This window comes from Corynebacterium sp. HMSC072D12 (assembly GCF_001813925.1).
Lineage (GTDB): Bacteria > Actinomycetota > Actinomycetes > Mycobacteriales > Mycobacteriaceae > Corynebacterium > Corynebacterium aurimucosum.
The window spans coordinates 1-51,131 of record NZ_KV814402.1 but is presented as its reverse complement, the minus strand read 5'-3'; the positions used below and the strand labels follow the sequence as shown (position 1 = coordinate 51,131).

The window sequence follows — 51,131 nt, the reverse complement described above, 5'->3', positions numbered from 1 at the left end:
CCTAAATCCACACGAAATGTCCCTTAAGCCGACTTTGAGGTGAGCGGCTAGCCCGAGCCTCCAGCTACCGCCTTAGCTACCATGACCGCCGGTAAAGGCCGGTACAAATTCAGCCCCACTCGCTGTTTGTGCAGGAGGTGGGGCTGTTTAGCTTGGAGGGAATGACGGGAATCGAACCCGCGTCTTCAGCTTGGAAGGCTGAGGTATTAGCCACTATACGACATTCCCACAACCGGTAATCTCCAACTTTCAAGGCCTTGACTTTGAAAGTCTCAACGTTGAAAGCCGTTGAATCGGCGTGCGCACTACTTTAGCGCACACGGGCGCTGAAAAGAAAATGGGAACTAGAAAGGGGTAAAGGACGTTATTTTGGATAGGTACATAATCCCAACAACACACAATTCGACTCTTTAGTGAAAGTGGTGCTTTCGTGAGCTCGTTATTGCTCCTTATCCTCGTCGTCGGCGGCGGCGCCTGGTTCCTTTCTTCGCGCAACGGGAAGAAGCAGCAAGAGCTGCGAGAATCCCAGCGTTTTGAGGATGCGATGGCGGATGCGCGCCGCTGGACTGAGCGTTTGGGTGGCCAGGTGATGAACTTGAGCGGTACGGATACCGCCTCCCAGCAGGCTATGGCGGATGCCTCTGAGCGTTTTACCGCGGCCAATTCGGCGATTTCCCGCGCCACAACCGTCAAGCAAGCGCACCTAGCGCGCGAGTCCGCACTGGAGGGGCTCTATTATGTGGCGGCCGCGCGTGAGATTATGGGCATGGATCCGGGCCCGGAGCTGCCACCGCTGGAGGGCCAGCGCCAGGCCGGCAAGGTGACGGAGACCCGCACGGTGGAGGCCAACGGGGAGACGCTGACGGCGTCGCCAAGCGCATCTGCAGAAACCCCCAACTACTACCCGGGTGGTGTTGTCGCAGGACGCCCGGTCCCGGCCGGCTGGTACTCGCGCCCGTGGTGGGCTGACGCGTTGACCACCGGCGTGTGGATGGTGGGATACTCCATGATGTTCAACGCCATGTTCGCCGGCATGGCGGGAGTGGGCTACTCCGCCGCAGCCGCTGAAAGCGGCGACTGGGGCGGAGACATGGGCGGCGCCGAGGGTATGGACGGCGGCGCCATGGATGGTGCCGGTGACGCCGGGGGAGGCGAGGAGGGCGGCTTTTTCGACGGCCTGTTTGGTGGCGACGGGGGCGATGGCGGAATGTTTGATTTCGACTTCGACTTCTAGCGCTAAAGCTGCCCCTGACGTGGGGAAACAAAGTTTAATTGGGGCCGGTGTTGGGATAGTCAAGCAGCTATCGGTACACTAGCCCCAGTATGAAGCGCAGCTGCGTGCGGAACTTCCGGGCGCAGAGGCTTTCCATACGGGGCGTGGCGCAGCTTGGTAGCGCACCTGCTTTGGGAGCAGGGGGTCGCAGGTTCAAATCCTGTCGCCCCGACGTATGGGGGCCTGGACACTCATCCAGGCCCCCTAATTTCATCTTTGAACGATCACAATCAGGAGAGTTTCTCGTGAAGACCACCGTAGACAAGCTGAGCGATACCCGCGTCAAGCTCACCGTCAACGTTCCGTTTGCTGAGCTGGACAAGGAAATCGATCAGGCCTACGCGGCGATCGCGCAGCAGGTTTCCATCCCGGGTTTCCGTAAGGGCAAGGCTCCGCGCCAGCTTATCGACGCCCGCTTTGGTCGTGGCCCCATCCTCGAGCAGGTCGTCAACGACATGCTGCCGTCCCGCTACGAGCAGGCCGTTGAAGAAAACGATCTCAAGGTTATTGGTCAGCCGGAGATTGACATTGCCAAGCTGGAGGACAACGACTTCGTCGAGTTCACCGCTGAGGTAGACGTTCGTCCCGAGTTTGAGGTGCCGGACTTCTCCAAGATTTCCGTCAAGGTGCCGGCGCTGGAGACTTCCGAAGAGGACGTCGACAAGGCGCTCGAGGACCTGGCTTCCCGCTTCGGTGAGCTCAAGGACACCAAGCGCAAGATGAAGACCGGTGATTTCGCTATCGTCGACATCACCACCGAAGTTGATGGCACCAAGCTAGATGAGGCTTCCCACGAGGGTATGACCTACCGCATCGGTGACGACAACCTGATTAAGGGTCTCGATACCGCACTGCGTGGCATGAAGACCGATGAGGACAACGAGTTCACCACCACCATCCAGTCCGGTGAGCACGAGGGCGAAGAGGCCACCGTGAAGGTCCACGTCCAGCAGACCAAGGAGCGCAAGCTGCCGGATCTCGACGACGAGTTCGCGCAGATGGCCTCCGAGTTCGACACCATCGACGAGCTGCGAGAGGACACCAAGTCCCGCGTCGAAGAGTCCAAGAAGTCCGAGCAGGCTGCTGCCATCCGCGATGAGGTCCTGAAGGCCGCTCTGGCAGAGGTTTCCTTCGAGCTGCCGTCCTCCATCGTTGATGAGCAGGTTCACGCTCAGCTGCACCAGGTCATGGGCCAGCTGGCTCACGACGAGAAGGCTCTGGCCCAGCTGCTTGAGGCACAGGGCACGACCCGCGAGGAGTTCGACGCTGATGCTCGCAAGTCCGCTGAGGAATCCGTCCGCACCCAGCTCTTCCTCGACGCCCTGGCTGAGATCGAGGAGCCGGAGGTGTCCCAGCAGGAGCTGACCGACCACATCCTGTTCACCGCGCAGTCTTACGGCATGGACCCGAACCAGTTCATCCAGCAGCTGCAGTCCAGCAACCAGCTGGGTAACCTGTTCTCTGACGTTCGCCGTGGCAAGGCCCTGGCAATGGCCATCTGCCGTGCCGAGGTCACCGATGAAGAGGGCAACAAGGTTGACGTTGACCAGTACTTCGGTGAAATCGAAGAAGCGGACGCTGCTGAAGCTTCCGAGGAGAAGTAATCTCCCGCTTGTAACGCGCTGCTGCCACATGTGTGGTGGCGAGCGCGCATGAAACCCCGGATTCAGGTAACTCAAGGATGAGCCTGAATCCGGGGTTTGTGTCATTGTGAACGCCCTCTAGGAGTCTTTGAGTACTTCGTAGAGGGCGCGATGGGTGTTGGCTGGGGATACCGCTAGCCGTTCGTGGCTCTAAAGGCCTCGTCGGTCAACTGCAGGAAGCGCATAACGTAATCCTTGACAAAGTCTGCGGTGCGTTGATTGAGATGTCCGGACTCTTCGAAAAGGGTGGGGGATTGGCCCAGAAATACTTCGGGCTGACCAGGGAGCGGCATATCGAAGTAGGACAGGGCGAGGCGAAGGTTCTTCTGTGAACTGTAGCCGCCCATGCGGCCTACAGAGTGGCTAATGATACCTGCGGGAAGGTTTTTCCACGCCACATCTGAGTTGGGTTTAGAGCCGATGTCCACTGCGTTTTTGAGGCAGGCGGGGATAGTGCGGTTGTTCTCTGGCGTAATGAAGAGGATCCCGCTCGAGTTCTTGATGGTCTCGCGAAAGGTGGTGTACTCAGCCGGAGTGGGCTTGTCCGTGACGGCGGGGTCATCGTAGTCAAAGTCATAGAGCGGCAAGTCACGGATTTCCACGATGTTTGCCTCGTAGTCTTCAGGGATCATTGTGAGCACCTCGTGTGCAATCTTGCGTGCAAATGACTCTCGACGCAGGCTGCCGACGATAACGCTGATACGTGGGGTGGTCATGGTAAACCTTCTTTCTTAGTTGGGTGTAGGGAGACGTGGTCAAGGGAGAAAAGGCTTGCAGCCAAAGGCCGGTGGTGGGCCGGCAGCGTGGGCGGCGGTGAGGAAGCCATCTACTTTGTCTCCTTCTTCATGGCGGAAGTACAGTTCGATGAGCCCTAGAAGACCCCCGAGGACGGCCTCTCGTGCGGCGGATGTATTCAACAGCCGCATGGCTGCGGGTTGGTTTCCTTCGCGGATGGCTTCAAACAGCGCGATGGTCTCAAGCCAGCTTCCTTGGTCCGGTCGCGGAAAAGGTTTAGAAATCCCAGTCATCATCACTCGTTTCTTCAGCAGTACCAATGACATAGGAGGAACCAGATCCGGAGAAGAAGTCATGGTTCTCATCTGCTCCGGGGGCTAGGGCCGCGAGGATTTCTGGGTTCACTTCCGTTTCTTCGGGCGGGAAGTAATCCGGGTAGCCCAAATTCATGAGTGCCTTATTGGCGTTATAGCGAACGAACACGGCTACATCATCCATGAGTCCCAAAGGCTCATATAGCTCGCCGGAATAGTCCAGCTCTAGTGCATAAAGCTCTTCGAGCAAAGAAATGGTGAAATCATGCATTTCCTTCTGCCGTAGCGGGGTCGTGGATTCCAAACCGCGCTGATACTTGTAGCCCGAGTAGTAGCCGTGCACTGCCTTGTCACGCAGAATGAGGCGAATCATGTCTGCCGTATTTGTCAGGGTGGCGTGGACAGAAAAGTGCAAGGGAAGATAGAAACCCGCGTAGAGAAGCAGCGAGGAAAGCAGCGTCGATGACACCTTGCGTTTGAGTGGATCCGGCCCAAAATAGTGCGCGAGCACTTTCTTGGCGCGTGCCTGGAGAAGGTCGTTATTCACCGCCCAGCGGTATGCTTCATCAATTTCCTTTGTACTGCTCAGGGTAGAAAACACTGAAGAGTAAGAACGGGCATGGACTGACTGCATGAAGGCGATGTTGGTATACACGGCCTCCTCGTGTTCGGTGCGGGCATCTTGAATCTGACAGATTTCTCCCACAGTGGCCTGGACAGTATCCAGGGTGGTGAGTCCCGTGAACACCCGCATGGTGAGGTTGCGTTCCTCGGGCGTCATCTTCTGCCACGCCGGGAGATCATTAGAAAGCGGGACCTTCTCTGGCAACCAAAAATTGGCGGTGAGACGGTTCCACACTTCAAGATCCTTGTCATCGCTCACCCGGTTCCAATTGATGGCGCGGATGCGGGCTGAAGGATCATGCCGGTAGCTCGGCGGGGTAACTGAAATGCTGGTTAGTTCAGCACTGTTCGATGTTGAAGACATAGCTTCCTTCTTTCTGAGTGAATGGTTGTAGACAAGGGGAGGGCCGTGCTCCTACAAAGCACAGGAGACGCAGCCTTCGACCTCGGTTCCTTGGAGCGCGGATTGGCGTAAACGGATGTAGTAGAGGGTCTTGATTCCGGCTTTCCAGGCATAGATTTGTGCCTTGTTGATGTCCCGCGTGGTGGTATCAGCGGTAAAGAACAAGGTCAGGGAAAGTCCTTGGTCCACGTGTTGGGTGGCCATGGCGTAGGTGTCGATGATTTTTTTGTATCCCACGGCGTAGGAGTCATCGAAATACTCCAGGTTGTCGTTGGTCATTTCCGGCGCGGGGTAGTACACGCGCCCCAAGCGGCCTTCCTTGCGTATTTCAATTTTGGAGGCAATCGGGTGGATGGACGCGGTGGAGTCATTGATGTAGGAAATTGATCCAGTGGGTGGAACTGCCTGCAAGTAGGCGTTGTAGATGCCGTCTTGCATCACTTGTTTCTTGAGCCGTAGCCAATCCTCGCGTTGAGGAATCTGCACGCCTGCTTCATGGAAGAGCTGTTTTACGTGTTCAGTGGCTGGCACCCAGTCTTGGTCGATGTATTTGTCAAAGTAGGCGCCAGTGGCATAGGTGGATTCTTCGAAGCCTGTGAATCGTTGACCTTTTTCAACCGCGAGTGCATGGGATGCGCGGAGCGCATGGTAGGTCACCGTGAGGAAATAGATATTTGTAAAGTCCAGTGCCTCGGCGCAGCCATAAGGAATACGCTGTGAAGCAAGGAAGCCGTGGAGATTCATTTGGCCCAGACCAATGGCATGCATGGAGGCATTTCCGTGAGCGATGGAAGGAACAGCTTCGATATTCGTCAGGTCTGAAACCTTCGTGAGGGCACGTACTGCGGTTTCGACGGTCTCCCCAAAGTCCGGTGATTCAAAAGCCTTCGCAATGTTGAGCGAACCTAGATTGCAGGAAATATCCTGGCCGACGGTGGTGTAGTCACCCGAAGCTCCGTAGGTCGATGGCGTGTTGACCTGGAGGATTTCACTACACAGGTTGGACATATTGATATGTCCTTTGAGGGGATTAGCGCGGTTGACCGTATCCTCAAAGAGGATGTAGGGGTATCCGGATTCAAACTGAAGCTCAGCCAGCGTGGTGAAAAACTCGCGGGCCTTAATGGTCGTGTGAGAAATTCGCGGATTGGCAACCAACTCGTCGTAGCACTCGGTGATGGACATGTCAGACATGGCTACGCCGTACTCGCGAGCGATGTCATACGGGCTAAAAAGATGCATATCCTTGTTCTCTTTGGCCAGCCGGAAGGTTATATCTGGAATAACAACCCCCAGCGAAAGAGTCTTGATGCGGACTTTCTCATCGGCATTTTCCCGCTTGGTATCCAGGAAGCGAAGAATATCTGGATGGTGCGCATGCAGGTAGACGGCTCCAGCGCCCTGCCGGGCGCCCAATTGGTTGGCATAGCTGAAGCTATCTTCGAGAATTTTCATGACTGGGACTACGCCGGAAGCCTGGTTCTCAATCTTTTTGATCGGGGCTCCGGATTCGCGCAGATTGCTCAGCAACAAGGCCACTCCACCACCGCGCTTTGATAGTTGCAGTGCAGAGTTCACGCTGCGGCCAATGCTCTCCAGATTGTCTTCGATTCGCAGAAGGAAGCAGGAGACCATTTCGCCGCGCTGGGCTTTGCCTGCGTTGAGAAAAGTAGGGGTGGCGGGCTGGAAGCGTCCGGTCATGATGTCATCCACCAGCTTTTCTGCGAGCTCTTCGTCGCCCTGTGCAAGGTATAAAGCTGTGGTGGCGACACGTTCTTCGTAGCCTTCTAGGAATCGGGAGCCATCAAAGGTTTTCAGTGCATATGAAGTAAAGAACTTAAATGCGCCGAGGAAGGTGCGGAACTGGTGCTTAGCTTGATGTGCTCTGTCGTACATGGCGCACAGAAAGGCGTCATCATAAAGCTCAAGGAAATCCCGCTCGTAGTACTCGTTATCAACCAACCATTCCAAGCGTTGCTTGGTGGAATCGAACTGATGCATGCGGGGAGCGACATGGTGCGTGACATAGTCTTGTGCTGCCTGAATGTCCTTGTCAAACTGGATTTTTCCAAAAGCGTCGAACAAGTTCAGCTGCGCGTTGAGTGCGTGGTAGCTTTTGCGCTTGCCGACACCGCCGGCATTGTCTGCTGAAGCAGTGCGGGGCGTAGCGCCAATAGTCTGTGTGGGGGTGGCATCAAGAGACCACATTGTGTTGTCCAATCTGTGTGATGCGGATGTGTTCTTCATCTTGTGGGGGATTAATGGGGTGTCATCGTTAGCTGCTTTTGCTGCTCCCAAAACTTTTGAAGGCCCTGCTTTACGGCGGCAATGTCCTTCTGGGTGCCGAGAAGCTCGAAGTGATACAGCTCCGGTACGTGGCACTTGGCGGAAATGATGCGTCCGGCGACGCAGTAAGCACTTCCGAAGTTGGTATTCCCTGAGGTAATAACGCCCCGGATAAAGGAGCGGTTGATTGGGTCATTGAGGAAGTCGATGACCTGTTTGGGGACTGCGCGTTTGAGCGAGCCTCCGCCGTAGGTGGGAACGATGAGTACGTACGGGTGTGAAACCTGGATCATCCCGGTTTTCTTGGGGCGCAGCGGAATGCGCACCGCGGGTCTATCTAAGCGTTCGACGAATCTTTTTGTGTTTTCTGAAACGCTAGAAAAATACACCAAATCTGGTGAGTCTGACATAGCAATCCTGCTCATCCTGGCCTTAGCCATAAGTGGGATAGGTGATATTCGAAAAGACTAACTACGCAATGGCGTAGTTGCAACTACGGCCCAACGTAGTTTTGAAAAGGGCAGGTGAAAGTAGGATTAATGCAAAGGGGAAGGTCTAACGGCTGTGGTGTGCTACAAACACTGCGTCGGTAGCTGGGCGTCCAAGCACTACCCACTGAGTGCTGCCGGCCACCTGTATTTCGAGAGAATCTGAAAAGGGCGCTCCCTCGCGCGTGCTAAGAACAGCCCCTGTGACAATGCCGCGCTCTTCAAGGAACTTCAGCAGTTGTGGGTCGGAATCAGAAATGCGTTCCACGGTCACTTGCGGTTGTGCACCGCTGTCGGTGAGACGGTGCGCACTGGGGATTGTGATCTGTCCATCAACCGTAGGGATAGGATCGCCGTGCGGATCCCTAGTGGGGTAATTAAGGAACTTATCTACACGTTCTATGAGCATGTCGGACACCGCGTGTTCGAGATTTTCGGCTTCATTATGGACTTCGTCCCACGTGTAGTCCAATGCTTGAACCAAAAAAGACTCAAGCAATCGGTGGCGGCGCACCATGACCAATGCGTACTGCCTGCCAAGTTCGGTTAACTCCACAGAGCCATAGGGCGTGTGTGACACGAGCCCTTGCTTCGACATTTTGCGCACTGCATCGGAAACCGAGGAGAGCTTGAGTCCCAACTGTTTCGCTATAAGTGTGGCGGTAACGGGCTCGGACGACCATTCCTTTAGCCCCCAGATTGCTTTCAAATAGTTCTGGGTACTGGTGGATAGCTCGGAAACAGACATGAGCAAATGTTAACCCAGCTTCCGTATGCGCCTTTGGTGCTGCGCCCCAACGCTCATAGCGAACAGAGGCCAAGTTTGAGAGGAATGCCGGTAAGGTGGGGCCAGTTAAAGCATTCTTCACTTGAAGGAGAACCATTAATGTCTGAGAAGATTTCAATGAACTCGTCGTCTACGGGTATGAATCTGAGCGATAGCGTGTATGAGCGCCTGCTGCGCGAGCGCATTATCTTCCTGGGAACCCAGGTGGATGATGAGATTGCCAACAAACTGTGCGCCCAGATCCTCCTGCTGTCCGCAGAGGACCCCACGCGCGATATTTCGCTTTACATCAATTCCCCGGGTGGCTCGGTCACCGCGGGCATGGCCATCTACGACACGATGAAGTACTCGCCGTGCGACGTGGCTACGTATGGCATGGGCCTGGCCGCTTCGATGGGCCAGTTCCTGCTCTCCGGCGGCACCAAGGGCAAGCGCTACGCGCTGCCGCACGCCCGCATCATGATGCACCAGCCTTCCGCTGGTGTGGGTGGTACCGCCGCAGATATCGCCATCCAGGCCGAGCAGTTCGCGCAGACCAAGCGCGAGATGGCTGAGCTCATCGCTGAGCACACCGGCCAGACCTTCGAGCAAATCACCAAGGATTCGGACCGCGACCGCTGGTTCACCGCCCAGCAGGCCAAGGAATACGGCATCGTCGACCACGTCATCGAGTCCGTCAACGGTCCTATCACCAACTAGGGAACAAGGAGCTTTATCACTATGTCTAACCTTCAGATGCCTTCTTCCCGCTACGTTCTGCCGGAGTTTATTGAGCAGAACGCACAGGGATCGAAGACCACCAACCCGTATTCCAAGCTCTTTGAAGAGCGCATCATCTTCCTGGGCACCCAGGTCGATGACACCTCCGCCAACGACATCATGGCGCAGCTGCTGGTCTTGGAGTCCCAGGATCCGGACCGCGACATCACGATGTACATCAACTCCCCGGGTGGCTCGTTTACCGCGCTGATGGCTATCTACGACACCATGCGCTACGTCCGTCCGGACGTGCAGACCGTGTGTCTGGGCCAGGCCGCATCCGCAGCGGCTGTTCTGTTGGCCGCCGGTGCTCCGGGCAAGCGCGCTGCGCTGCCGAACTCTCGTGTGCTGATTCACCAGCCGCGTACGCAGGGCACGCAGGGCCAGGTGTCGGACCTTGAGATCGAGGCCAACGAGATCGAGCGCATGCGCCGCCTCATGGAGGAGACCCTGGCTGAGCACACCGGCCGCACTGCGGAGCAGGTGCGCATCGATACTGACCGCGACAAGATTCTTACCGCGCAGGAAGCCGTTGACTACGGTCTCATCGATACCGTCTTTGATTACCGCAAGCTCAACGCCTAAGTAATCAAGCTTAAAGCCCCGCTGTCTAGTAGATAGCGGGGCTTCGGCCATGCTTAGGCTTCGTAGGGCGGCAGGATGGCCTCGGGGGACTCGGGGAGGATCTGGCCGCCGTCAATGATGATGGTCTGGCCCGTTATGTAGCCTGCTTCGCGGGAGGCGAGGAAGGCCGCGGCGTTGCCGATATCGCGCGGGGAACCTAAGCGGTGCATAGGGACGGAGCGTGCCATTTGGTCGAGGTACTCCTGACCCTGGCCCTCCAAACCCTCGGTGAGGATGTTGCCTGGCAGAACACCATTGATGGTGATGCCATCACGGGCAACTTCCAGTGCCGCGGAGCGCATGAAGCCTTGTTGTGCGGCCTTCGAAGCGCCGTAGTGCGCCCAGCCTGGGTAGCCGGTGTGCGAGCCGGTGATAGACGTCGTGATGACGATGCGCCCGTAGCCCGCTTTCTTCATGTAGGGCAGTGCTTCCTGCACCACGGTGAACGTGCCGTGCGTGTTGATGGCGAACATGGCGTCCCATTGCTCGTCGGTTATGTCCTCGAGCGGGCAGTTGGGGAAGACACCGGCGTTGGAACAGACGATGTCGATGCGGCCATAGCGCTTGACGACGTCCCTGTAGAGGTTGCGGACGGAGTCGCGCGAGGTGACGTCGACAAGCAGGGCGTCCGCCCCGAGTTCTTCGGCAGTCTTCTGCGCGGCCTCGAGGTTGAGGTCAGCGATGACGACGGTCGCGCCGGCTTCGCGTAGAGCGCTGACGATGCCGCGGCCGATTCCGGCGGCGCCGCCGGTGACGATGGCAACGTGGTCCTGAAGATTAAACATGTACTGCTCCTAAGCGGTTGGGGCTGTGTGCCCCTCCAGCCTAGGCCGCCACGGTCTGGGGTGCTGTCTGCTTGGTGGTTGCCGTGTAGGCGCGCACACCGATGAGGGAGATTGCGGCCAACACAGCGGTAGCGCCGGCGAGGGTGTAGAGCCCCGTTGGGGTCCAGCCGCTTTCGAGCAGATAGCCCGCCAGGATGGGAGCGAGGGTAGCGCCCACGCGAGCGATGCCGATGGCAGCGCCCATACCCGTGGTGCGCAGCGCCGAAGGGTAAGCCTCCGGGGTGACGGTGTAAAGGCCGGAGATGCAGGCGTTGAGGGTAAGGCCTACGCCGACTCCGAGGGCAAACATGAGGGAAGGCACGGCGGTGGAGTTAATGAAGCCGACGAGGACGACGGAGGAGATAAGACAGAAGACGATGAGCAGGGGGCGGGCGTCGATGCGCGTGGTGAACAGGCCGAAGAGGATGGCGCCGATAGCACCGCCGAAGGAAAGCATGATGCCGCCGATGATGCCCTGCTGGGCGGTAAGGCCCTCGGCGGTAAGAAGCTTCGGGGTCCACTGCGAGGTGAAGTTGTAGGCAAACATGATGAAGCTGAAGGCCAGCCAGAGCTTGATGGAGGTGCGCAGGAACTGCGGCGAGACGAGGTCCTTGTAGGAGGCCTTGTGGCTGGTGCGCGGGCGGACGCTGACGTCTCCCGTGAGGCCGAGTTTGGCGGTGATGGTGCGCACCGTGTCCATGCGGCCACGGGCGGCGAGGAAGTCTGCGGACTCGGGGACGAAAGCAACCGTGAGGATAAGGGCGACAACTGTGAGTGCTGCGCCAACCCAGAATATGGGCTGCCAGGTATCGAAGGAGGAGGCGACAACGCCGCAGAAGGAGGCACCGAGGCCATAGCCGGAGGCGTAGATGGCGACGGCCAGGCCGCGGAAGCGCAGGTTGGAGTACTCGCTGACGAGCACGGTGACACAGACAAGGACGCCGCCGACGCCAATGCCGGTGATGAGGCGGCACAGCAACAGCAGGCTAAATGTAGGCGCGAGGGCGGTGAGCACGAGGCCGACGAGGTCAATGACGAGCGAGACCGTGATGAGGGTGGTGCGTCCAAGGCGGTCAGCCAACGGGGCGAGGAAGAGCGAGCCAAGGCCGATGCCGATGAGGGCGGAGGACAGGAGCCAGCCAAGGGAAGAATCGGACAGCGCGAACTCTTCGCTGACGGTGCCGGCGCCGAAGGCCATGGCCACCATGTCATAGCCGTCGAGTGCATTGAGGAAGAGGGCAATGGCGATGATGAGCCATTGGCGTGCGCCCATGGGGGAGCGGTCGATGAGTTCGCGGATGTCCATGAAAATCTTTCTGCTGATAGAGCGGTTTCGATGTAAGTTAGTGAACCGCTCTGTCTATGTCCACTAACTGCCGTTTTAAATTCAAGGGCGCGCCGCTGAGTGAGGAATAGCGCTCGAGTCTGAGTGGTTTACTAGAGTGGAACAAACTGCGGTAAAATCGCCCCACCATAACCCCAGAGAAAAGAGTTGAAAGGCCTTCATGGCACGTATGCAAGAAAGCGCTGACCTGCTCAAGTGTTCCTTCTGTGGAAAGAGTCAGAAGCAGGTGAAGAAGCTTATCGCCGGCGGCGGCGTCTACATCTGTGACGAGTGCATCGAGCTCTGCAACGAAATCATCGAGGAGGAGCTCGGCGCGGCTCAGGCCGAGGCGGACGAAGAGAAGGAGATGCGCCTTCCGCGTCCTTCGGAGATTTCGGCTTTTCTGGATAAGTACGTCATTGGCCAGGACCAGGCCAAGCGCGTGTTGTCGGTGGCTGTGTACAACCACTACAAGCGCATCAAGGCTGAGGAGGCCGCGGGCCTGGAGGGCCGCCGGAAGAAGGCGCAGGATGAAGAAGTTGAGATTTCTAAGTCCAACATCCTGATGCTGGGCCCGACGGGATCCGGTAAAACCTACTTGGCGCAGACCTTGGCGCGTTTGTTGGACGTCCCCTTCGCCATCGCGGATGCCACGAGCCTGACCGAGGCTGGCTACGTGGGCGAGGACGTCGAGAACATCCTGCTCAAGCTGCTGCAGGCTGCGGACTTTGATGTGGAACGCGCGCAGCACGGCATCATCTACGTCGATGAGGTGGACAAGATCTCCCGCAAGTCGGAGAATCCATCGATTACCCGCGATGTGTCCGGTGAAGGCGTCCAGCAGGCGCTGCTGAAGATCCTTGAAGGAACCGTGGCGGCGATCCCGCCGCAGGGTGGGCGCAAGCACCCGAATCAGGAATTCATCCAGTTGGATACGACGAACATCCTTTTCATCGTGGCCGGTGCTTTTGCGGGCTTGGATAAGGTGATTTCGGAGCGCGTGGGCAAGAAGGGCGTGGGCTTTGGCGCCAAGCTGGAAACTAAGGATGAGAAGGAATCAGTCGACTTCTTCTCCCAGGTGCGTCCGGAGGACCTGGTGAAGTTCGGCCTCATCCCCGAGTTCATCGGCCGCCTGCCGGTGGTTGCCACGGTGGATAACCTGGACCGCGAATCGCTAGTTAAGGTGCTCGTGGAGCCGAAGAACTCGCTGGTCAAGCAATACCAGCGCCTGTTCAGCATGGATGGTGCGGAGCTGCACTTCGAGGATGAGGCGCTGGAGGCAATCGCCGAGCTCGCGCTCGAGCGCAAGACCGGTGCCCGCGGCCTGCGTGCCATCATGGAGGAGCTGCTCGTGCCCATCATGTATGACCTCCCAGACCGCGAGGACATCGCCAGCGTCCACATCACGCAGGACTGCGTGACCGACGGCGGCGAGCCGGAGTTCGTGTACTCGGATGAGGCGAAGGAATCCGCCTAAACGGCATCTCTTAAAAGGCATCTTCAAGGTTGAAGATGCCTTTTGTGCTGTCTACATGGCGTTTTCAGGTCTAAAAACGCCTTCTGTCAGATGCCATCTGCCTGTTGGGGCAAAGGAACCAGATGAATGGGACCATGTAGCTGTGGAGTGAGATTGTGACCTGGGCTTGTGCTCAGGCCGGCGCGCAGATGGTTCCTTTACTTTGGTTTCTTTGCTCGCGCGGTGCTGGGGAGAGGGCTCTAATCGTAGAGTCCCCGCCGGCGCGTCATTCGTAGAGGCTCGCTGACGCGTCGCCCTCGTCCTCGGTGGAGTAGACATCCAAGGGCGCGGACTCAGCATCAAGCTCGGTTTCGTTCTGGGTGAGGTAGGACTCGAAGCCGATGTCCGGGATGTTCGCCGTAAGGAAAGCCAGCACAGCATCGACCGCCATGCGGTGCAGCCCCTCAGTGTTGTTGTGGGTGTACATGTTGATGTCGAGCAGGTTGCTCATCATCGCGTGATTCGTCACCCGGTACATCGAGAGCGCAGAAATCAGCGTGAAAATATCGTTGGCGGAAATTCCCGGGCGGAACGCGCCGGAATCTTGGCCCAGCATGAGCAGCCTGTCGAGGTGGAGGGAGATCTCGGACACGTCGACAAGCGCCTGCGAGGACTCCAGCACACTGTGGGAGGATTCCATCGTTAGCATCCGGATGGCTTCGGGGTTATTCACATGTTGGCGGAACAACCAATCCACCAAGGTGCGCACGCCCTCGACTGGGACAGCAGAATTGATCTCGAGGCTGCCCTCTGGCGGGTTGAGGCGCCGCGCTGCCGCTGCCAAGGCTTGCTGGTAGAGCCCCTTCTTATCCCCGAAGTAGTAGTGGATCATGCGCTTGGACATCCCAGACAGCTTCGATACGGTCTCGAGCTTGGTTTCGGCATAACCATGCTCCGAAAACTCCGATATCGCAACATCGATCACGTGCTCAACAGAGCCGGAGTCGACCGATGAAGTCTCAGTGCTCATGGAAGGTCCCGTCTAGTCGATGGATATGCGTACAGTTGTCCACTATGCCGAAAAAAGACGGCCGTGGAGCTCAAGTACAAAGAACTCGCATCTTTCGGGGGTAAAATCACACCCCACGGGGGCGAAAAACGGGACTAGGGTGGGAAGGTGAATACCCAGCCGAAAGGACTCGCACATGACTGCATCGAAACCCGTCAAGATCACCGTGACCGGCGCAGCCGGCAACATCGCGTACTCCCTGCTGTGGCGCATCGCTGCGGGCGATGTCTATGGCAAGGACACTCCAGTTGAACTCGCATTGCTGGAAATCCCGGACGCCGTTGGCGCCGCTGAGGGCGTGGCCATGGAACTTAATGACTCCGCCTTCCCGCTCCTTCGCGGCATTACCGTCACCGATGATCCGGAGGTGGCCTTCAAGGACACCAAGGCCGCTTTCCTCGTGGGATCCCGCCCGCGCAGCAAGGGCATGGAGCGCGCCGACCTGCTGGAGGCCAACGGCGCCATCTTCACCGTGCAGGGCAAGGCGCTGAATGACGTCGCTGCGCGCGACGTCCGCGTCCTCGTCGTGGGCAACCCGGCCAACACCAACGCCTACATCGCCGCGAACAGCGCTCCGGACCTGGACCCGAGCCAGTTCAGCGCGCTCATGCGTCTGGACCACAACCGCACGCTGAGCCAGGTGTCCCTCAAGACGGGAGTGCCCACCGCGGAGCTGACCAAGGTTGCCGTTTGGGGCAACCACTCCGCCTCCCAGTTCCCGGACCTGACCTTCTCCAACGCCGAGGTGGATGAGGATTGGTACAAGGAAGAGATGATTCCGAAGGTGGCCAAGCGCGGCGCCGAGATCATCGCCGTACGCGGTAAGTCTTCAGCTGCCTCCGCAGCCTCTGCCGCGGTGGATCACATGCACGATTGGATCCATGGCACCGAGGACTGGCGTACCGCAGCCGTCGTCTCCGATGGCTCCTATGGCGTGGACGAGGGCCTCGTCGCAGGTTTCCCCACCGTCGCCCGCGACGGCAAGTGGGAAATCGTGCAAGGCCTCGAGCTCAACGATTTCCAGAAGGAGCGCATCGAGGCTTCGGTTCAAGAGCTGCGTGAGGAGCGCGAGGCCGTAGCCCACCTGCTCAAGGACTAAGACTCAAGCACTAAGTTATCGATGAGCCGCACCGGCCCCACCTGCGCTGCAACGAGCGCCAGGGCGGGCCGGTGTTGTGCATCAACGGGCTCGAGCGTGGCTGGATCTACCACGGTGAGGTAGTCCACAGTCACGCCGGGGGAGGAGGCGAGCTGCGCGCTCGCCTCGTCCAGGGATGCACCATCCCGCAGTGCGAAGAGAGCCTGAGACAGCGCCACGGCTTGCTCTCGCTCGACAGGGCTCAGGCGAGAGTTGCGGCTGGACTCGGCCACGCCGTCCGCCGCGCGGACGATGGGCGCGCTGATGATGTCGAGTGGCAGGTCGAGGGCCGCCACCAAGCGCCGAATAATGGCTACCTGCTGGGCATCCTTCTGCCCGAAGTAGGCGCGTTCGGGGCGCACGAGAGTGAATAGCTTGCTCACCACAGTGGCCACGCCGTCGAAGTGGCCGGGGCGCGAAGCACCTTCCAAGACCGAGCCCATCTCACCCGTGCGCACCCACACCCGCGGGGTACCACCCGGGTACATCTCCTCCACGCTGGGGGCGAAGACCGCATCGACTCCCAATGAGTCCAGCAGCGCGGCATCCGCGTCGAGGTCGCGCGGGTAGGCGCGGTAGTCCTCGCAATCGCCGAGGTCGGTGAATTGGAGGGGATTGACAAAGACCGAGCACACCACGGTGTCATTCTCCTCGCGGGCCCGGCGCACGAGTGAAGCGTGGCCGTCGTGAAGCGCGCCCATCGTGGGCACCAATCCGACGGTGCCGGATGCGGCCGCGCGGAAGGCGCGGAGTTCAGATTTAGTTGTGAAGATCTGCATGGCCCAAACTTTAGTCCTCGAAGGATTCCTCGGCGTTGGGGAAGGAGCGCTCGCCCACATCGGCCACGTAATTCTTCGCACCCTCCAGCAACGCGCCGCGCAAGTCCGCATAGCGGCGCACGAAGCGCGGCGCCTTGGGTCCGCCCAGCCCGAAGGCATCGGTCCACACCAGGATCTGGCCGTCGGTCTGCGCGCCGGCACCGATGCCGATGGTGGGGATGGGCAGTTCCTTGGTCACCTCCTCAGCCAACGCAGCCGGGACCATCTCCAGTACCACGGCGAAGGCGCCGGCGTCGGCAAGCGCGCGGGCGTCCGTGTGCAGCTTCTCCGCACCGGCACCGCGGCCCTGGACCACGAAGCCGCCCAAGGCGTGAACCTGTTGGGGCGTGAATCCGATGTGGGCGCAGACGGGGATGCCGGCGGCGACAAGCGCGGCAACAATCGGTGCGCGCTCGGCACCGCCCTCGAGCTTCACGGCCTGCGCGCCGGTTTCCTTCATGATGCGCACGGCAGACTCTAGTGCCTGGGTGGGGCCGGCCTCATAGGAACCGAAGGGCAAGTCCACCACCACGAAGGCGCGGGAGGTAGCTGAAACCACCGCGCGGGCCAGCGGGATCGTCTCATCGAGGGTGAGTGAGAGCGTGGTTTCGCGGCCCAGGACCACATTGGCCAAGGAATCGCCGACGAGCAGGAGATCCACCCCGGCTTCATCGAAGATTTCGGCGGTCATGCAGTCATAGCTCGTCAGGCACGCAAAGGCCTGAGAGTTCTCTTTGGCTTGAGCAAAGAAGCGGGTGCGGAGACGGGCGCGGTGGCCAGGATTGTGAGACATGCTCTTACTCTAGACAGGGCGCTAGTGCCAGTTGACGTACAGGGTAGAGTTGGCCAGGTGACTGATCAGAATAAAGAGCAACTCGTTGGCACCAACCGCGCGGACCAGCTTCCCAAGTCCTGGGAGCCGCAGGCAGTAGAGAAAGACCTCTACGAAGGCTGGGTAAACGCCGGTTACTTCACCCCGGACGCGTCCTCGGAGGCCGAGCCCTATTCCATCGTGCTGCCGCCGCCGAACGTCACCGGCCAGCTGCACATGGGCCACGCGTTGGACCACACTCTGATCGATTCCATCATTCGCCGCAAGCGCATGCAGGGCTATGCCACCCTGTGGCTGCCAGGCGCTGACCACGCCGGTATCGCTACCCAGACCAAGGTGGAGGCCCGCCTGCGTGAGCAGGAGGGCAAGAAGCGCTGGGATTATGAGCGCGAAGAATTCATCAACAAGGTCTGGGAATGGAAGGAAGAGTTCGGCGGCACCATCCAAAACCAGATGCGTGCCATCGGTGACTCGGTGGATTGGTCCCGTGAGCGCTTCACGCTGGATGATGGCCTCTCCCGCGCCGTCCAGACCATCTTCAAGACTCTCTACGACGAGGACCTGATCTACCAGGCCAACCGCCTGGTCAACTGGTCCCCGGTGCTGGAGACCGCCGTCTCCGACATCGAGGTGGTCTACAAGGACGTCGAGGGCGAGCTCGTGTCCATCCGCTATGGCTCGCTGAACGACGATGAACCCCACCTCATTGTGGCCACCACCCGTGTGGAGACGATGCTGGGCGACGTCGCCATTGCCGTCCACCCCGAGGACGAGCGCTACGCCCACCTGGTGGGCCAGGAACTGCCACACCCCTTCCGCGATGACCTGAGCCTGAAGATCATTGCCGATGACTACGTGGACATGGAATTCGGTACTGGTGCAGTGAAGATCACGCCGGCACACGATCCGAATGACTATGCCATGGGCCTGCGCCATGACCTGGACATGCCCACCATCATGGACACCACCGGACACATCGCGAATACCGGCACGAAGTTTGACGGCCTGACCCGCGAAGAGGCCCGCGTAGAGATCCGTGAGGTGCTGCGCGAACAGGGCCGCATTGTCAAGGAGATCCGCCCCTACGTCCACTCCGTGGGCCATTCGGAGCGCTCCGGCGAGCCGATTGAGCCGCGCCTGAGCCTGCAGTGGTTTGTGGCCGTGGAGAAGATGGCGAAGATGTCCGGCGACGCCGTCCGCGAGGGCGATACCACCATCCACCCGAAGTCCCTGGAGCCGCGCTACTTCGAGTGGGTCGATGACATGCACGATTGGTGCATCTCCCGCCAGCTGTGGTGGGGTCACCGCATCCCCATTTGGTACGGGCCAGAGGACGAGGACGGCCAGCGCGACATCATCTGCCTTGGTCCCGACGAGGAAGCGCCGGAAGGCTACGTCCAAGACCCGGACGTTCTGGACACCTGGTTCTCCTCTGCGCTGTGGCCTTTCTCCACGATGGGCTGGCCGGAAAAGACCGCCGATCTGGAGAAGTTCTTCCCCACGAACGTGCTGGTTACCGCCTATGACATCCTCTTCTTCTGGGTCGCACGCATGATGATGTTCGGCACCTTCGCCGGCGCGCACACCCCGGAGCTGCTCGGCGAAGGCAAGGATGGCCGCCCGCAGGTGCCGTTCACGGATATTTACCTCCATGGTCTCGTGCGCGATGAGCAGGGCCGCAAGATGTCGAAGTCCCTGGGCAACGGCATCGACCCGATGGATTGGGTGCGCGACTATGGTGCGGACGCGCTGCGTTTCACCCTGGCCCGCGGTGCCAACCCGGGCGTGGACCTGCCGCTGGCAGTCGACGCTGCCGCCGCCGGACGTAACTTCGCCACCAAGCTCTTTAACGCCACCAAGTTCGCGCTCATGAACGGCGCGGGCGTGGCGGAGCTGCCGGCACGCGACGCGCTGACCGACGCCGACCGCTGGATCCTCGACCGTTCCGAGGAGGTCCGCGCCAAGGTCGACGCCTACCTGGATGACTACCAGTTCGCCAAGGCCAATGAGCTGCTCTACCACTTCGTGTGGGATGAGCTATGTGACTGGTACCTGGAGATTGCCAAGACCCAGATCCCGCGCGACTTCGATGCGGCGAGCGCCGAGGAGCAGGCCACCGGACGCACGACCCAGATCGTTTTGGGCCGCGTTCTTGACCTGGTTCTGCGCTTGCTGCACCCGACCATGCCTTTCGTCACCGAGGTCCTGTGGAAGGCTCTGACTGGCGGGGAGACCATCGTCACCGCGCAGTGGCCTACCCAGGAGCACACCAACGGTGGCGCGGAGAAGGATGAGGTGGCTGCCCGCCGCATTCAGGATGCCGACAAGTTCATCACCGAGCTGCGCCGCTTCCGCTCCGATCAGGGCGTCAAGCCTTCCCAGAAGGTCCCGGGACGCCTCGACTTCGCCGCGGCTGACCTGCAGGAGCAGGAGGGACTCATCCGCAACCTGGCCAATACCACGGAGCCGGGCGAGGACTTCACCGCGTCTGCTTCCATCGAGGTGCGTCTGTCCCAGGCCACCGTTGAGGTCACCTTGGATACCTCCGGTGCCGTCGACGTCGCCGCTGAGCGCAAGCGCTTGGAGAAGGATCTGGCCAAGGCCCAGAAGGAACTGGACCAGACCGGCAAGAAGCTGGGTAACGAGGCCTTCCTGTCCAAGGCGCCGGAGGCAGTCGTGGAGAAGATCCGCGTGCGTCAGCAAGTGGCCCAGGAGGAGGTCGAGCGCATCACCGCACGTCTGGAGGGACTCAAGTAGTGGCGGAGGAGAAGAACCGCGAGGAATTTGAGGTCGTTGATGCCCTCGCGGAGGGCACCGATGGTGGGCCGGTGGAAATCACCGACTCCGGCCTGACCCTCAACCTCGGTGGCGAGGAGGATTACGAGGAGGCCGCCCCCGAGCAAGCTTCGCCGGAAGAGCTCGCGGAGCTGGCCGAGGTCACCGCGGAGCTCAACGCCCGCGCCCCAGAGACCATCATCGAGCCGAGCCTCGAGCGCATCGAGATGCTCATGGATCTCTTGGGTAACCCGGAGCGTTCCTTCCACGTCATCCAGGTCGCTGGCACCAACGGTAAGTCCTCGACCGCCCGCATGATTGATTCGCTGCTGCGCGCCTTCCACCGCCGTGTTGGCCTGGTGACCAGCCCGCACCTGCAGCTGGTCACCGAGCGCATCGGCATCGACGGCCACCCCATCCACCCGCGCGACTTCGTGCGCATCTGGCGTGAAATCAAGCCCTATGTGGAGATGGTGGATTCCCGCTCCGACATTCCTATGTCCACCTTCGAAGTGCTTGTTGCCATCTCTTACGCAGCCTTTGCCGATGCCCCCATCGACGTCGCCGTCGTCGAGGTCGGCCTCGGCGGCACGTGGGATGCCACCAACGTGGTCAACGCAGAGGTAGCCGTGGTCATGCCGGTAGGCCTCGACCACACGGACTACCTCGGGGATACCATTACGGAGATTGCTGGTGAGAAGGCCGGCATCATCAAGGCCCGCGAGCACGATGCCGAGGACGTGCTCACGCCAGGGGAGAACATCGCCATCGTTGCTGAACAAGACCCCGAGGCGATGCGCGTTATCCTGCAGCGCACGGTAGACGTCGGCGCCGGCGTGGCCCGCGCGGGCTCCGAATTCGCTGCACTGGAATCGCGCATCGCAGTGGGCGGCCAGCAGCTGACCATCCAGGGCCTGGGTGGGATGTACGAAGACATCTTCCTGCCGCTGCACGGCGAGCACCAAGCCAAGAACGCGGCCGTGGCTTTGGCCGCGGTGGAGGCCTTCTTCGGGGCGTCGGCAGGCCACCCGCTCGACATTGCTTCAGTGCGCACCGGCTTTGCCAAGGCCATTTCTCCCGGCCGTCTGGAGCGCGTGCGCACCAGCCCCACGACCTTCCTTGACGCCTGCCACAACCCACACGGCGCTAAGGCTTTGGTTGCAGCCCTCGACCGCGACTTCGACTTCGCGCGCCTCATCGGCGTGGTGTCCATCTTCACGGACAAGGATGCAACCGGCATCCTCACCGCCCTGGAGGCTGTGCTCACGGAGATCGTCATTACTCAGAACACCTCCCCGCGCGCCCGCGATGCCTATGAGCTGGCGGAGCTGGCCCGCGATATCTTCGGCGAAGAGCGCGTGTATGTCGAGCCCGACCTCCCTAGTGCCTATACTCAGGCCGTCGAATTGGCGGAGGATGCCGACGTGCAATCAGGTTCCGGCATCGTGATTACTGGTTCGGTCGTCACTGTCGGTGACGCCCGCGCACTCTTTGGAAAGGAACCCGCATGAGCCCCCGTAAACCCGTCCCCGAGGAGGAGATTGGTCCGCTTGGCTTGGGCCAGGCACCGGCCAAGGATCCCCTCAAGCAATTCGGCGGCATGGTGGTGGCGAGCTCCCTCACAATGGAGCTGATCACCCTGGTCCTCGCACTGCCGATGCTATACAAGCTTTATGACGGCACCCTGTGGACCCCGTTCAACTATGGCGTGGTCATTGGTTTTATGGTGTTGCTCCTGGCGTCTTTCCCCTTCATGAATAAGCCGTGGATCGTCGGGGTACAGATTGTCCTCCACGTCATCGGTATCGTGCTCGGTTTTATGGTCCACTGGTCTGTGGCGACCATTTTCATCATCTTCGCCCTGCTCTGGGCGCTCGCGGCCTATATGCGCTCGGTGATCGTCGCCCGCATGGAGCGCGGCTACCTCACCACGCAGCACCTGACTGAGAAGTAGGTCGCTGCGGTGTACATCCGTCCGGAGCTGCGCGCGGGAGCGACGGTCATGTCGCTATTCGATCCGACTAATCCGCTCATCCGCCGTGCCGGGCGCATCGTGCCAGCGCTGTGGCCGGCACCTTTAATCCAGGGCGTGCGCACGCGGCGGGTGAAGAACACCGAAATCCACGCGACCATCTATAGCCCGGAGAACCCGCGCGGCGCGGTGCTGTGGATCCACGGGGGCGGTCTGCTCATGGGACATCCGCGCCAGGACGTCAAGCACCTCAAGGAGACCGCCGCAGAGGTTGGAGTCACCGTCGTCGCGCCGCACTACCGCTTCGCCCCGGAGAACCCTTTTCCGGCTGCGCTTGATGACGTCCACGCGGCCCACCACTGGCTCCTCAGGCATGCGGAAGAGTTGGGAATCAGCCCGGATCGGATTGTTATCGCCGGCCAAAGCGCCGGGGGAGGGCTGGCTGCCGCGTTGTGCCAGCGCCTCCACGATGAAGGCGGGGTTCAACCAGCGGGGCAGTGGTTGTTTTGCCCGATGCTCGATGACCGCACAGCATCCACCGACCGCAACCCCATCTGGGACGCAGATTCCAACGCGCAGGCGTGGCGCTTCTACGTCGATGGCAACCCGGAAGCACCCTATGCCGTGCCCGGCCGCCGCACGGATCTGTCGGGGCTACCGCCGGCGTGGCTCTACGCGGGTAGCAGCGAGCTTTTCTACGGCGAGATTATGGATTACGCCGAGCGCCTGAAAACTGCTGGTGTGCCAACACAGTGCGAGGTTGTAGAAGGCGGCGTGCATGCCTTCGAGTTGTGGGCTCCCCATACCGCGGCGGCAAAGCGCCTGCTCATGCGCTCTCGCGTTTGGCTGCAGTCGACACTCAACGCGCTAGACTAACGGGCATGCTCTTTCTGCTCTACGGTCTTTCCGCACTGCTGTGCATCGCCGCGCTCGTGGCCAAGCTGTATTTCGGTGGCTTCGCGTTCCCGCTCGCACTGCTGATTCCGGCCTTCGTCTTCCTCGTCGTCGGTATGCTCAAGCAGCAGCGCGATGAGCGGCCGGTGGAGTTTGCGGATCTGGAAGAGTGGCACCGCGAGGAGCTAAAAAGCCTGCTGGAGAGCGGTCAATACGGCACGGCCGTGCGTCAAGTGCAGTTGTGGTTTCGCGGAACGAGCCATGAGCGCGCGGAAGAAATCGTGCAACACCTCACGTAGGGCTGATAAATGGGCCCACTGTCAGGACGCGGGAGCACCTGTTCTGTACTATGTGCCCTATGACTGAACGTACACTCATTCTCATCAAGCCGGATGGCGTCAAGAACGGCCACGTGGGCGAGATCATCTCTCGCATCGAGCGCAAGGGCCTGAAGCTCGTCGCCATGGATCTGCGCGTCGCCGACGAGGAGACCGCTAAGAAGCACTACGCCGAGCACGAGGACAAGCCTTTCTTCGGCGAGCTCGTTGACTTCATCACCTCTGCACCGTTGGTTGCTGGCATCGTCGAGGGCGAGTCCGCTATCGCCGCATGGCGTCAGCTGGCCGGTGGCACCCACCCGGTGGAGAAGGCCACCCCGGGCACCATCCGCGGTGACTTCGCTCTGACCGTTGGCGAGAACGTCGTCCACGGTTCCGACTCCCCGGAGTCCGCTGAGCGTGAGATCTCCATCTGGTTCCCGAACCTCTAAAGAAGTTCATCGCGCCTAGCGCGCAATAAAGCCCGAGCAGTTCACAAAGATGAGTGAACTGCTCGGGCTTTTGTCATTTCTGACCCTTAGCCCGAACCCGTCCTGTGTGCTCGAGTGCAGATAATCTGGGCGCGGCTTAGTCGAACGAGAGCAGCGTGCGCAATGCCATAAAGGCGTCTTTGTGCACCTGGTGGGTGACGGTGCGGCCGCGTTGCTGCTTCGATAGCAAGCCGGCCTCCCGCAGGCGCGCTAGGTGGTGGGAGACCGTGGGCTGGCTCAGCGCAGTGAGCTCGGTGAGTTCCGTGACGCTCATGGGTCCACAGCCTTCATCGCACAGGATGGACAAAAGACGCAGGCGTGCTGGGTCTGCCAGCACTTTGAATTGCTGCGAAAAATGCCTCGCCTCGGCGTCGTTGAGCGGGCCCGTGCTTAAGGAGCAACACTCAGTGCCGCGCGCGCTGGTCTCGGGCGTGGAAGAGGAAGCCATGCGATCAGTATAGGGGTTATTCTTGCACCCTACGTTATATTGGCCCATATCAATACGTGCTGTACATTGCATGTTTGTATCGTGCTCTGTTCAACGTTGAAGGAGGGGGAGACATGGCTGTGCCGCAGCGCCCGACGTTGTCTTTTCTTGATCGGTTTCTACCCGTGTGGATCATTCTGGCGATGGCCGCCGGACTGCTCATTGGCCACCTCATTCCCGGGATTGGCCAAGCCTTGGGCGCCGTTGAAGTCGGCGGGATTTCCATCCCGATCGCCATTGGCCTCCTCGTCATGATGTACCCACCCTTGGCCAAGGTTCGCTACGAGAAGACCAAGGAAATTGCCACGGATGGCCGCCTCATGGCAGTATCGCTCGTCCTCAACTGGCTGGTGGGGCCGGCGTTTATGTTTACTCTGGCGTGGCTGTTCTTGGCGGACCAGTCGGAGCTGCGGACCGGCCTCATCATTGTGGGGCTTGCGCGCTGTATTGCCATGGTGCTTGTGTGGTCGGACCTCTCGTGCGCTGACCGCGAGGCAACGGCTGTGCTTGTCGCCCTGAACTCCATCTTCCAGGTCGCTATGTTTGGTGTTCTGGGCTGGTTCTACCTTCGCGTTCTCCCCGGATGGCTGGGCCTGGACACGACGAGCGCTGACTTTTCCTTCTGGGCCATTGTTAAGTCCGTACTTGTCTTCTTGGGCATACCGTTCCTGTTGGGTGCGCTGTCTCGCGTGTGGGGCGAAAAGGTAAAAGGACGGGAATGGTTTGAGAACCGCTTCCTCCCAGCCGTATCGCCCCTGGCCATGATTGGTCTGTTGTACACAATTGTGTTGCTCTTTTCCCTGCAGGGCGAGCACATTGTGGAGCAGCCAGCAACGGTAGTGCGCGTGGCCGTGCCGCTGGTTATCTACTTCGTGGGCATGTTTGTGCTGTCGCTGGGCGTAGCAAAGGCCGTTGGCATGAATTACGCGCAGTCTGCCAGCGTGGCGTTTACTGCAGCAGGAAATAACTTTGAACTAGCCATTGCAGTATCCATCGGCACCTTCGGAGCGATGTCTGCTCAAGCCCTTGCCGGAACGATTGGTCCCCTTGTTGAGATTCCAGTCCTCGTTGGTCTGGTTTATTTCATGCTGTGGATTGGCCCGAAACTCTTCCCGGGAGATGCCACTCTTCCGCGCTAGCGTGTGCGTGCAGCGTCCATGCTGCGCACGCCGGATTCGGTCAGAGTGATGTTAAAGGTCCGCTCACCACTCCACTTGATGAGACCAGGCAGCTTCACCACGCCGGCCGCTTCGAGTTCACGGAGTTCTTCTTCGAGCCCCTCCTCGTAGCCGATCAGCCGCCCCAGCTCAGAGATGGAGGTGGTATTGCCAGTGACTGCACCGGCGGCGACCAGCCCGCTGAGGACTTCCGGGTGAGTTTCTACTGCGGTGATGCTCGCTTGAGTGACGCCTTCGAGGCTTCCTTGTTCGGTGATGGCCTCGATGCGGCGCTTGCCAACGCGAAAAGAGGTCGTGCCGAAGGCACGGCCGCCGAAGATGAACGCGGGGATGGAGAAGGCGGTAAGTCCAGCGGCGATAAGGATGGGGTTGGGTGAGGTATCGCCGATAATCCCGGTGGACTTAATTCCCTCAGTGATGAGAGGGGAGAAGATAGCAAGCACCGGTAGAAAGTAGGCGAGAAGAGGGTAATCGCCCGCCCGGTACTCTTCTTGCGCAGCTTGGACGAACTTTGGCTTGCTGCGAATGATGCGGATGGCGCCGTAAAGCATCACCATGATGAGCACCGCATAGACAGGGACCGCATAAGGGAAAGGAAAATCGACGACGCGAAGGCCGGAGGCGATGCCCGCCGGTACAGCAACTGTGATGATATCCCGCAGCGCAATCTCGTTGCGGGCGCGCGCCTGCGCCACGGTGCGTGGCGCCTGTTTAGGTAATTTCCGTTCTGCCGGTGTGTTCGTGGGCGCGCTGTCGGACATAGCGGCGATACTAACATGTGAGCCTCGGTCGAGCTCTGTGCCAGAATGGAAGGCGCTGACAACTTAATAAAGACGAAGAGAATTTTTCAAAGACTCACTACCGTGTGGCGGCAACCTGCGCCCGGGGTGAGCAGACGTCAGGAGATTAGCCACTGATGGCATCCAAGAAGAAAACAGAAGAAGCACGTAGTGAATCGACGTTGGCCGCGGCGGTAGCGGGGATCGACCGCGAGGCGCTCGCACCCAAAACCCGCCTCTATGCCCTGGCTAAGCAGGTGGGCGTGGCCTCCAAGGAGCTGGTGGCTCAGTTCGCACATATGGGAATTAAGAAGTCCGCACAGTCTTCGCTGACACCGGAAGAGGTGGGCCAGCTTATCGACGCCCTCGTACCCGCAACCGAAGCCCCCGAGCAGGCCGCAACCGAGGACAACCAGGTCGCGGCCGAGGACGCCGACCAGCCGGAGGTTTCGGCAGAGGATAAGCCCACGAAGACCGTCAAGAAGAAGCGCGCCAAGCGCGCGGTCAAACGCGTGAGCAAGGCAGGCAAGAAGGCTGAGTCGAAGGAGCAGACACAGACAAAGGAACCCACACCGGAAGAGTCTGCTGCGCAACCGGACAGCGCGGGGGAGTCCCAGGAAGCCGCGCTGGCACAGGATGCTGAGCAGGCCGCGCAACCGGAGCAGCTGAGCGAGGAAGAGGAGAAGCTGCGCGAGCGCGTGCGTAAGAACGTTGATAACGAGATTTCGCAGATCGTCGACAAGGTCGATGCCGAAATGCTGCACGAGGCGCTCGCCGAGGCCGGTGAAAGCGACGAGGGGGACGACCTCACCCCACTGATTACCCCGATGGCTGAAGAAGACCCGGATGTGTACGACTTTGCGCCAGTCTTCATGGCGCCGAAGATCACGCCGCTGTCCAAGCGTCAGAAGCCAGAAGAGCACGAGGAGGAATCCGAGGAGGATGCAGCGCCGGTAAGCCAGCCGCGGGGTCGTCGGCGCGGCAGCCGCGGCACCTCCCGTGGCCGCGGGGCAGAAGGCCGTGGGTCCGCCCGTGAGGAAGTCGAGCACATCGAAGAACCGAAGGCGATTAAAGGCTCGACCCGCATCGAGGCACAGCGCCGTCGCCGCGCGGAGCTGCGGGAGAAAGGCCGGGAGCGCCAGCACATTGTCTCCCAAGCGGAGTTCCTGGCGCGCCGCGAATCGGTCGAGCGCACTATGGTGGTGCGCGATAAGCAGCGCACTGACGGCGCGGGCATCATCACGCAGGTGGGCGTGCTCGAAGACGACCTTTTGGTAGAGCACTTCGTCACGACCGAAACGCACCCATCCCAGATAGGCAATATCTACTTGGGCCGTGTGCAGAATGTCTTGCCTTCGATGGAGGCGGCCTTCGTGGATATCGGACAAGGCCGAAACGGCGTGCTGTATGCGGGCGACATCGACTGGCGTGCCTTGGGGATTGGTGGGCGCAGCCGCAAGGTAGAAAACGCGTTGAAGTCCGGTGATCAGGTGCTGGTCCAGGTGGCCAAGGACCCCATCGGTCATAAGGGCGCACGTTTGACCACCCAGATTTCCCTGGCCGGTCGCTTCCTGGTGTACGTGCCGGGCGGGCGCAGCGCGGGAATCTCCCGCAAGCTGCCGGCACCGGAGCGCAAGCGCCTCAAGGGAATCCTGGAGCGCGTCATTCCGGGAGATGGCGGCGCCATCATCCGCACGGCCGCGGAAAACGTGTCGGAGGGGGACATCGCTTCCGACGTCAACCGCCTGCACTCGCTGTGGGAGGACATCAGCGCCCGCGCCGCACACGAAAAGGCAACGAAGGGCGCCAAGCCCGTCACCCTGTATGAAGAGCCGGATCTGCTCATCAAGGTGGTGCGTGACCTCTTCAACGAGGACTTCAGCACCTTGGTGGTGGACGGTAAGCGTTCCTACAACACGGTCAGCGCCTACGTGGACTCGATGGCACACGACCTGGCCGATCGCGTCGTGCGCTATGACGCGCGCGAGCACGATGGCGAGGATGCTTTTAACGCCTACCGCATCGATGAGCAGCTGCAGAAGGCTCTGGGCCGCAAGGTGTGGCTGCCCTCGGGCGGCACGCTCGTCATCGATCGCACGGAGGCCATGACGGTCATTGACGTCAACACGGGCAAGTTCACCGGCTCCGGCGGCAACCTCGAGGAGACGGTGACGCGCAATAACCTTGAAGCAGCTGAGGAGATCGTGCGCCAGATGCGCCTGCGCGATATCGGCGGAATGATCGTCGTCGACTTCATCGATATGGTCCTGCCGGAAAACCAAGACCTCGTGCTGCGCCGACTCAAGGAAGCATTGGGCCGCGACCGCACCCGCCACCAGGTTTCCGAGGTCACCTCACTGGGCCTAGTACAGATGACGCGCAAGCGCGTGGGCACCGGCCTCATCGAGACGTTCTCCACGGAGTGTGAGGCCTGCCATGGCCGCGGAATTATCATCCACGACTACCCGGTTGATGAGGACACTGAGGAAGAAAACTCGAAGCCGCAGCGCCGGACTCGTAAGGAGCGTCGCGCACCGCAGCGCGATCCGAAGAAGCACCCGGCAGCCGTCCGCATGCACCGCCATGACGAAGACGCACCATCTGAGCACGAGGTTTCCCAAACTGATAGCGAAGAAGCGGCGCGCGACGAGGAATCCTCACTCGAAGAGCTCGTGGCTAGCGTGGTCGTTGTCGATGAGGACGACACGGATACGCCAGATAGTGCCTCCATTGGTTATGCCGTAGCGGAAAACCTGGAAGCGAAGCGTTCGAAGCCGAAGTCAAAGCAGAAGCGCTCGCGCAAGCCGCGCCGGGCAACGCGTACGTTCCGGGAACCGCAGCGCGCGGATACGAGCGAAGACTCGGCTTCTGTGCAGGAAGCCCAGGATAAGCACGCCGAAGCGGAAAAATCCTCCGCCCAGCGCTCAGAGCAGACCTACGAGGAGGCCGTCGCCGCCTTCGAGAACTCGCCGCGCCGCAAGCGCCGCACGCGCGGAAATTCCCGCTCGGATATTCGCCCGAAGCGCGAAGACTTCGTGCAGGAGGAGACACCGGCCAAGGAAGCCCAGCTGGCTACCTCCAAGAAGCAGGATAAGGCTGAGCGAAAGAACGCGGAGTCGGGCGAGACAACGAGCGTGCGCTCCACCCGTGGTCGCGGTCGTCGTCGGGTGGTGCGCAAGATGTCGCAGAGTCAGCCCACCCCGGCATCGAATGAACGCGGACAGGGAAGCGACGCTAAGGAGCGCGAGGCCTCCGTACGGACTACGGCGTCGACAAGAAGCAGGGGCGGGCGCGGGAGGCGTCGTGTAACACGGCGCAGGTCGCGCTAGAAAAGGCGTTTTGCCTTTTCGCCCCCTCACGGGGTAGTCTTTGACAGTCGCTGTTTAGACCATGAATGCGCTGGATGGGACGAACGCGGTTTTCGCGCGTCTCTCGCGGCTTATGATCTGAACGCAATTGTCCAATGTCCATTCGCTAGCGGCGCCACCCAGCTGCTAGCGAGCCGAGTTTAGATAAGGGGTAGCCCTCTATGTACGCGATCGTCAAGACCGGCGGAAAGCAGTACAAGGTTGCTGAAGGTGACCTCGTCAAGGTCGAGAAGATCGAGGGTGAGCCGGGTTCCTCCGTTGCTCTCACCCCGGTTCTGCTCGTCGATGGCGCAACCGTCAAGTCGAAGGCTGCAGACCTGGAGAAGGTCTCCGTCTCCGCTGAAATTGTCGAGCAGGGCAAGGGCCCGAAGATCGACATCCTCAAGTACAAGAACAAGACTGGTTACAAGCGTCGCATTGGTCACCGTCAGCCGGTGACCACGCTGAAGATTACCGGTATCAAGTAAGCCTTAACCGGCTGTAATTCATCCCTGAAGGAGGGAAACCACATGGCAACTAAGAAGGGTGCTTCCAGCTCCAGCAACGGTCGCGATTCCGAGTCCAAGCGTCTCGGTGTCAAGCGCTTCGGTGGTCAGCAGGTTAAGGCCGGCGAGATCATCGTGCGTCAGCGCGGCACCAAGTTCCACCCGGGTGAGAACGTTGGTCGCGGCGGCGACGATACCCTGTTCGCTCTCGCTGCAGGCTCTGTTGAGTTCGGTGTCAAGCGTGGCCGTCGTCTGGTCAACATTGTTCCGGCTGAAGAGGCTGCTGCAGAAGCAACTGCCTAAGAGCTTAATGGCTTAATCCCGAGCATCCGCTCGGGATTTTGTCGTTTTCACGCCAGCTGGTGCGGCCTAGCTGCGCGGAGGAAACTGAGAGGACACTAGCGTCGGGTTCACGCCGGTGGCCAACTAGGACGGCATGCAAGGAACCGTTAGACTAGCGGGCATGGCACGATTCATTGACCGAGTGGTCTTGCACCTACAGGCAGGCGACGGCGGACACGGCTGCGCCTCCGTCCACCGCGAAAAGTTCAAGCCGCTCGGCGGGCCCGATGGCGGCAACGGCGGCCACGGCGGAGACATCCTGCTGGAGGTCTCAACCCAAATCCACACACTGATGGACTTCCACTACCGCCCGCACATCAAGTCTGAGCGCGGCGGCAATGGTGCTGGCGATATGCGCAACGGTGCGCGCGGCAAGGATCTCATTCTCGAGGTACCGGCGGGCACCGTAGTTTACGCCGAGGACGGGGAGATGCTCGCGGACCTCACGGTCCCGGGAACCCGCTTCGTGGCCGCGGAGGGGGGATTCGGCGGACTCGGCAACGCCGCACTGGCCTCCGCAGCCCGCAAGGCTCCGGGCTTTGCGCTGCAGGGAGAACCGGGCGAGGCGCGCGATCTCATTCTGGAGCTGAAGTCCATGGCAGACGTCGGCCTCGTCGGATTCCCTTCCGCAGGCAAGTCATCGCTCATTTCGGTCCTTTCGGCCGCCAAGCCGAAGATCGGTGATTATCCTTTCACCACCCTCCAGCCCAACCTCGGCGTGGTGGATATGGGCCATGAGTCCTTCACCATGGCGGATGTTCCGGGCCTAATCCCCGGGGCCGCCGAGGGTAAAGGTTTGGGCCTCGACTTCTTGCGTCATATCGAGCGCACCGCGGTGCTCGCACACGTCGTGGACACCGCCTCCATTGAGCCGGGCCGCGATCCGCTCTCGGATATCGAGGCCCTCGAAACCGAGCTGGCCAAGTACCAAGAGCTGCTGGAGCAGGACACTGGCCTGGGTGATCTGCGCGAGCGCCCGCGCGTCATCATCCTCAACAAGGCTGACGTTCCTGAGGCCGAAGAGCTAGCTGAATTTGTCAAGGGCGACCTCGAGGAAAAGTACGGCTGGCCGGTCTTCATCATTTCCGCAGTCGCCCGGAAGGGGCTTGACCCACTCAAGTACAAGCTCATGGAGATGGTCAACGAGCACCGCAAGGCCCAGCCCAAGGTCGCTGCGGACAAGAACCACACCATCATTCAGCCCAAGTCCGTAGGCAAGAAAAAGAAGGGCCGGTTCGCCGACTTCACCGTCACCCCGGACCCCGAGGTGGAGGGCGGCTTCATTGTTGAGGGCGAGAAGATCGACCGCTGGATTCGCCAGACCGACTTCGAAAACGACGAGGCCGTGGGCTACCTCGCGGACCGCCTGGCCAAGGCTGGTGTTGAAGACGAGCTGCACCGCCAAGGCGCGCAGGAAGGCTGCCCGGTGACCATCGGGGATATCACCTTTGAGTACGAGCCCATGGCCGGTGGCCGTGCTACCGATGCTGGCCGCGGACAGGATGGCCGCCTCATGAGCACCGAGCGTGTCTCCGCTGCCGAGCGCAAGCGCGCCTCCCAGGCGCGCCGTGGTCTCGTCGACGAGTTTGACTATGGCACCGATGGGGCGGTCACGCGCGAGTCCGCAAACCGCGATCGCTGGCAGGGCTAGCCCGGTATACTGAGCCGGTATGTCATCCGAAAACGACAACCAGCTCGACTATCCGCTTCCCCTCGAACCCTTCGAGGGGCCAACCCCGGATATGGACTATCCGGAGACGACCACGCTGTCGGAAAAATCCAGCGGTTTCTCCTCACCCCTGCGTGAGGAGATCTCCAAAGCTAAGCGCATCGTCATTAAGATCGGCTCCTCGTCGCTCACCCGCGATGACTTTGTGACCTCGACCGAGAAGATCGACAAGATCGTCGATGCCGTGTGTGCCCGCATGAATGTCTCGGACATCATCATTGTCTCCTCCGGTGCGGTGGCCGCGGGCATGGGCCCGTTGGGTTTGACCACCCGCCCCACCGATTTGGCCACTAAGCAGGCTGCTGCCGCGGTGGGCCAGGTCCACCTCGCCTACGAGTGGGGCGTGTCCTTTGCCCGCTATAACCGCACCATCGGGCAGGTGCTGTTGACCGCGTCGGACGTCGGCAAGCGCGATCGCGCCCGCAACGCTCAGCGAACCATTGATCGCCTGCGCCAGATGCGCACGGTGCCGATCGTTAATGAGAATGACACCGTCGCGACGTCCGAGATGCATTTCGGCGATAACGACCGCCTGTCCGCGCTTGTGGCCAACTTGGTTGGCGCGGATGCCCTCTTCCTTTTCTCCGACGTGGACGGTCTCTACGACAAGAACCCCGCGGAGCCCGATGCCAAGTTCGTGGAGGAGGTGCGCACCGGTAAAGACCTTAAGGCGGTTGTTGCTGGTGACGGCGGCAAGGTGGGCACCGGCGGCATGGCCACGAAGGTCTCCGCGGCCCGCCTGGCCACCCGCGGCGGCATCCCGGTGCTGCTGACCTCGACGGACAATATTGGGCAGGCGCTTGACGACGCCTCCGTAGGCACCGTCTTCCACACCCGCGAGGAGCGCCGCCTGTCCGCATGGAAGTTCTGGGCACTTTACTGCGCGGATACCGGCGGCTCCCTGCGCCTCGACGAGGGCGCCATGGAGGCCGTGGTTCGCGGCGGAAACTCCCTGTTGGCCGTGGGCATCACGGATATCAAGGGTGAGTTCAGCGCCGGCGAGATCGTGGACATTATGGGCCCCAAGGGCCAGGTCATTGGCCGCGGTGAGGTGGGCTATGACTCCGTCACGCTGCGCAACCTGCTGGGCAAGCACACCGAGGAGCTGCCGGAGGATATGCGCCGCCCCGTTGTCCACGCTGATTACCTGTCCAACTTCGCGTCCCGAATTTAATGCGTTATTTCATGGGCCCCGATGTGTGGGCAGCAACCGTGGCAGATATCGATGCTGCCGGGCACGAGCGCGTTGAGAGTTTGGAGCAGGCGGAGGTCTTTGTGAACACCGCCTCGGATCCAGCGCAGACCCCGGAGATTCCGGAGAATATCCAGTGGGTGCAATACTGCTTCACCGGGGTCAACCGCCATATCGATGCCGGGCTCATCCGGCGCGATGGCCTGCCGTGGTGCAATTCCGCCGGCGCTTTTGCCAAGCCCGTGGCGGAATCCGCGCTGGGGTTGATGCTCTCCCAAGCGCACCACCACAAGGCTTTCGCCCTGGCAAAGTCGTGGTCGGTGGCGCGCGAGCTCGATGAATCCCAAGCCTGGCTCTATGACCAACAGGGGCCAACGCGCGTGCTCATCGTGGGTGCGGGAGGCATCGGCACGCAGCTCATGGCCTATCTCGCGCCCTTTGGCGCGCATATCACTGCGGTGAATCGCTCGGGTCGCCCGGTGGAGGGCGCTGACGTAACACTGCCTATCGAGCGCGTCGACGAAGCATGGGGCGAGGCGGATTTCGTGGTGAGTATCCTGCCGGCAACGGCCGCTACGGAAGCTCTCTTTGATGCCGCTGTGTTCCGCGCCATGAAGCCCTCGGCGGTGTTTATCAACGTCGGCCGCGGCAGCACCGTAGTCACTGATGATCTCGTGGACGCACTGCGCACGGGCGAAATTGCCGGCGCGGGCCTCGAGGTCATGGACCCGGAGCCGCTTCCGGATGGCCACCCGCTTTATGATTTGCCCAATGCCACGCTGACGCCGCACATGGCGGCCTCGGATCACGTGGCCCAGTACCACTTGGGTGCTATCTTCAATGCCAACGCTGCCGCGTGGGAGCGCGGCGAGGAAATGCCCACGCGCGTCGACCCGGACGCCGGATACTAACAAAGGAGGACGTTCATGAAGTACGCCATCGAACCTCACCCCTGGGAGGAAACCATCGAGGTGCTCGATGCCGCAGGGTTTGAGCGCGCTCCGCTTGATGAGGCCTCTTTCCTCATTTACACCGGCAACGGCGCTGATTTCCCGGATCCGCTGCCGGAGAACATTGGGTTTGTACAGATTCCCTCTGCAGGCGTGGATCACGTCTTGGATGCGATGAAGGGCACTTCGGTTCCGTGGTCGAATGCCGCCGGCGTCTATGACAACACGGTGGCAGAATCCACCATCGCGCTGCTGTTGGCGCAGCTGCATGCGCATCGCCGCGTTAATGGCACGTTTGATTCCTATGCAGAGATGGAAGCGCACACCTCCTACCTCTATGACGATAAGACGGTGGCCATTATTGGTGCCGGTGGCATTGGCAAGCGCCTGATTAGCATGCTCTCCGGTTTTGGGCCGCGCATCATCGCGGTCAACCGCTCCGGCAACCCGGTAGAGGGGGCGGAGGAGACCTACCCGATTTCTGAAGTGGACAAAGTCTGGCCGAAGGCGGATTACTTCGTTCTCATCGCGCCGCTGACCCCGGAGACCCGCCATATGGTGGATGCAGAAGCTTTCCAGCAGATGCCGGAGCATGCCGTGGTGGTCAACGTGGGCCGCGGCCCGCTCATCAAGACCGAGGACCTCGTTGCAGCACTCGAGGCAGGCGAGATCGCGGGTGCGGCACTCGACGTCACCGACCCTGAGCCGCTGCCGGAGGACCACCCGCTGTGGCAGGATAAGCGCGTGGTCATCACCCCGCACATTGCTAATACGCAGCGCTCCGTGCGCGAGAAGATCGGCGCGCATACTATCAAGGTGGCCGAGGCCTTCGCAGCGGGGGAGCGGCTGCCCACCCTGGTTGATCCGAAAGCTGGCTATTAATGGAGAATCCCGAAATCCGAGTCGGCGATGCCGAGCGTTCCGCGGCCTTGGAGCAGTTGAGCCAGCACTTCGTCAACGGCACGTTAGGCCCCGATGAATTTGAGCAGCGCACCGGCGAGGCTGCCGCGGCGCGCACGCGCGGAGACGTCGAAAAGCTCTTTGCGGACCTGCCAGAACTTTCCACCCCCAGCGCCACAACACCCGCACGCCGCCACGAGGCGGAGCTGGAGGACATGCTCGCCCGCGGACGCAAGGTGCAGATAGTGGATTCCGTCATCTGGTCGGTGGCGATGATCGCGCTCTTCCTGGGCCTCTTCGTCTTTGACTGGAGCTATTTCTGGATCTCTCCCGTCATTGCATTCTTCGCTTCCTGGGCTGCGCGCGGGGTGTTGAAGTTCAGCGAGTCGGATGAAGAGCTCTTCGATGAGCTCACCGAAGGGGAAGAGAAAAAGCGCGCCGAGCGCCTGCGTGCCGCAGCTGAGCGCCGCCGCGAGCTCGAGGCCTAACTAAAGGCCGATCCGCGCCTATAGCTGCACAAAATCCCTGACAAGCGGGCAGACCTTCCGTACGCTGGTATGGCATGAGCAACACCGAACGTGAAGAAGTTCTGTCCAAAGCCCGCGCCGCCAAGGCGGTGGCGCCACAGTTCGCGCAGCTGCCCACCCCGCGCAAGAATGAAATCCTCCACCGCGCCGCTGAGAATCTGATTGCGCACACCGAGGACATCCTTGCTGCCAACCAGCGCGATATTGAGGCCGGCCGCGACAACGGCATGTCCGAGTCCCTCATCGACCGCCTGTCGCTGGACGCCGCCCGCATCGAGGGCATTGCCGGCGGCTTGCGCCAAGTGGCCTCCCTCCAAGACCCGGTAGGGGAGATCCTGCAGGGCCGCACCATGGATAACGGAATCCAGATGAAGCAGGTCCGTGTGCCGCTCGGCGTGATGGGTATGGTCTATGAGGCCCGCCCGAACGTCACCGTCGATGCCTTCGGCTTGGCCCTGAAGTCCGGAAACGTGCCGCTGCTGCGCGGTTCCAAGTCCGCGAAGAACTCCAACGCCAAGCTCGTGGAGCTCCTCCAGGACACCCTCGTGGAGTTCGATCTGCCGCGCGAAGGCGTGCAGCTTCTGCCCTGTGAGACCCATGATTCCGTGCAGGATCTCATCACCGCCCGTGGTTTGGTGGACCTGGTCATCCCGCGCGGCGGCGCACGCCTTATTAACGCCGTGGTGGAAAACGCCACCGTCCCTGCCATTGAGACGGGCACCGGCAATTGCCACTTTTACGTCGACGCTTCGGCTGACCTGGACAAGGCCATCGACATGGTGGTCAACGGCAAGACCCGCCGCACGTCCGTCTGCAATGCCACGGAGGGCGTGCTGATCGACGCCGCGCTGGACGACGCCTCGAAGCTCCGCATCATCACCTCCCTCCAGGAAGCCGGGGTCACCATCCACGGTGATGTCAAGGAGCTCGAAGCCTTCGGAGTCAAGGACGCCGTGGAGGCCACCGACGAAGAATGGCGCGAGGAATTCCTGTCCATGGATATCTGCGCCAAGGTGGTCGACGGTGTCGATGGCGCCATCGCACACATTGCTGAGTACACCACCGGCCACACCGAAGCCATTGCGGCTCAGGACGCCGACGTGCTGCTGACTTTTGCCAATGAGGTAGATGCTGCAGCGGTCATGCTCAACGCCTCCACTGCTTTTACTGACGGTGAGGTCTACGGCATGGGCGCCGAGATCGGCATCTCTACCCAGAAGCTGCATGCGCGCGGCCCAATGGCTTTGCCGGAGCTGACGTCTACCAAGTGGGTGCTGCAGGGTACCGGCCAGACCCGCCCCTAGAACCAGCTCGAAAAGCTACTCGAAAGCTACTCGAAAAGAATTTTTCAAGTCTGACCTGCACAAAACACTTTACTCGAAAACTTTTCGAGTAGAGTGTTTCGCCTTGTGCAGGGTTCGTGCTGCGCGGCGAAGGAGGATTGGGTACTCTAAAGCGCGGTAATAGCAAAGAACTGATTGGTGCCTTCCTCTCATGCTGTCCCGCATTGCTTCCTCCGTCGCCGCCGCCGTCGTGGCCGCGGCCACTCTCATCGTCCCCCACACCATTTCTGCACCCGCCGCGCATGCCGACGAACAGTGCCCCGCCGTGGTGGTCGTCGCCGCGCGCGGCTCCGGCCAGAACGGCCAAATCTACCCCACGCAGTATTCCAACCAGGGTGGCCGAGCCTCCAATGGGTGGGAGGGCGAATCCATCCGCGCCATGCTGCAGGGCGCCGAGGTGCGCTACCAAGCCACTCACGGCGGCAACTCGCTGATGAAGGACGTCTATGTGCTGGGGCTGGAGCCGCAATACTACCCGGCGACGTACCCGGAATACTCTGTTCCGAACGCGTCGGTTCCGAACACCGCGGCTGACCTCGTGCGCTTGGCCACGCAGTACGCCAACCCGGTCATCAACACCGCGGTCTCTGCCATCAACCAGTTTATGTACTCCGTGCAGACCGGCAATCGTGGCGTGACCAGCGCGATCAACAGCTATGAAGCCGCCACGGGTTGCCACCCGCACTACATCCTGTCGGGCTACTCCCAGGGTGCTATGGTTCTGTCCAACCATGAGATGGAGCTGGCTCACCGCGGTCAGCTCGCAGGCGTCGTGACCTTTGGCAACCCGCTGACCCGCGCCGGGGATCCGGCCGTTGTCGGCGCGACCCAGGGCGCGGGCGGCCCGATGGGCCACTTCCCGCAGCTGCGTGCCAACGTCAGCCGCGTGGACTACTGTTTGCCGCTCGACGCCGTGTGCGATCTTTCCGCCAACACCCTTTACGCCGCGCAGCCCACCGGAGGCTCCCACGGCCAGTACTTCTTCACCAACCACCAGTGGGATACCCAGGTCTACGATTCCATTGGCCGAATGGTGGATGACGTTCGTTTCCGCTAAACAGGAAAGGGTGAAGTCTCTTTCCTTATCTCTTGCGATATCCACTGCTGTGCTTGGCATGGCAGCCTCGGTGATGAGTGCGCCCGCGGCCTCGGCGGGTGGCGTTGAAACCTGCCCTGAGACCGTGGTGCTTGTCGCGCGCGGTTCGGACCAGAACGAGGAACAAGGCGAATACGTGGGCCCGCAGCGCTACTCCGCGAAGGCTCCAGAATCCACCGGTTTTGAGGGCCGTAACTTCGCCGCTCTGTTCCACCAGGTAGAGCAGCGCCACTCGGGCGCCATGGATGGTGTGTATGTGCTAGCACTGGACTCAGAGGCTTACCCGGCCGCCATGAGCTTGCCGCCATTGGCGCAGGAAGGCGAGGACTTAGGCCCGCTGCAGCTGGTCCAGCGAGCGTTTGGGATTCTACAGCAGCACTCTCTTGGGGAGTTGGCTTATTCAGTGACATTCGGGGCCGTCGAGAGTCTGCGCACCGGTGCCCGCAATGCCCCGAAGGTGGTAGACAACTATGAGGCCACCACCGGTTGCCGCCCACAGTGGGTAGCTGCCGGCTACTCGCAAGGAGCGCTTGTTGCAACGAGCGTGGAGGGCCATTTGGCCGAAACCGGGCGCCTGCACGCCATGCTCACCTTCGGCAACCCGCTTCACCAGGTCCCGTGGGCTAAGAACCGCGCCGGGCTCCCAGGGAATCGCTTTGTCGATTACTGCCTAGACGGTGATTTCGTGTGCGACTTTTCCCTCGACGCCGCCAACCGCGCTTTAGCCACCAAAGCGGAGCGTCACGCCTCCTATTTCTTGGGGGAGCCTTCCGGGCAGGACGTGCAGGTCATTGATGCGGTGGCCGGTATACTCACCAGCCATGACTAGTCCACAACGCATCGGCATCATGGGTGGCACCTTCGACCCCATCCATAATGGTCACCTCGTCGCCGCCAGCGAGGTAGCCCACCGCTTCCGCCTCGACACGGTGGTCTTCGTGCCCACCGGCCAGCCCTGGCAAAAGGCCGATAAGCAGGTCACCGCCGCCGAGCACCGGTACCTGATGACCATGGTGGCCACCGCATCAAACCCGCGCTTTACCGTCTCCCGCGTAGACATTGACCGCGAGGGGCCCACGTACACCATCGATACGTTGCGTGATTTGCGCGGAATTTTCCCAGATGCCGAACTCTTCTTCATTACTGGTGCCGACTCGGTGGCGTCCATCATGAGTTGGCGCAACTGGGAAGAGATGCTGGAGATGGCCCATTTCGTTGGCGTTACTCGTCCCGGCTATGAGCTGCGCAAAGACATGCTGCCGGAGGATTCGCAGGATGACATCGAGCTGATTGAGATCCCCGCCATGGCCATTTCCTCCACCGATTGCCGCGCCCGCGCCCAGCAGGGCCAGCCGGTGTGGTACCTCGTACCCGATGGGGTAGTGCAATACATTGCCAAGAACCACCTTTATGGCCCGCACCCGGAAAAGCCCCTGTAGCCTCCGCGCGTCCTTGAGGGGGAATTCGACTAGGAAAATGAGCCTTGTCGTGTAAGACTAGAGTTCTTAAGAAAACGTAACTGTGTAGGGATTGTCATGTCGATTACTGATGAAGCACGCCAGATGGCGGAAACCGCCGCCTTGGCTGCGGATGAAAAGCTGGCCACCAACATCGCCGCTATTGACGTTTCCGACGTGCTGGCGATTACCGAGGTCTTCGTCTTGGCCTCCGCCGATACCGAGCGCCAGGTGGGGTCCATCGTGGAGGAAGTTGAAGACGAGCTGACCAAGAAGGGCTTTGAACCCAAGCGCCGCGAAGGCAATCGTGAGAACCGTTGGGTCCTGCTCGATTACGGCCCCATCGTGGTCCACGTCCAGCGCAACGATCAGCGCGAGTTCTACGGCCTAGACCGCCTGTACCACGACTGCCCGCTTCTCGACATCCCCGGTCTGGACACCCCGGAACGCCCCGGCGAGTGGTCTGATGAAGTCAACCCGCGCGATGTTGAATCGATCGATGAGATTCCCCTGGCCCAGCCAGAGCCGGAAGACGACGAATTATGACCCGCCGCCTCCTCCTCATCCGCCACGGCCAGACCACCTACAACGCCACCGGCCGGATGCAGGGGCACTTGGACACCGAGCTATCAGAGGTAGGCTACTCGCAGGCGCGCGCGGCTGCTGACCTGCTCGAGGGCAAAGACATCACCGCGATCCTCTCCTCGGATCTCATCCGTGCCCGCGACACCGCGGAGATCATCGCTCGTCAGTTGGGGCTTGAGGTGTCCGTCGATAAGCGCCTGCGCGAAACCCACCTGGGTGAGTGGCAGGGGATGACATCGGCTGAAGTGGACGAGCAGTTTCCCGGGGCACGTGCGCTGTGGCGCCACGACCCCACCTGGGCCCCGCCCCAGGGTGAGAGCCGCGTCGACGTGGCTAACCGCGCGCGCCCCGTTATTGATGAGCTCATGCAGAAACATCCGCAGTGGGATGAGGGTGCGGTGCTTGTCGTCGCGCACGGCGGTGCTATTTCCGCGCTGACCTGCCACCTTTTAGGCCTTGAGCACCACCAGTATGGAATCCTCTCCGGGTTGAAGAATACCCACTGGTCGCAGCTGACCGCGCGGCCCGAATTCGATGCCGCTCGTCCGCTGTCCCCGCTGCAATTCACCCCGGAGAACGTCGCCCGCGCCCAGTGGTACTTCGACGGGTGGAACATGGGCGGTGCCGTCGTTGGTGGTGCAGGGGCGGACGTCTAGTGATTCGCGTCGTCACCGATTCTGCCGCAGGGCTGCCGGCGGAGATCGTCGAGGAGCTCGGCATCTGCGTCGTCGACTTGCACGTCATGGAAAGCCACGGCAAGGACGGCGCGGAGCTGTCCACCTCGGGTCTGACTGCCCTCGAATTGGCCGCTTTATACGGCCGTCAGATGGAGCGCTCCGGCGATGACGGGGTGCTGGCCATTCACCTCTCGAAGGAGCTGTCCTCGACGTGGTCGGCGGCGGTGACTGCCTCCGGCGTTTTCCCCGATACCGTGCGTGTTATCGATTCCGGTACCGCCGGCATGGCGATGGGCGCGGCTGCGATGGCGGCGGCCAAGCTTGCCCAGGAAGGCGCTTCACTCGACGAGTGCTATGCCGCAGCCATCAATACCCTTGAGCGCGGGCACACCTGGGTCTATCTCAACTCAACGGAGGAGCTTCGCCGTTCCGGGCGCATGTCTGCGGCCACGGCGATGCTGTCCACCGCGCTGCTCGCCACCAAACCCATCATGGCCATCCAAGGCGGCAAGCTGGAGATGGTGGGCAAGACCCGCACCCAAACTAAGGCCTTTACCAAGCTCGTGGACCTGGTGGCCTCCCGCGCGGAGGGCAATCCGGCGTTCATCGCGGTGCAGTACAACGAGGATAAGGTTTCGGCCCGCCGGCTGGAGGACTTGCTGCGCTTGGCGCTGCCGGATTCTTCCTTCATGCTGGTGCCGCTTACCGACGTCCTCTCCGTCCACGTCGGCCCCGGGGCCATCGGCGTCTCCGCGGTCTTTAGCTGACGGCGGAGCCGAGCTAAAGACGTTGTTGATGCCTTCAACAAGTTATCCACAGGCTGCGGCTTAAGCCCTCGACGGGGGTGAGGGCGCTGCGTAGCGTCGCGGGCATGAATGCCATTGCTGATCGCCTCCGTGACCTCACCCGCCCAACCGGCGAAGAAGAACTGCTCAACGTCGATTTCCCGCGCGTGCGCGTGCCACCCTGGCTGGCGCTTGTCGCGGCGGGCGTGGCCGGCGTTGCGCTCCTGGCCTGGCTGGGGATGAGCCGTAGTGCGGAGAACCCCTATGAGGTGGCCGCGCCGAGCAGCGAGGTAGCGGCCGATATCGTGGTCTCTGTCGTGGGGGAGGTAGAGCAGCCGGGGCTGGTGACCCTGGCGCCGGGTGCGCGCATCAACGACGCCCTCGAGGTGGCGCGCCCGCGCGTGCCCACCGATAACCTCAACCTGGCGCAGAAGCTTAACGACGGCGAACAGATCACCGTCGGTGGCCCACCCAACGCCCCAGAAACCGCGGAGGAGGGCCTGGTGTCGCTTAACTCCGCCAGCGAGGAGGAGCTGACGGAGCTGCCCGGCATAGGGCCGGCCACGGCCGCCGCGATCATCGCGCATCGCGAGGAGGTCGGCAGTTTCACCACCGTGGAGCAGCTCATGGATGTCTCCGGCATTGGTCCGGCGAAGTTTGCGCAGCTGAAGGATAAAGTCCGTCCGTGAGGGAACTGCGGCTCGTGCCTGCCGCGGTGGTGGCGTGGTTGGCCACGCTCTCAGTGCTTTTCGGCCACCCGTGGCTGTTGTGCGGGCTCGTGCTTTTCGCTTTCGCGCGCGGTCAGTGGCGCGGGCAGGGCATTTTATGTGCGGCGAGCGGAGTCATCTTCGCCGCCCTGGCTTATGTGCGCTCGGTGCGCGCCGCGGGCTTTCACTTCGGCTCGGAGGTGACGGGAAAGCTTGCCGCCGATCCGGTTCAGACGGCATCCGGGTGGATGGTGCGCCTGCGCGTGCCGGGCTACCCGGCGCAGCTGCCGGTCTTCCTCAAAGAAAAACCGGAGGCCTTCGGCGGCTCGCTGGTGACGGTGCACGGCCACCCCGGCCCCTCGGATCAGGTTGGCGTGGGTACAACCGTCTTTAGCGGCGAGCTCACCGCGCACGCCCATAGCTGGACGGCAGCGGTGGCAGAAAACTTCCGCGCCGTGTGCGATAACGGCCTCATCCCCGGCATGGTGCTGGGCGATACCAGCCTGCAAAGCCCCGAGGACAAGCAGCTCTACATCGATACCGGACTATCGCATTTGAGCGCCGTGTCCGGATCCAACGTTGCCATCGTGTGTACCGCGGCCGCGTTGGTGGTGTCGGGGCAGCGGGTGCGGGTGGGGGCGTCGGCAAGCGCGTTGGCGTTATTCGTAGCGCTGGTGGGGTGGGAGCCCTCCGTCCAACGCGCCACCGTTGCCGGGCTGGCGGGTCTAGTAGCGGTGCTGAACTCTTCGAGGATGGAACCGCTGCACGCGCTGTCCCTCGGGGTGCTCTTCCTACTGGCGGCGGATAGCGACCTAGCCGTCAGCTTCGGCTTCGCGCTTTCCGTGGCGGCCACCGCCGGCATCGTGGTGCTCAGCCCCCTGTTGCTACGGGTGCTGGGGACTGGCATCGTTGCGCGAGCCTTCGCTGTGGCCATTGCCGCGGATATCGTGACCATGCCGCTCATCGCGTTGATGACCGGGCGGGTCTCGGTGGTTTCTGTGATTGCTAACGTGCTGGTGGCGCCTGTCGTGCCGGTCATCACCGTCGTGGGGCTCATCGCCGCCGCGCTCGCGCAGGTGGGGCTGGGCAGGCCGCTTGTTATCCTTATCGAACCGCTGGCGGATTGGATCCACCTCGTCGCCTCCTCCATGCCGGTGACCACCGTGGCGGCGGGGCCCGTTGCGATGCTCCTTCTCTGTGGGTGGGTCATTGCGGCGTTGCTAAGATGACAGGCATGTCTTCAGCCCCCGTGCACCTCATTCTCGGCGATGATGAATTCCTGGCCGAGCGCGCCCGCCTGAGTATCCAACACGGCGAGGTAACCAAGCTCAAGGCCTCCGAGGTGAGCGAAGGCGAAATCCTGGAAGCGACCAGTCCGTCGTTGTTCGGGGAAGACCGCGTCATCGTCATCAGTGACGTGGAGAGGGCCGGCAAGGAGGTCACGAAGATCCTTCTCGATGCCTGCGCCAACCCCATGCCTGGTATCACGCTCATCCTGATGTACTCGGTGACGGCGAAGACGCTGAAGAAAAAGAAGAAGCCGCCGGAGCTCATCGCGGCGCTGCGCAAGACGGCCGAGGTGCATGAGGTCTTCTCCCTCTACCCGAACGAGCTCGCGCAGTGGGCTACCCGTGAGTTCGCCTCGCATGGGGTGCGCCCCACCCCGGATGTGGTGCAGGCGCTTCTCGACGGCGTCGGCTCCGACCTACGCGAACTCGCCTCCGCCATCTCCCAGTTGGTCTTCGATACGGGGGGCAAGGTAACCCGCGAGGCGGTGCACGCGTATTACGTGGGCGTGGCTGAGGTAGCCAACTGGGATATTGCGGATGCTGCTGTGGCTGGCCGCGTGGAGGCGGCGGTCTCCACGTGCCGCCGGGCGCTGCAGTTGGGGGCGAGCCCTGTGGCCATCGCCTCTGCTCTGGCCAACAAGGTGGGCAACATCGCGCGCCTCTACTCCGCGCGCGGGGATCAGTACTCGCTGGCCTCCCAGACCGGGATGGCGCCCTATGCGGTGAAGCTCACGCAGCCCGTGGCGCGGCGCTGGTCGGGGGAGAATATCACCAAGGCCGTCATCCTCATGGCGGAGCTGGATGCTGCGGTCAAGGGACAAGGCGGTGATGAAGATTTCGCCATCGAGGCGGCCGTTAAACGAGTGGCGGAGCTGGCGCGCTAGACTAACCCTCCATGGATGATATCCAGAACTTTGCCACCAAGCTTTTCGACTTTGCCCGTAACGGCGATGCCACGCTGCTCGAGTACATCAAGCAAGGCGTCAACGTCGACATGGTGAACCAGGACGGGCAGTCCTTCATCATGCTTGCCGCCTATCATGGCCATGCGGAGCTGGTACGCCAGCTCGCTGCGGCGGGGGCCGACGTCAACCTCCTCAACGATCGCGGCCAGTCGCCACTGGCCGGGGCGATTTTTAAGAAGGAGGATGCGGTGATCGACGCGCTTCTCGACGCCGGCGCCGACCCCTCCGCCGGCCAGCCCAACGCCCTCGACTCGGCTCGCATGTTCGGCCGTGAGGACCTACTCGAGCGCCTGTCATGAGCTGGTCCGCGTTTGCGGCCATCCTCCTGATGAACCTCGTCGGTGCGGCAGCACCCGGCCCCGACATCGTCCTGGTGACGCGCTATGCTACGCGCTCGCGCCGCCACGCCATCGCGGCAGCAACCGGCATCCAGGTGGGCGTGCTGTTCTGGTGCACGCTGACCGTGTTCGGCGCGGCCGCCCTGCTCACCGCCTTCCCCGGCGTCCTCTCCCTGATTCAGGTGATTGGCGGTTGCTTCCTCGTCTTCATGGGCGTGCTCTCCATCCGTTCCGGGCTGGAGCTGCGCAAGCAACCGCCGGTGGATGAGGAAGAGGCGGCCGCTCGCTTGGGCTCGGTGGGCAAGGTCTTCCGCACGGGTTTGGCCACCAACCTGTCCAACCCGAAGATCGTGCTCTTCCTCGCCGCTATGGTCGCCCCGTTGTTGCCGCCGCACCCGCCGGTGTGGGTATCGGTGGCGCTGGTGCTGAGTTTGTCGTTGTCGAGCTACCTGCTCTTCGTCTTCCTCTCGACGGTCATTTCTACCCGCGCGATTCGCCGCCGTCTGTTGGCCGCCGGACCGTGGATCGATATCGGTTCCGGCGCCTTCTTCGTCGTGGCTGGCTGCGCCCTGGTGTGGGCCGGCATCCAGGCCGCCTAGGCCTGGTTGAGGAGCTCCGCCAGCCACTGCGACCACGCCGCGACCGTGCCGGAGCGGCGGCGCAGGGTCGTATCGTTGAGTCCCAGATTGGCCGCGCGCATGAAGACCATTGCCTCTTCTTTATTCACCGCTCGGCGGGTAGTCACGACGTGCTGCACCATGTCCCGGAGCACCGGCCGGGAGGCCAGAGCCTCGATGAGGGTGAGGTTGCGTTCATCGCGCGTGCCGCTGAGTTTGCTTAGGCCTAAGTAGCGGGCGGCGTTGGTGTAATAATCCGCCTGGCGCGGGGTAAAACCAAATTCCTCGGGCATCTTCGCTTTGTCCACTGGGTTCTCCAGCAGGCTGATGACCCTTGCAAAGGAGTCCGCCTGCGGGAAAGGAACGCGCGTGCCCTCGACCTGCGTGCGCGCCAGCACCGCGCGCACCGTCGCCTCAGTTACGCCAGACTCGCCCAAAACATAGCGCGCCGCGCTGACCAGCTCGATGCTGCGGAAGTCCTCCGGCTGCCTAAACGCGTAGCGGTAGAAGTGGAAGATACCGTTGGAATAGACCACGTAGACCGGCACTACTTCCTTCTCCAAGGCCAGCGAGAAGCGCCGGAAAGGGAAGTAGAGCTGGCGGATGTTGAAGTCGGGGGAGAGGTGGTTCTTCGCCTCCACGAGCACGAGGTGCTCGGCGGACTCGAAGCCGGCATCAATCTCCATCTGGGCGCGGTCCACCACCACGTCGCGCCCGCCGATACGCATGGGCAGAGTGAGCGTCGACATGCGCCCGCTGACCGTCGGCACCAGCTCACCGCCCAGGAAATCATCGAGCATGCCGCTTAAGCTCGCCGCGGTGAGTGCGGCGGCCTCCGAGGTCAGGTTCTCGAAGTCAATGGACTTAATGTGGCGGGGAACCGGCATTGACTTCAGCGGCCCGGCTTGCTCCGGGAAAGGCTGGTACAGGTCAAAGCGGCCAATGAGATAGGCATCGCGGCGAATTGGCAGCATGGATAACCCGTGCTCTCGAAAGACCTCGGGGCGCGCTGCCGAAAAGTCATGCTTGGCCATCAACCGTGGCTCGCGGCCCGATAGCTCCTTAATCTTCGCGGCGGGCAATATCGCGAAACCCTGGTCCGCGATGTCGGCGGCGATGTGAGGGTAGACGAGGTCCCAAGCGGCGTCGTTAAGCATAATTGCGCACGAGCACCTCATCGACCTTGCCGCGCTTCGAGGCCACGGAATTGACCGCGCGCGTGGCACCCACAATGTCGATGCGGTAGTCCGCGTACAACTCCTTGATGAAGTCCGTCGACGAATTCGACAGCAGGAACTTCACCCCGCGGGCGTTGAGGTCGTCGCAGGTTTCCTTCAGCCGAATCTGGTCCGCGCGGCCAAAACCACCCGACTGGTAGCCGGTGAAATTGCTCGTGGGGTTGACCGGATCATAGGGCGGATCGAAATAAACGAAATCCCCCTCGTTGGCCTCCACCGCAGCGTAGTCGCCGTTATAAAACGTCACGTCGTGGGTGGACAAGTACTCCGAGACTGCGCGCAGATTGGGTTCATCGCAAATCTTCGGGTTGGCATAGCGGCCAAACGGGGCATTGAACTGGCCGGCGTTATTCACCCGGTAAAGCCCGTTGTAGCAGGTCTTATTCAAATAAATCGTGCGGGCAGCCCGTTCGACAGGGCTTAAGTGCGCAAAACCCGGCTCACGGTCGCGGGCGCGCATCTCGTAGAAGAAATCCGAATCATTCGGATAGCCCTTTAACAGGGCGATGAGCTCGTCCACGTTATCGCGGACCACCTCGTAGACGGTGATGAGCTCGGTGTTCAGGTCATTAACCCGGGCGCGCTCGGGCGCCAAAGAAAAAAGGACCGCTCCGCCGCCCAAGAAAGGCTCGACATAAGTGTCGAAGCTCTCGGGCAGCACGGAGTGGATAACGGGCAGCAGTTGACGCTTTCCCCCGACCCACTTCAGGAGCGGTTTCATTTAGGCCATCTTGTTGAAGGCGGTGGCCATGCCGGACTTCTTGTTAGCCGCGGTGTTGCGGTGGAAGACGCCCTTAGACACGGACTTGTCCAGTGCGCGGGAGGCAACGCGCAGCTGCTTCTCGGCTGCAGCCTTGTCGCCAGCGGCGACGGCCTCACGGAACTTGCGGATCTCGGTACGCACGGCGGAGCGTACGGACTTGTTGCGCTGACGAGCCTTCTCGTTAGTCAGGATGCGCTTCTGCTTGGACTTGATGTTTGCCATCGTTATACCTCTTAGAGTCGTAGGAATGTGCAACCGAGGAAGGCGGACCCAAGGTCCTGACCGCCAGCGTGCCCCGGCATCCCAAAAAATTTAGCAGGGCGCGGGCCGAATCCCCAAATCAGGCCCAGTGATAACGCGAGCGTAGCCGGTTGGCAATGCGTTCGAAGCGGCGTTCCGGGAAGAGTGTGCCTTGCCGGCGGCATTGTTCCTCGGAGATTTCCAGCACGCGGTCCATCCGCACCCAGCACTGCCGGCCGGATTCGTCCCATTCGCCGGTGCCGATATCGAGCCATTCCTCCTTGTTGGCGTGGCCCGGGTTGGAGGAGATGAGCAGGCCCAGCACGGTGGTGCGCGTGCGCGAGACAATCAGCACGGCGCGCTCGCGCGGCGGGGATTGCTTGCCATCCGAGGGCGCCCATACCCACACGACTTCCCCGGAGTCTGCCTGCCCGTCCATGTCGGGGGTGAAGAAGACGCTGCGCGGGTGGGCGTCAGCGCACTCGACGCGAATGTCGGCGGCTTTGCGGGGTTCCGTCACGGAATCATTCTGGTTTAGTCCTAGGCCTTCGGTGATGCGCTCGAGACCGACGTCGACAGGCTCAGGGCCTCCGATACCGAGAATGCGTGCCAACCTAGACATGTCGTCTATTCTAAACACATGTCTACAAACTTCGCGGCCACTACGTTTACGGATCCGTCCAAGATCCGAAACTTTTGCATTATCGCCCACATCGACCACGGCAAGTCGACGCTGGCTGATCGCATCCTGCAGTTGTCGCAGGTGGTGGAGGAGCGCGACATGCGCGACCAATACCTCGACAACATGGATATCGAGCGTGAGCGCGGCATCACCATTAAGGCGCAGAACGTGCGCCTGCCCTGGATTCCTCAATCTGGTGCCATGAAGGGGGAGGAGATCGTCATGCAGATGATCGACACTCCCGGCCACGTGGACTTTACCTACGAGGTCTCCCGCGCGCTCGAAGCCTGTGAGGGCGCCATCCTGCTTGTCGACGCCGCCCAAGGCATCGAAGCCCAAACCCTGGCCAACCTCTACCTGGCCATGGAAAATGACCTGGAGATCATCCCGGTCCTCAACAAGATTGACCTGCCGGCAGCCGATCCGGAGAAGTACGCCCTGGAGATTGCCCACATCATCGGCTGTGAGCCGGAAGAGGTGTTGCGCGTTTCCGGCAAGACCGGCGAGGGCGTGCCGGAGCTGCTGGATAAGGTGGCGGAGCTTATCCCGGCACCGACGTCCGAGTTCGGCGAGGATGCCCCGGCCCGCGCGATGGTCTTCGACTCCGTTTACGACACCTACCGTGGCGTGGTGACCTATATCCGCATGATGGACGGCAAGCTGACCCCGCGCCAGAAGGTCACCATGATGGCCACGGGTACCAACCATGAGCTGCTGGAGGTGGGCATTGTCAGCCCGACCATGCAGAAGTGTAAGGGGCTGGGCCCGGGTGAGGTGGGCTACCTGATTACTGGCGTGAAGAACGTGCGTGAGACCAAGGTGGGTGACACGATTACGTGGGCGTCGAATGGCGCGAGCGAGCCGCTCAAGGGCTATGCCGATCCGAACCCTATGGTCTACTCCGGCCTGTTCCCCATCTCCCAGGCAGACTTCCCGGACCTGCGTGATGCGCTGGAGAAACTGCAGCTTAACGACGCCTCCCTCACCTTCGAGCCCGAGACCTCCGTCGCCCTAGGCTTCGGCTTCCGCTGCGGGTTCTTGGGCCTGCTGCACATGGAAATCACGCGCGACCGTCTGGAGCGCGAGTTTGGCTTGGACTTGATTTCCACGGCACCGTCGGTGACCTACCGCGTGGTGGCGGAGGATGGCGAGGAGTCCATGGTGCACAATCCGTCGGACTGGCCCAGTGGCAAGCTGCGTGAGGTCTACGAGCCGATTGTGAAGATGACTATCATCGTGCCGGAGGAGTTTGTGGGCCCGACGATGGAGCTGTGTCAGTCCAAGCGCGGCCAGATGGGCGGCATGGACTACCTGTCTGAGGACCGCGTGGAGCTGCGCTACACCATGCCGCTGGGTGAAATCATCTTCGACTTCTTCGACATGTTGAAGTCCCGTACCAAGGGCTACGCTTCCCTCAACTACGAGGAGGCTGGCGAGCAGCTGGCGGACCTGGTGAAGGTGGATATCCTGCTTAACGGTGATCCGGTGGATGCCTTCTCTGCGATTGTGCACCGCGATTCCGCGCAGTGGTACGGCAATAAGATGACGAAGAAGCTCAAGGAGCTCATCCCACGCCAGCAATTCGAGGTGCCCGTCCAGGCGGCGATTGGTTCGAAGATCATCGCGCGTGAAAATATCCGAGCGATGCGCAAGGACGTGTTGGCCAAGTGCTACGGCGGCGATATTTCCCGTAAGCGCAAGCTGCTGGAGAAGCAGAAGGCCGGTAAGAAGCGCATGAAGTCCATCGGCTCCGTGTCCGTGCCGCAGGAGGCCTTCGTCGCGGCGCTGTCCACGGACGCTGAATAAGGAAGCCGTCGCCCACAGCATGGCATCGGGCCTGCAAAAGCCATCAGCGTGGTCACGGCCGGCACTGGTTGCACTGACGGCGCAGGCCCCACGCCCACGCGCTGGCGGAAGTTCACCCCCCGCTCCGGCTCACCCACGTCGAGGGCGGGATTGGTCCGCATGAGCTTGCATGATCTAGCTCTGTGGAAGGCAGAGCCCAACAGGCACTCAGCTCTGCGTATTGCCTAGTTTGGTGCTCCGGCTGGGTTACTCGGCGTTGAATGAGTAGCTGCCGGTGAGCTGGTTGTGGATTGTCACCGAGTAGCTCTGGCCGTTGGCGTTGGCACCTTCCACAAGCATGTCGAGCTCTTGGGCGTTGTAATAGCGGCTCAGACCCACGTACAGGATGAGCAGGAGGAAACCGCCCACGACTGCAATAGTGGTGACAATCTTCCACGAACTTACTGGGTTGGTCACGAATAGCCCTTTCCTGGGTAAGAGTCTTTCCTGCAGGTACAAACACGATAACAAGCGGGACAGTGCGTCTTGTCCCTTAACGGGCTGTGGGTGCACCTACAGCATGGGGCCAGTGGGCGGGAGGCAACTGGTGTTCATCGAGATCCCCGTCAACCATCTTCCAGTCTTCGGGTGCGCTGTCCCTGGGAGCGCCGAGGCCCCGTCAGTCTGGCTTTGGTTGGCGCGTCTCATCCTTTAAGGGCTTAAACCCGGTCTTACTGTCACTGCCGTTGCATCTGGGTGGCGGGTTTCTCCTTTAAGGGCT

At 61.3% G+C, this 51,131-nt stretch carries 52 protein-coding genes and 2 tRNA genes; 35 read left to right on the top strand and 19 right to left on the bottom strand.

Features of this window, described 5'->3' with window-relative positions; all coding sequences use genetic code 11:
* Positions 1-153 precede the first annotated feature (153 nt).
* Positions 154-228, bottom strand: a tRNA-Gly gene (locus tag HMPREF2943_RS06470).
* Between the two features lie 202 nt (positions 229-430).
* Here HMPREF2943_RS06470 and HMPREF2943_RS06465 point away from each other — a divergent pair.
* From HMPREF2943_RS06465 to tig, 3 genes are all read left to right on the top strand, one after another.
* Complete coding sequence (locus HMPREF2943_RS06465; protein WP_070711127.1) at positions 431-1,234, top strand: hypothetical protein; 804 nt, start codon at positions 431-433, stop codon at positions 1,232-1,234.
* Between the two features lie 137 nt (positions 1,235-1,371).
* A tRNA-Pro gene (locus HMPREF2943_RS06460) sits at positions 1,372-1,445 on the top strand.
* 73 nt (positions 1,446-1,518) lie between these two features.
* The gene (gene tig / locus HMPREF2943_RS06455) at positions 1,519-2,877 is read left to right on the top strand and encodes a trigger factor (protein WP_070711126.1); all 1,359 of its coding nucleotides are present in this window, start codon (positions 1,519-1,521) and stop codon (positions 2,875-2,877) included.
* Positions 2,878-3,050: 173 nt separating this feature from the next.
* Here tig and HMPREF2943_RS06450 read toward each other — a convergent pair whose 3' ends face one another.
* The 6 genes from HMPREF2943_RS06450 to HMPREF2943_RS06425 form a co-directional block, all read right to left on the bottom strand.
* Positions 3,051-3,632, bottom strand: coding sequence for an NADPH-dependent FMN reductase (locus HMPREF2943_RS06450; RefSeq protein ID WP_070447780.1), 582 nt, complete (start codon positions 3,630-3,632; stop codon positions 3,051-3,053).
* Between the two features lie 39 nt (positions 3,633-3,671).
* On the bottom strand, positions 3,672-3,944 hold the full coding sequence (locus tag HMPREF2943_RS06445; protein ID WP_034655492.1) for a hypothetical protein: 273 nt from the start codon (positions 3,942-3,944) through the stop codon (positions 3,672-3,674).
* The gene (gene nrdF, locus HMPREF2943_RS06440) at positions 3,928-4,953 is read right to left on the bottom strand and encodes a class 1b ribonucleoside-diphosphate reductase subunit beta (protein ID WP_023020918.1); all 1,026 of its coding nucleotides are present in this window, start codon (positions 4,951-4,953) and stop codon (positions 3,928-3,930) included. The genes HMPREF2943_RS06445 and nrdF overlap by 17 nt, the downstream gene beginning before the upstream one ends.
* Positions 4,954-5,004: 51 nt before the next feature.
* Positions 5,005-7,200 carry a class 1b ribonucleoside-diphosphate reductase subunit alpha gene (gene nrdE, locus HMPREF2943_RS06435; RefSeq protein ID WP_070711125.1) on the bottom strand — a complete coding sequence of 732 codons (2,196 nt, stop codon included), beginning with the start codon at positions 7,198-7,200 and terminating at the stop codon, positions 5,005-5,007.
* A 50-nt stretch (positions 7,201-7,250) separates the two neighbouring features.
* Entirely contained in the window at positions 7,251-7,718 is a 468-nt protein-coding gene (gene nrdI / locus HMPREF2943_RS06430) for a class Ib ribonucleoside-diphosphate reductase assembly flavoprotein NrdI (RefSeq protein ID WP_005324049.1), read from the bottom strand.
* Between the two features lie 115 nt (positions 7,719-7,833).
* Positions 7,834-8,514 (bottom strand): metal-dependent transcriptional regulator, encoded by a 681-nt coding sequence (locus HMPREF2943_RS06425; RefSeq protein WP_010190918.1) that lies wholly within the window; start codon positions 8,512-8,514, stop codon positions 7,834-7,836.
* Positions 8,515-8,652: 138 nt separating this feature from the next.
* On the opposite strand from HMPREF2943_RS06425, the gene HMPREF2943_RS06420 reads away from it, so the two are divergent.
* Together HMPREF2943_RS06420 and HMPREF2943_RS06415 are read left to right on the top strand one after the other, a co-directional pair.
* Positions 8,653-9,252 (top strand): ATP-dependent Clp protease proteolytic subunit, encoded by a 600-nt coding sequence (locus HMPREF2943_RS06420; protein WP_010190917.1) that lies wholly within the window; start codon positions 8,653-8,655, stop codon positions 9,250-9,252.
* A 21-nt stretch (positions 9,253-9,273) separates the two neighbouring features.
* Positions 9,274-9,897, top strand: coding sequence for an ATP-dependent Clp protease proteolytic subunit (locus HMPREF2943_RS06415; protein ID WP_010190916.1), 624 nt, complete (start codon positions 9,274-9,276; stop codon positions 9,895-9,897).
* Between the two features lie 53 nt (positions 9,898-9,950).
* On the opposite strand, the gene fabG is transcribed toward HMPREF2943_RS06415, so the two are convergent.
* Positions 9,951-10,721: a 3-oxoacyl-ACP reductase FabG gene (fabG, locus tag HMPREF2943_RS06410; RefSeq protein ID WP_070525688.1), complete on the bottom strand. Its 771-nt coding sequence runs from the start codon at positions 10,719-10,721 to the stop codon at positions 9,951-9,953.
* Between the two features lie 40 nt (positions 10,722-10,761).
* The gene (locus HMPREF2943_RS06405) at positions 10,762-12,066 is read right to left on the bottom strand and encodes an MFS transporter (protein WP_070711124.1); all 1,305 of its coding nucleotides are present in this window, start codon (positions 12,064-12,066) and stop codon (positions 10,762-10,764) included.
* A 199-nt stretch (positions 12,067-12,265) separates the two neighbouring features.
* Between HMPREF2943_RS06405 and clpX the strand changes: the two genes are divergently transcribed.
* Positions 12,266-13,561: an ATP-dependent Clp protease ATP-binding subunit ClpX gene (clpX, locus tag HMPREF2943_RS06400; protein WP_010190911.1), complete on the top strand. Its 1,296-nt coding sequence runs from the start codon at positions 12,266-12,268 to the stop codon at positions 13,559-13,561.
* A 265-nt stretch (positions 13,562-13,826) separates the two neighbouring features.
* Here the strand turns inward: clpX and HMPREF2943_RS06395 are convergent, their stop codons facing one another.
* A complete protein-coding gene (locus tag HMPREF2943_RS06395; protein WP_070447801.1) occupies positions 13,827-14,570 on the bottom strand; it encodes a TetR/AcrR family transcriptional regulator in 744 nt (247 codons plus the stop codon).
* Positions 14,571-14,745: 175 nt separating this feature from the next.
* Between HMPREF2943_RS06395 and HMPREF2943_RS06390 the strand changes: the two genes are divergently transcribed.
* Positions 14,746-15,708, top strand: a complete 963-nt coding sequence (locus HMPREF2943_RS06390; protein ID WP_070711123.1) for a malate dehydrogenase — start codon at positions 14,746-14,748, stop codon at positions 15,706-15,708.
* Here the strand turns inward: HMPREF2943_RS06390 and panC are convergent.
* Entirely contained in the window at positions 15,705-16,526 is an 822-nt protein-coding gene (panC, locus tag HMPREF2943_RS06385) for a pantoate--beta-alanine ligase (RefSeq protein WP_070711122.1), read from the bottom strand. The genes HMPREF2943_RS06390 and panC overlap by 4 nt on opposite strands.
* Positions 16,527-16,536: 10 nt before the next feature.
* Positions 16,537-17,358 carry a 3-methyl-2-oxobutanoate hydroxymethyltransferase gene (gene panB / locus HMPREF2943_RS06380; protein WP_070711121.1) on the bottom strand — a complete coding sequence of 274 codons (822 nt, stop codon included), beginning with the start codon at positions 17,356-17,358 and terminating at the stop codon, positions 16,537-16,539.
* 57 nt (positions 17,359-17,415) lie between these two features.
* Here panB and HMPREF2943_RS06375 point away from each other — a divergent pair, with 57 nt between their 5' ends.
* Genes HMPREF2943_RS06375 through ndk form a run of 6 tightly spaced genes read left to right on the top strand, consistent with a single transcriptional unit; the run spans position 17,416 to position 23,807 of the window.
* A complete protein-coding gene (locus tag HMPREF2943_RS06375; protein ID WP_070711120.1) occupies positions 17,416-20,154 on the top strand; it encodes a valine--tRNA ligase in 2,739 nt (912 codons plus the stop codon).
* Positions 20,154-21,683 carry a bifunctional tetrahydrofolate synthase/dihydrofolate synthase gene (locus HMPREF2943_RS06370; RefSeq protein ID WP_070711119.1) on the top strand — a complete coding sequence of 510 codons (1,530 nt, stop codon included), beginning with the start codon at positions 20,154-20,156 and terminating at the stop codon, positions 21,681-21,683. Before HMPREF2943_RS06375 ends, HMPREF2943_RS06370 begins: the two co-directional genes overlap by 1 nt.
* Positions 21,680-22,126, top strand: a complete 447-nt coding sequence (locus tag HMPREF2943_RS06365) for a DUF4233 domain-containing protein (RefSeq protein ID WP_070447819.1) — start codon at positions 21,680-21,682, stop codon at positions 22,124-22,126. Before HMPREF2943_RS06370 ends, HMPREF2943_RS06365 begins: the two co-directional genes overlap by 4 nt.
* Before the next feature lie 9 nt (positions 22,127-22,135).
* Positions 22,136-23,020, top strand: a complete 885-nt coding sequence (locus HMPREF2943_RS06360) for an alpha/beta hydrolase (RefSeq protein ID WP_246817282.1) — start codon at positions 22,136-22,138, stop codon at positions 23,018-23,020.
* Between the two features lie 5 nt (positions 23,021-23,025).
* On the top strand, positions 23,026-23,337 hold the full coding sequence (locus HMPREF2943_RS06355; protein WP_070711118.1) for a hypothetical protein: 312 nt from the start codon (positions 23,026-23,028) through the stop codon (positions 23,335-23,337).
* Between the two features lie 59 nt (positions 23,338-23,396).
* Positions 23,397-23,807 carry a nucleoside-diphosphate kinase gene (gene ndk, locus HMPREF2943_RS06350; RefSeq protein WP_039676402.1) on the top strand — a complete coding sequence of 137 codons (411 nt, stop codon included), beginning with the start codon at positions 23,397-23,399 and terminating at the stop codon, positions 23,805-23,807.
* A gap of 136 nt (positions 23,808-23,943) precedes the next feature.
* On the opposite strand, the gene HMPREF2943_RS06345 is transcribed toward ndk, so the two are convergent.
* Positions 23,944-24,294: an ArsR/SmtB family transcription factor gene (locus HMPREF2943_RS06345; RefSeq protein ID WP_070447901.1), complete on the bottom strand. Its 351-nt coding sequence runs from the start codon at positions 24,292-24,294 to the stop codon at positions 23,944-23,946.
* A gap of 113 nt (positions 24,295-24,407) precedes the next feature.
* Between HMPREF2943_RS06345 and arsB the strand changes: the two genes are divergently transcribed.
* Positions 24,408-25,472 carry an ACR3 family arsenite efflux transporter gene (arsB, locus tag HMPREF2943_RS06340; RefSeq protein ID WP_070711117.1) on the top strand — a complete coding sequence of 355 codons (1,065 nt, stop codon included), beginning with the start codon at positions 24,408-24,410 and terminating at the stop codon, positions 25,470-25,472.
* On the opposite strand, the gene HMPREF2943_RS06335 is transcribed toward arsB, so the two are convergent.
* Positions 25,469-26,272: a hypothetical protein gene (locus tag HMPREF2943_RS06335; RefSeq protein WP_070711116.1), complete on the bottom strand. Its 804-nt coding sequence runs from the start codon at positions 26,270-26,272 to the stop codon at positions 25,469-25,471. The genes arsB and HMPREF2943_RS06335 overlap by 4 nt on opposite strands.
* 155 nt (positions 26,273-26,427) lie before the next feature.
* Between HMPREF2943_RS06335 and HMPREF2943_RS06330 the strand changes: the two genes are divergently transcribed.
* The 20 genes from HMPREF2943_RS06330 (at position 26,428) to HMPREF2943_RS06235 (ending at position 45,624) form a co-directional block, all read left to right on the top strand.
* A complete protein-coding gene (locus HMPREF2943_RS06330; RefSeq protein WP_070711115.1) occupies positions 26,428-29,619 on the top strand; it encodes a translation initiation factor IF-2 N-terminal domain-containing protein in 3,192 nt (1,063 codons plus the stop codon).
* Between the two features lie 200 nt (positions 29,620-29,819).
* A complete protein-coding gene (gene rplU, locus HMPREF2943_RS06325) occupies positions 29,820-30,125 on the top strand; it encodes a 50S ribosomal protein L21 (protein ID WP_070447835.1) in 306 nt (101 codons plus the stop codon).
* Between the two features lie 42 nt (positions 30,126-30,167).
* The gene (gene rpmA / locus HMPREF2943_RS06320; RefSeq protein ID WP_070447838.1) at positions 30,168-30,446 is read left to right on the top strand and encodes a 50S ribosomal protein L27; all 279 of its coding nucleotides are present in this window, start codon (positions 30,168-30,170) and stop codon (positions 30,444-30,446) included.
* A gap of 160 nt (positions 30,447-30,606) precedes the next feature.
* The gene (obgE, locus tag HMPREF2943_RS06315; RefSeq protein ID WP_070447841.1) at positions 30,607-32,136 is read left to right on the top strand and encodes a GTPase ObgE; all 1,530 of its coding nucleotides are present in this window, start codon (positions 30,607-30,609) and stop codon (positions 32,134-32,136) included.
* Between the two features lie 91 nt (positions 32,137-32,227).
* A complete protein-coding gene (gene proB / locus HMPREF2943_RS06310) occupies positions 32,228-33,388 on the top strand; it encodes a glutamate 5-kinase (protein ID WP_246817283.1) in 1,161 nt (386 codons plus the stop codon).
* Positions 33,388-34,317: a D-isomer specific 2-hydroxyacid dehydrogenase family protein gene (locus HMPREF2943_RS06305; protein WP_070447846.1), complete on the top strand. Its 930-nt coding sequence runs from the start codon at positions 33,388-33,390 to the stop codon at positions 34,315-34,317. Before proB ends, HMPREF2943_RS06305 begins: the two co-directional genes overlap by 1 nt.
* A gap of 15 nt (positions 34,318-34,332) precedes the next feature.
* Positions 34,333-35,238: a D-isomer specific 2-hydroxyacid dehydrogenase family protein gene (locus tag HMPREF2943_RS06300; RefSeq protein ID WP_070711113.1), complete on the top strand. Its 906-nt coding sequence runs from the start codon at positions 34,333-34,335 to the stop codon at positions 35,236-35,238.
* Positions 35,238-35,744 (top strand): DUF1707 SHOCT-like domain-containing protein, encoded by a 507-nt coding sequence (locus HMPREF2943_RS06295; protein WP_070711112.1) that lies wholly within the window; start codon positions 35,238-35,240, stop codon positions 35,742-35,744. Before HMPREF2943_RS06300 ends, HMPREF2943_RS06295 begins: the two co-directional genes overlap by 1 nt.
* Positions 35,745-35,818: 74 nt before the next feature.
* The gene (locus tag HMPREF2943_RS06290; RefSeq protein WP_070711111.1) at positions 35,819-37,087 is read left to right on the top strand and encodes a glutamate-5-semialdehyde dehydrogenase; all 1,269 of its coding nucleotides are present in this window, start codon (positions 35,819-35,821) and stop codon (positions 37,085-37,087) included.
* Between the two features lie 190 nt (positions 37,088-37,277).
* Positions 37,278-38,183: a cutinase family protein gene (locus HMPREF2943_RS06285; RefSeq protein WP_070711110.1), complete on the top strand. Its 906-nt coding sequence runs from the start codon at positions 37,278-37,280 to the stop codon at positions 38,181-38,183.
* 10 nt (positions 38,184-38,193) lie between these two features.
* On the top strand, positions 38,194-39,051 hold the full coding sequence (locus HMPREF2943_RS06280) for a cutinase family protein (protein WP_070711109.1): 858 nt from the start codon (positions 38,194-38,196) through the stop codon (positions 39,049-39,051).
* On the top strand, positions 39,044-39,661 hold the full coding sequence (gene nadD, locus HMPREF2943_RS06275; protein WP_070711108.1) for a nicotinate-nucleotide adenylyltransferase: 618 nt from the start codon (positions 39,044-39,046) through the stop codon (positions 39,659-39,661). The genes HMPREF2943_RS06280 and nadD overlap by 8 nt, the downstream gene beginning before the upstream one ends.
* Positions 39,662-39,757: 96 nt before the next feature.
* A complete protein-coding gene (gene rsfS / locus HMPREF2943_RS06270; protein WP_070447864.1) occupies positions 39,758-40,225 on the top strand; it encodes a ribosome silencing factor in 468 nt (155 codons plus the stop codon).
* Positions 40,222-40,920, top strand: a complete 699-nt coding sequence (locus HMPREF2943_RS06265; protein WP_070447867.1) for a histidine phosphatase family protein — start codon at positions 40,222-40,224, stop codon at positions 40,918-40,920. Before rsfS ends, HMPREF2943_RS06265 begins: the two co-directional genes overlap by 4 nt.
* Positions 40,920-41,708: a DegV family protein gene (locus HMPREF2943_RS06260; protein ID WP_070711107.1), complete on the top strand. Its 789-nt coding sequence runs from the start codon at positions 40,920-40,922 to the stop codon at positions 41,706-41,708. The genes HMPREF2943_RS06265 and HMPREF2943_RS06260 overlap by 1 nt, the downstream gene beginning before the upstream one ends.
* Before the next feature lie 104 nt (positions 41,709-41,812).
* On the top strand, positions 41,813-42,415 hold the full coding sequence (locus HMPREF2943_RS06255; RefSeq protein WP_070645338.1) for a ComEA family DNA-binding protein: 603 nt from the start codon (positions 41,813-41,815) through the stop codon (positions 42,413-42,415).
* Positions 42,412-43,662 (top strand): ComEC/Rec2 family competence protein, encoded by a 1,251-nt coding sequence (locus tag HMPREF2943_RS06250; protein ID WP_070711106.1) that lies wholly within the window; start codon positions 42,412-42,414, stop codon positions 43,660-43,662. The genes HMPREF2943_RS06255 and HMPREF2943_RS06250 overlap by 4 nt, the downstream gene beginning before the upstream one ends.
* Positions 43,659-44,606 carry a DNA polymerase III subunit delta gene (gene holA / locus HMPREF2943_RS06245; RefSeq protein WP_070645334.1) on the top strand — a complete coding sequence of 316 codons (948 nt, stop codon included), beginning with the start codon at positions 43,659-43,661 and terminating at the stop codon, positions 44,604-44,606. Before HMPREF2943_RS06250 ends, holA begins: the two co-directional genes overlap by 4 nt.
* Before the next feature lie 11 nt (positions 44,607-44,617).
* Entirely contained in the window at positions 44,618-44,986 is a 369-nt protein-coding gene (locus HMPREF2943_RS06240; RefSeq protein ID WP_046648995.1) for an ankyrin repeat domain-containing protein, read from the top strand.
* Entirely contained in the window at positions 44,983-45,624 is a 642-nt protein-coding gene (locus HMPREF2943_RS06235; RefSeq protein WP_070645332.1) for a LysE family translocator, read from the top strand. Before HMPREF2943_RS06240 ends, HMPREF2943_RS06235 begins: the two co-directional genes overlap by 4 nt.
* Here the strand turns inward: HMPREF2943_RS06235 and HMPREF2943_RS06230 are convergent.
* From HMPREF2943_RS06230 to HMPREF2943_RS06215, 4 genes are all read right to left on the bottom strand, one after another.
* Positions 45,621-46,799: a type II restriction enzyme gene (locus tag HMPREF2943_RS06230; RefSeq protein WP_246817281.1), complete on the bottom strand. Its 1,179-nt coding sequence runs from the start codon at positions 46,797-46,799 to the stop codon at positions 45,621-45,623. The two genes, HMPREF2943_RS06235 and HMPREF2943_RS06230, sit on opposite strands and share 4 nt — an antisense overlap.
* Positions 46,792-47,601: a DNA adenine methylase gene (locus HMPREF2943_RS06225; RefSeq protein ID WP_070711104.1), complete on the bottom strand. Its 810-nt coding sequence runs from the start codon at positions 47,599-47,601 to the stop codon at positions 46,792-46,794. Before HMPREF2943_RS06225 ends, HMPREF2943_RS06230 begins: the two co-directional genes overlap by 8 nt.
* Positions 47,602-47,865, bottom strand: a complete 264-nt coding sequence (gene rpsT, locus HMPREF2943_RS06220) for a 30S ribosomal protein S20 (RefSeq protein ID WP_070447890.1) — start codon at positions 47,863-47,865, stop codon at positions 47,602-47,604.
* A gap of 118 nt (positions 47,866-47,983) precedes the next feature.
* Positions 47,984-48,505 carry a type II toxin-antitoxin system PemK/MazF family toxin gene (locus HMPREF2943_RS06215; RefSeq protein ID WP_070447893.1) on the bottom strand — a complete coding sequence of 174 codons (522 nt, stop codon included), beginning with the start codon at positions 48,503-48,505 and terminating at the stop codon, positions 47,984-47,986.
* An 18-nt stretch (positions 48,506-48,523) separates the two neighbouring features.
* On the opposite strand from HMPREF2943_RS06215, the gene lepA reads away from it, so the two are divergent.
* Complete coding sequence (gene lepA, locus HMPREF2943_RS06210) at positions 48,524-50,371, top strand: translation elongation factor 4 (RefSeq protein WP_070447895.1); 1,848 nt, start codon at positions 48,524-48,526, stop codon at positions 50,369-50,371.
* A 246-nt stretch (positions 50,372-50,617) separates the two neighbouring features.
* On the opposite strand, the gene HMPREF2943_RS06205 is transcribed toward lepA, so the two are convergent.
* A complete protein-coding gene (locus HMPREF2943_RS06205) occupies positions 50,618-50,827 on the bottom strand; it encodes a hypothetical protein (RefSeq protein ID WP_070711103.1) in 210 nt (69 codons plus the stop codon).
* Between the last annotated feature and the right edge of the window lie 304 nt (positions 50,828-51,131).

Coding starts and splice junctions, on each gene's coding strand:
- HMPREF2943_RS06240 (WP_046648995.1), top strand. CDS start 44,618: ATGGATGATATCCAGAACTTTGCCACCAAGCTTTTCGACTTTGCCCGT.
- panC (WP_070711122.1), bottom strand. CDS start 16,526: ATGCAGATCTTCACAACTAAATCTGAACTCCGCGCCTTCCGCGCGGCC.
- proB (WP_246817283.1), top strand. CDS start 32,228: ATGGACTATCCGGAGACGACCACGCTGTCGGAAAAATCCAGCGGTTTC.
- panB (WP_070711121.1), bottom strand. CDS start 17,358: ATGTCTCACAATCCTGGCCACCGCGCCCGTCTCCGCACCCGCTTCTTT.
- nrdI (WP_005324049.1), bottom strand. CDS start 7,718: ATGGCTAAGGCCAGGATGAGCAGGATTGCTATGTCAGACTCACCAGAT.
- rsfS (WP_070447864.1), top strand. CDS start 39,758: ATGTCGATTACTGATGAAGCACGCCAGATGGCGGAAACCGCCGCCTTG.
- arsB (WP_070711117.1), top strand. CDS start 24,408: ATGGCTGTGCCGCAGCGCCCGACGTTGTCTTTTCTTGATCGGTTTCTA.
- HMPREF2943_RS06235 (WP_070645332.1), top strand. CDS start 44,983: ATGAGCTGGTCCGCGTTTGCGGCCATCCTCCTGATGAACCTCGTCGGT.
- nrdE (WP_070711125.1), bottom strand. CDS start 7,200: ATGTGGTCTCTTGATGCCACCCCCACACAGACTATTGGCGCTACGCCC.
- HMPREF2943_RS06290 (WP_070711111.1), top strand. CDS start 35,819: ATGAGCAACACCGAACGTGAAGAAGTTCTGTCCAAAGCCCGCGCCGCC.
- HMPREF2943_RS06255 (WP_070645338.1), top strand. CDS start 41,813: ATGAATGCCATTGCTGATCGCCTCCGTGACCTCACCCGCCCAACCGGC.
- HMPREF2943_RS06335 (WP_070711116.1), bottom strand. CDS start 26,272: ATGTCCGACAGCGCGCCCACGAACACACCGGCAGAACGGAAATTACCT.
- lepA (WP_070447895.1), top strand. CDS start 48,524: ATGTCTACAAACTTCGCGGCCACTACGTTTACGGATCCGTCCAAGATC.
- clpX (WP_010190911.1), top strand. CDS start 12,266: ATGGCACGTATGCAAGAAAGCGCTGACCTGCTCAAGTGTTCCTTCTGT.
- rplU (WP_070447835.1), top strand. CDS start 29,820: ATGTACGCGATCGTCAAGACCGGCGGAAAGCAGTACAAGGTTGCTGAA.
- HMPREF2943_RS06225 (WP_070711104.1), bottom strand. CDS start 47,601: ATGAAACCGCTCCTGAAGTGGGTCGGGGGAAAGCGTCAACTGCTGCCC.
- ndk (WP_039676402.1), top strand. CDS start 23,397: ATGACTGAACGTACACTCATTCTCATCAAGCCGGATGGCGTCAAGAAC.
- HMPREF2943_RS06230 (WP_246817281.1), bottom strand. CDS start 46,799: ATGCTTAACGACGCCGCTTGGGACCTCGTCTACCCTCACATCGCCGCC.
- HMPREF2943_RS06285 (WP_070711110.1), top strand. CDS start 37,278: ATGCTGTCCCGCATTGCTTCCTCCGTCGCCGCCGCCGTCGTGGCCGCG.
- HMPREF2943_RS06395 (WP_070447801.1), bottom strand. CDS start 14,570: ATGAGCACTGAGACTTCATCGGTCGACTCCGGCTCTGTTGAGCACGTG.
- HMPREF2943_RS06265 (WP_070447867.1), top strand. CDS start 40,222: ATGACCCGCCGCCTCCTCCTCATCCGCCACGGCCAGACCACCTACAAC.
- HMPREF2943_RS06450 (WP_070447780.1), bottom strand. CDS start 3,632: ATGACCACCCCACGTATCAGCGTTATCGTCGGCAGCCTGCGTCGAGAG.
- HMPREF2943_RS06415 (WP_010190916.1), top strand. CDS start 9,274: ATGTCTAACCTTCAGATGCCTTCTTCCCGCTACGTTCTGCCGGAGTTT.
- HMPREF2943_RS06215 (WP_070447893.1), bottom strand. CDS start 48,505: ATGTCTAGGTTGGCACGCATTCTCGGTATCGGAGGCCCTGAGCCTGTC.
- fabG (WP_070525688.1), bottom strand. CDS start 10,721: ATGTTTAATCTTCAGGACCACGTTGCCATCGTCACCGGCGGCGCCGCC.
- nrdF (WP_023020918.1), bottom strand. CDS start 4,953: ATGTCTTCAACATCGAACAGTGCTGAACTAACCAGCATTTCAGTTACC.
- HMPREF2943_RS06405 (WP_070711124.1), bottom strand. CDS start 12,066: ATGGACATCCGCGAACTCATCGACCGCTCCCCCATGGGCGCACGCCAA.
- HMPREF2943_RS06390 (WP_070711123.1), top strand. CDS start 14,746: ATGACTGCATCGAAACCCGTCAAGATCACCGTGACCGGCGCAGCCGGC.
- HMPREF2943_RS06355 (WP_070711118.1), top strand. CDS start 23,026: ATGCTCTTTCTGCTCTACGGTCTTTCCGCACTGCTGTGCATCGCCGCG.
- HMPREF2943_RS06295 (WP_070711112.1), top strand. CDS start 35,238: ATGGAGAATCCCGAAATCCGAGTCGGCGATGCCGAGCGTTCCGCGGCC.
- HMPREF2943_RS06445 (WP_034655492.1), bottom strand. CDS start 3,944: ATGACTGGGATTTCTAAACCTTTTCCGCGACCGGACCAAGGAAGCTGG.
- HMPREF2943_RS06345 (WP_070447901.1), bottom strand. CDS start 24,294: ATGGCTTCCTCTTCCACGCCCGAGACCAGCGCGCGCGGCACTGAGTGT.
- obgE (WP_070447841.1), top strand. CDS start 30,607: ATGGCACGATTCATTGACCGAGTGGTCTTGCACCTACAGGCAGGCGAC.
- HMPREF2943_RS06425 (WP_010190918.1), bottom strand. CDS start 8,514: ATGTCTGTTTCCGAGCTATCCACCAGTACCCAGAACTATTTGAAAGCA.
- HMPREF2943_RS06365 (WP_070447819.1), top strand. CDS start 21,680: ATGAGCCCCCGTAAACCCGTCCCCGAGGAGGAGATTGGTCCGCTTGGC.
- rpsT (WP_070447890.1), bottom strand. CDS start 47,865: ATGGCAAACATCAAGTCCAAGCAGAAGCGCATCCTGACTAACGAGAAG.
- rpmA (WP_070447838.1), top strand. CDS start 30,168: ATGGCAACTAAGAAGGGTGCTTCCAGCTCCAGCAACGGTCGCGATTCC.
- HMPREF2943_RS06300 (WP_070711113.1), top strand. CDS start 34,333: ATGAAGTACGCCATCGAACCTCACCCCTGGGAGGAAACCATCGAGGTG.
- HMPREF2943_RS06420 (WP_010190917.1), top strand. CDS start 8,653: ATGTCTGAGAAGATTTCAATGAACTCGTCGTCTACGGGTATGAATCTG.
- HMPREF2943_RS06305 (WP_070447846.1), top strand. CDS start 33,388: ATGCGTTATTTCATGGGCCCCGATGTGTGGGCAGCAACCGTGGCAGAT.
- nadD (WP_070711108.1), top strand. CDS start 39,044: ATGACTAGTCCACAACGCATCGGCATCATGGGTGGCACCTTCGACCCC.
- holA (WP_070645334.1), top strand. CDS start 43,659: ATGACAGGCATGTCTTCAGCCCCCGTGCACCTCATTCTCGGCGATGAT.
- HMPREF2943_RS06330 (WP_070711115.1), top strand. CDS start 26,428: ATGGCATCCAAGAAGAAAACAGAAGAAGCACGTAGTGAATCGACGTTG.